Raw genomic sequence first — 54,916 nt, 5'->3', positions numbered from 1 at the left:
TGAGGCCACTTTCAAAGCCGGCTCAATCACACAAACCCTAAAAGAAGACCTCCCCGACAACACCCAAGACGTCGAGAACATGGTAATGCTGACAAACGACCTCTTCGAGAACATTCAGAAAGAGGCCGTGGCGGTTCTGAAGTTCAACCCACCCGATAACGTTGAGACCGTTGAGATAGACCTCAAACTCGTGGACAGGGATTCAGGGTTTATAATAGACAATCCAGACGAGATTATGGATATTTCCCCAAGACCGGGAGACAATGAGGATGGAAAAGTTGCCAGGCTCTTCTTCAGCCTTAAGAACGGCACGTGGTGGGGCGACGATTACATAAACGACCATAAAGATTACTTCGGTTACGGCCACCTGAGCGGTGCCGACGACTCCACAGAGGACTACACGAACGGCGGAGAATACGATGCCGAACCTTTCTCCAAGTACTACGACGAGCTTGAGGCTCTTGGCTACGATCTAAGCGTTGTAAACATCACCGACGTTAAGGGCTGGGACGGGATAGAGTCCTTGGAACTCAAGGACTACCAGAGCGGAGCCCTCTACCAGTACACAAACCCGGAAGAGGCCGTGCTCTTCACACTCTCACTCCCAGATGGAACCCAGAAGAGGGTCCTCATCATCAACAAGCGGAACGCCGAAGTGAAGACAATGAAGCTGAACGATGAAGTGAGTGCAACCTCCACGGAAGGGGTGGACAAAGACGCCAACGTGAGCAACCTCACAATCAATGCAACGGCCGGAATCGGAAAGAAGGCCAGGTATGAGGCAACGTTAATCTTCAGGAACGAAACCGGGGATGTTAAAACCCTCAGCACCGAGTCAGTTTCAAGTTCAGAAACCTCAACTGAGACAAGCTCGCTGACCTTTGACGTCGTTGCAACATCGGAGGACATCGACGAGGACGACGCTGAAATATGGTTCCTCATCAAACTGAACGACGACGATGGAATTCCATTTTACAGAGAACTTGAGCTGAATAAAGAACTGGAAAAACAGGGAATCACGGAGAGGTTCGATCCAACAGACGGGTTCTGGGCTGAGGACCCAGCAATCTACGAGGGTCTCATTGAAAAGGACGCTTACGGCGACTACGACGGTGATGGAGTTCCGAACGCGGTGGAGCTGTTCATTGGAAAGAATCCGACAAAGCCAGATGTTCTCGGCATTAAACTTACCGTGGCCGTCGGTTGGAACGCCAGTCAGACTTATCTTACCCAGCTCGTCAAGGGCTTCCAGAGGGCGAGTCAGGTTATCTACGACTACACCGACGGGTATGCAATGATAACAGAGATTAGCATAAAGAACAACGTGCAGGTGGGCAGTGAAGAGTGGGAGAACTCAATGGTACGGATTTATCCCGGTACCAACGGATCAGTAACAGCTCCCATAGGGTGGTACTGGGGATGGATTAATAGAGACCCTAACAGATTTTCAGAGTATGTGAAGCTCTTTGAAACTTTTAACGGGCAATACCCGGATGGAAAATTATATTACCGCCCCATTGCACATGAGCTGGGACATTTCGTATTTGCAGTTGCTGATGAATATTACACCAAGAGAATTTTTTACATTCCGAAGGGAAAGCTGGAAGTGATAGGATATGATAACATTACAGCTGAACTCTCCAAGCGCGGTATTACCTTCAGAGTGCTACCCACCATAATGGAGTCCTCATATGAATTTACTGAATTCAGCACTCCCGATGAATACGAATGGTTCAACGCTCAACTGTACAGTCTACAGAACACTCTCGTAAACATATACAGAGCCTATGGATGGTATGTTGATTCATGGGAAGACTTCACAACCAGCCAGTGGGGAGACCTTGTGTACAGTATTAACGGAGACAAAAGCGTCAGCCCAATGTCGGCATGGAAAACAGTATTTGCACTCCTCTCAAGAAATCAGACCTTAGTAATAGAGTCATCGAATGGATGGGCAGCATACGTAGGACATCCAATGAATGCAGGCTTGATATTGGATCTTGACTTTGACAACAAGGAAGACAGCGATTTCCCCCGGAACTACATGCCAAAAACCGGCCCGTACACTGGTGTTGGCTATTACCTTATGGTGGAGGTGAGTTAAGGTGGAGAAGTATTGGACTTTGGCTTTGCTCTTCCTTTTTCTCCTCCCGCTCGTTTCGGCCGGAAAAGTCAATCTCTTCAACTACCTGCCGGCTAACGAAAGGGTAAAACTGGTGACCTTCGAATGTCACTCAAACTGCACGCCAGAAAAGTGGTTTATGGTTGATAACCTGACCATAATTAAACCTTACAACGGGACTCATGACCTCAAGATGATGATAACTGGAAACAAGAGCAGAAGAGAATTCATTCCGGCAAAAAACTTAACGCTCTTCTCGATCAGTGACATTAACTGGAGCAATTTGGAGAACGTCACAAAAAACACGACAGCACACGATCCCTATGGAGCGAAATGGAAGGGAAGCTTTGAGAAAATGAACGGAAAAATCTGGAGTAAAGGGATTAAACTTCAGTTCCACTGTAGCGACTGCGAGGCACACGGTTGTTTGCTGATTTTGGATATTAATTGCAGTACAAACGCAACAAACTGTAAAGTAATGTCACAGGTGCCACCAGACTGTGGAATGGACATGAGATACACTGAAACGGGTAGTGAAACAACGACCTCCTCCAGTGAGGGGAAGAGACTATGCGGTCCCGCTCTGTTCGTGGCATTAACACTGATTTCAACACTTGTGAAGAGAAAAAAGTGAGCCAAACTGTATGATTGCTCGCTGGGGGAGATGCGATGAGAAAGAGGGCGTTGTTTTTGATTTTTGTTCTTTTTGCGTCTTCGTCTTTCGCCAGTGCGGTGAGCGTTTGGGAAGGTTTGATTGATAAGCCCATTTACTACGTCAACATTGAAGGGTACAGTCTTACTGGAGTCCCACCGTGGAATCCCTTCAACGACTCTTCCATAACCTGGATTAACATAGGCTACGAATACAACGAAACCTATACATTCAACAAATATTACGAAGGAGGAAAATGGAAGGAAGGCTTCTTCCTCAAACACGGAAACCCAAAACCCTTCAACATAACAGACTGGAACCTCTCAAAGGTCCTCAAGGAATACCAGTGGGGCGTTGTGAATTATCTGCCAAACATCACTGGAAAATTCCCCGCTGGAGAGTGGAAAAAAGGTTATTGGAACAGCTCAATATCAAGATGGAGCGCAGTAATTACGTCAAACCAGGTGAAAATCACATTAAACACCTTCGCCTGCGAAGGCTCTGGGGAATGCGACGAATATATCACCTTCAAATGTCATAGGAATGATGATAACGTAACTTGCACATGGGGGAAACCAGTATTCAAAATGTATCCTGGCAGACCTCCCATAGGTACACCACCACAAACAACAGAGAAAAACAAAATCTGCGGACCAGCGTTGTTAGTTGGATTAGTGTTGGTTCCCCTACTCATAAAACAGAAGAAGAGGTGAACCCATGAATCGAGTTGCCTTTGTTTTGTTATTTCTCATTTTCTCGGCAATCATCGGTGGGTACTACCTAACTCAGAGCTCAGAAAAAACGGGAATCACGCCCCGCCCAGCATACCCCACTGAAATTTACACATCGAAGGTTATGCCAGCAGTGCAGAGCTGGGCCAGCGATGCCGGGCTTATCCTTGTCTACGGTTCTGAAAACTGCCAGCAGATTCTCTGCGATGTTCACCCAATGTCGTCCCCCTGTTTTTGCAATGATTCAACGTTTGGCGATGGAAAAGCACCGCAATGGACGTTCGTGTTTTATTCAAAGCAAAAGGGCGAGCTCATGAAAGTAGACACCTACATCGCACAGGAAGAGGGACAGAAAAGATGGCATGTTGTTTCCAAAACATATCAAACCCCTATCGACTACTCCAGTCTCGGCGTGAGCCTTTCGAACCCTCCTGAAAACCATACCAGCAAACCGGGGGTTTATGTATTCTTTAGAAACCAATGGACATCCAGCATCGGATCCATTAACATCACCTTAACTAATTTCACGGAATTCAAACGGCTGATTCTGGCAGAATCCAAAAGTCCAATGGTATATGGAGGAGTTTTAATACTCCCCGACGAGAAAATTGGAGATTTAGTATCTCCAACTATAATCATCAGAACTCAGTTCAATCAAACAAATGACGTTATTACTGTAGTTTACCCTGGGGCAGTACTAAGGGGATACACCCCACGGCTCCCGTACAAACTGACGTCGCTGGAAAACTACTCCCAGAGTATTTCAACGATAATCAAAAGACTGGCATCTCCCGAGTTTTCGGGACTTAAATTAATTCTAGGACAGCCTTACGTATACTATGAACTGGCAAACGGCACGATAAAAATAGAAACCCTGGACTGCGACTTTGAAGTGAACGACGGGAACACAAAGGGAGCGTGCAGGACGAGATGATGGGTGAACTGGACTTCCAGAGAGCAAAGCCAAGTAGTTTATGATTTCCATTGTGAGCTTAGAAAACTCGATATACACAGTTAGCATTAATGCCACTATTAAAGTTGACCTGGATACAGATATCACTCAATATGTGCCCAAAGTCGGCCCATATACTGGAGTCGGATATTACTTGGAGGTGAATACATGAGAAAGACGTCAATCCTTACCCTCTTAATTCTTTTAATTCTTGGAGTCCTAATAATTTCAAGAGAGTATCCTTCATCCAGCAGTGACAGGGAATCTGAGATAGATTACCTAAACGGATATGATGTGTACAAAGAATACGTCCACCAATTTAGTGATGAGTACAATCTAATTGGAGTCTATGGAACCAGAGTCCGGGACACAATAAAATGGCAGTTCGTCTTCTATAAGCCAAGAGAATTGAAAATTTATACAGTATCTAAATGTGATGAACTGAAAGACTTACGCGTTGAAACATACCAAACACCGATAGACTACTCCAATTTCGTAATCCCTGAAAACACACTAAAGCAACTTAATCTGTCACTCTGCTCATCCGTCGTGGAGTGTTCGGTTATCCGTTTTGGGAATCTAAGCTCGACTGGTGTGGAAGGGGAGAGAATACTTGCCAGTGGTCATCCCTACAAGTACGCCATTGGAATCGGCTATCACGAATTCCGTGTCGGACTTAGAAAGGCCATAAATGGATCCCCCAAATATCTCGACCATATCCTTATCCTACCCGCCGGATCCAACGTTAATGGGGTCTGGATAACAATAGAATCCAAAAACAGTTCCTCCGACTTAATGACCATCCATTATTCGCCTTCGGTTAAGATTTCACTCAATATTCCTGCCGTTGGCTATTCAGAATTCAACGTCACTCAGTATTCCAGCGTTCTTGAAAAACTCAACAGCGAAACATACACGTATCAAGAGGTATGGCTAACAGGGGAAGGGGCAAAAGCAAGAGGGTATGAGGCCTTTCCGTGTCCAAAGAGCTTTTTCTGTGAATGCAGAGCAGACAATGAATGCTCATGCAGCCACTCCTGGTCAGATTGCGTCTATATCTCAAAATGCTACTACTTCTTCGTGGACAGAGAGGATCTGAAACACCTCTACCAGGAAAAACTAAAAGAATGGGGTGGTTACTGGCCGTGAAACACGATAAACACATACCAAAAACTGGCCCGTACACCGGAGTTGGCTACTTTATGGGGGTGGGTTGGGAATGAAGAAGACAGCCCTTGCGTTTTTCCTGATCTTTTTTCTATTGTTTTCCTGGGTATTCTGGGAACGGTATGAGATTACCTCCTGCTTCAATACGCCCTCCTGTGTTCTAAACAATGCAGGAGTTACCAAAGGGATAGTCCTCATGCAACACCACGAGAACGAGTGGAGGCTGGTAGTGTATCAGAACGGAGACCTAACACTTCATATTCTCAAGCTGAGAGGAAACATAATCCCAGAGGTGGAACACCACGTCAGAAGCGTTAAAACGTACGCCGACTATTCACCCATATCATTTAAAGCAAAAAGCGTCGAGAATCTTGAGCATGTTAAAGAGGGAGTGATAGTAAAATCCAACGGCACAGTAAAGGTCTTTAAAGGAAACTCTTTTGAGGAACTGATACAGAATTCTGTCCCCTGCCAAGGATTTGTAACCATCTGCCCAAAGTGCAGAGCTACCCTCGGAGAAAGCTGGGAACTCGTGAGACTGGGGCATACTAACGTTACTGGAGGCTACCTCATCTTTCCCTCAAAGGATAAATGTCTCTCGGCCTTTGTCCTGAAAATCTTACCTCACAACAGCACTCATGACTTCCTGGAAATAGAATATCCTGTCGGAATTGTCAATGGTTACATCCCAGGGCTCAATTCCCCTCCTATTGGAAACGCAGACATTCCGACCAATGTTTCCCAGTACTTTGAGTCAGCGTGGGGTATCCTCGTAATGAATAATGAAATTATCCTTAACCCAGATCCCTGGAGCATCGCCGAGGAACTTGGGAAGTGCAGAACGGTGTATAAAATTACAATTCACAGCAACGGAACAGTAGAGAAAACAGAATATGGAATACCCTGCTGGATGAGATGAACAAATAATCCAGAGAACAAAAAAGCAAGGGGCTAGAAATGAAAAGAAAGAGAATCCTGAAAAAGTTGGATCCCTCAGATGGATCCGGCATAGGCGATCTGAACGAACATGAAGGTTTCATTCAGAAGGACGCTTACGGCGACTACGACGGAGACGGCGTTCCCAACAGCGTTGAGCTGTTCATCGGGAAGGATCCGGCGAAGCCCGACGTACTCGGAATCAAGCTCACCGTTGCCGTTGGCTGGAACGCCAACGAGGATTACCTTAAGAAGCTGGTGACGGGATTCCAGAGGGCAAGCCAGGAGCAGAGGAGTGGGTTAAACTCAAATGCTACAACCCCGAAAACCCCACCTGCGAATGGGAAGGACCGATCTGCGAGCTGAAAGGCGACTACATCATGCCACCAACGACCACCACAAAACAGGAAGACGAGAAAACCTGCGGCCCTGGAGTGCTAATCGGATTGGCGCTAATCCCCGCACTGGCCCTCCACAAAAACAACACAGGAGTCCGATCCTCAGATGAAAAATAAAAGCCTATTCTTCAATTTTCTCGGCCGGATACTTCTCCCCGTTCTTCCTCAGCTTCCGCTCAAGTGCCTCGTCGAGGTCTATCCCGAGCTCGTGGGCGAGGAGCGTGAGGTAAATCACGACGTCGGCTATCTCGTCGGCTATCGCCTCTTTCTTCCCTGGATCACTGACGGCCTCGAGTATCTCTCCATCACTCTCCCACTGGAAGTGCTCCAAAAGTTCGCCGAGCTCAACCGCTGCCGAGATGGCGAGGTTTTTGGGTGTGTGATACTTAGCCCATCCCCTCGCCTCGCGGAAGGCGACGACCCTCTCCTCAAGCTCCCTGAAGTCCATGCCACCACCCCGGGAATTAGAAGGCGTGCGGTTCGGCATCTCTGAGAAGCTCCAGGAGCCTCAGAAATTCCTCAAGTTCCTCCCTTGGAAAGTGCTCTTCGGCTTCGCTTTCTGGATCAAGTTTAGATAGCATCTCCCGCGCCTTCATGAGGTCATCTAAATCCTCCTGAAGCTCTAAAGCGCGCTGGGTGAACTCATAGCTCGTGTGCGGGCTCTCAAAGGCTCTGTTCTGGTTCGCGATTATCGCTATCTTCAGGTTAGCTATGGTCTCGTCGACCAGCTCGATAAGCTCCCCGACCTTCATCTTCACCACGTCATAACCTACGCGCCGGGGTATTTAAGCCTCTCCCGAAAGCTTTTTACGCCCGGTTGGACAGAATTTTATACGGTGGTGAGGGTGGATTTCGACCTCTTCATGGAGAGGTATGGATACAAGATACTCTTCGGGATTTTCGGCGCGGTCTTTCTAGTGATAATAGGGACACTCCTGGCATCATTCTACCTGATGTTCCGCTTCCTCGGATACTTCGCGGCAGCTATTCTCATTGTGTTTCTATTTGCCTATGCTTTCACAGTTAAGAGACGCGTAATGGACGCCCAAGCGCAGGCTCACGCAAAGTACTTCTACGATGACCGACCCAAGAGGTGAAGAAGATGGATTTGGGCCTGTTTATGGAGAGGTACGGATACAAGCTCCTCACGGTGCTCTTCGCCTCCATCGTGGTCGGGATTATCAGTGTTCCGTTTCTCATCATGTTCTGGGGCTTCTCAGATTACGCACCGGTTGCCGGCGTTATCACCGTGGTGGCGTTCATCCTTGGGGTTCTCTTCATAATGGCACCCAGGGAATGGCGCTCGGAGACAATAACCAGGACGTGGTTCCGCACCCACAACGAGGTGTACTACGACAAAAAGGGCAAACGAAAAACCTAATTTTTCGAAAATTTTTCAGCAAAACCTGGGATGTTTCTGAGCATAGAGTTTTAACCCCCGACACCGATAGCCTATGGTGGTCATTGTGGAAGCGGTTAAGGATTATCCTTCTGATTCAACCGAATTCAAGGCCAATAAGCGCGAGAAAAAACTTCTCATGGGCAACGAGGCAATAGCATACGGCGCCCTTGAGAGCGGAATATCTTTTGCGACCGGCTACCCCGGAACTCCTTCAACGGAGGTAATCGAGACCATAGCGCATCTCAAGCCGGAGGTTTTTGCCGAGTGGGCGCCCAACGAGAAGGTAGCCCTTGAGGAAGCGGCCGGCGTTGCATACACTGGCCTTAGGGCGCTCGTTACTATGAAGTGTGTCGGTTTAAACGTCGCGGCCGACCCGCTCATGAGTTTGGCATATTCCGGCGTTGAGGGTGGTTTGGTCATCCTCGTCGCCGACGACCCTGGGCCGCACACTTCTCAGACCGAGCAGGACGACAGGTATTATGGAAAAATCTCACTCCTCCCGGTTCTTGAGCCCGCCGATCCGCAGGAGGCTCACGATTTAATCATCTACGCCTACGAGCTGAGCGAGAGGTATAAAGTCCCCGTGATATTCAGGACGACGACAAGGGTCAACCACACGACGGCAGATGTGGAAGTCGGAGAGTTCGTAGAGCTCAACAGGAAGCCGGTTTTCAAGAAGGACATAGAGCGCTATGTTAGAGCCAGCATGGAGGGCAACAGGAAGAGGCACAAGTGGCTCAACGAGACGCTGGCGAAGATAGAGGAGGAGTTCAGCTCGATGCCCTTCAACTGGGTCAAGGGTAAGGAAGACGCGAGAATTGGAATAATCGTCGAGGGAGCGCCCTACAACTATGTGCGCGAGGTTCTGCCAAAGATAAAGGGAGATTTCAAAGTCCTCAAGCTCTCAACCCCCCACCCGCTCCCGAGGAGGCTCGTGGTTGAGTTCCTCAAGAGCGTGGAGTTCGCGGTGGTTATAGAGGACGGTGCCCCGTTCCTTGAAGAGGAAGTTAAGATAGCGGCCTACGAGGCCGGACTGAGTGTGCCAATCTATGGCAAGAGGACCGGCCACTTCCCGCTTGAGGGCGAGCTGACGCCTTCCCTTGTGAGGAACGCCCTTCTGAGGCTGATGGGCGAAGAGGGCGAGACCTACGAGAAGCCCGAGGAAGTTAAATACGCCGAAAGCCTCGCCCCGAAGAGGCCCCCGGTGATGTGCCCCGGCTGTCCGCACAGGGGAAGCTACCGCGCCGCCCTCGACGCTTTGAGGGATTTGAAGCTCGGAAGATACAGCGTCCCGATTCACGGCGACATAGGCTGTTATGCACTGTCGCTCCTCCCGCCGCTTGAAGCCATCTGGACGGAGTACGTTATGGGCGCGAGCATAAGTCTGGCCAACGGTCAGAGTGTGGCGCTGAACAAGAAGGTGATAGCCACCATCGGCGACTCGACCTTCTTCCACAACGGAATCCAGCCGCTGGTCGATGCTGTCTACAAGAACCTGAACATTCTGGTCATGATACTCGACAACAGAACCACCGCAATGACCGGCCACCAGCCTCACCCCGGAACCGGAGGCAGTGAAACCGGCAGGAGGTTCAACGAGATAGACATCGAGGCCCTCGTCAAAGCTTTGGGAGTCAAATACGTCAAGACCGTTGACCCTTATGACCTAAAGGCCACAAGGGAAGCCATCAAAGAGGCCATGAAGGTTGAAGGGCCAGCGGTAATAATAGCGAAGCAAGAGTGTGTCATCCCGGTCATAAGGCGCGGTGAGATAGGCGAGATACCGCTCGTCGTCGAAGAGAAGTGCACCGGCTGCAAGGCCTGCATCCTCTTAACCGGCTGTCCGGCGCTCGTTTACGACCCAGAGACGAACAAGGTGAAGATAGACAACCTGCTATGTACCGGCTGTGGCGTCTGCAACCAGCTCTGCCCGTTCGATGCGATAAAGTTCCCGAGCGAGCTGGACTAATACCAGCCGTAACGCCAGCCACTTTTTCTTTCCCTTCTCGCGTCCTCAACCTCGTCCGAGATTATCGCGTAGAATATAGCCACGTAAACGACAACTAGGAAGAATCCAATCGCCAAGCCAAGCTCAAAGTTCACCAATGACAGCAGCCAGATGAGTGTAGAGAACGGCAGGAAAAGCCGCACCGCCCCGTTCCTTATCCTCGCCCAGTTGTCAGGGCCGAGGTAATCTGGGCTCCCCGGGCGGGAAAAGGGGTCATGGAAGAACCAGTAAAGCCCGCTGGCCATTACCGATGATATCCCAACGGGAACCAGCATCAGGAGGGTGTAAATAATGGCGGGCCAAGGCTCCATTGTTACCCTCAATAAAAGTATGCATGTAACGCTTTTAAGTTTTTGCCCTCACTCCCTCCACACTTCAAGCACCATGAAGCGCCTGACGAGGGGATTCGGGTAGAGCTCCCAGCCGATTCCCTCCGTGTTTGCCTCGATTTCCCCGAAAAGGCCGCCCTCGCGGGGGTCAAGGCTCTCGCCATAGATTTTCCCGGAGCGTATCTCGACTTTCATATACCTTGGGAGGCCAACGACAGCCCTGCCGTTCTCTCTGGCGTAGTCAATAGCCCACTTTGTGGTGTAGAGGCCGGAGTAGATCTCCGCTATCCTCACCGGGACGCTGGACTTGCCTATCGCGATTATCTCTATTCCAGTCTCCTCCCAGAATCTCTTTGCCAGTGGCCGCAGGTCCTTGGCCAGGTCTTTCCAGACTTCCTTACCCTTGTCTGTTATCGTGAGTGCATCTATCGTCGGCTCGTCGAGCTTCCTGACCTCAATCCCGCCTATGGTCGAGTCGAGGTGGATCACGTCAGGTTTAACCTCCCTCGCCAGCTCGACCGCAAGATAGGCTTCATCTTTTATCGCCTGCCTGCCGCTCATGTCGTAACTGAATGGGTCAGCGTACCTAGCGAGGCTCAGCGCGGCGGTTCTGTAGGGCTTTTCGACCAGCACAGCTGCAGTCGCTATAAGCCCGACCGGCTCGTAGTCCTCGGTCAGCAGCGCGCCGCCTGTATCTGCCGCAACGATCCTCATGCAAATCACCGTTAACGAGCAATTACCAATATACTCCTCTAAAGTATATAATAAGGGTGATGACAGTGGGTGAGTCTGGCGATATGGTTTATGAAGCTTTGGGTTCATACATTGATGACCTCTGCGGCTCCATATTCGTTGGAACCGCGAGGGGAAAGGCAATCATGTATCTCAGAAAAAAGTACCCCCTCACACCGGAGGATGGCCTACCGTTCATGAACATCTTCTACACCAATGGGGCGCTGGAGATCACTTCCATCTGGAACCGCAGAGGGGAGAGGGGTGCTTTCCTGATAACGGGCGCACCGGAGGGCGTGGAGGTAAGGGACGGGGGCGTAGTATACATAACGTTCCGGTTCGGGAAAGCGGTCGTCTTGGTCACGGTTCACGGCGGCCCGGGACTCGCCAAGACACTGGAGGACGTTACAGAGGAATGCACAGGGGCGGGGAAGAGGCTTATTTCATCAAGGCTCGTCCGCCCATGGGACTGGGGGGTCAGTATCTAAACCTCATCACTCCTCAGAACTCGGCAAATTCATCATCCCTCTAAGCCTTTCCACATCTCTCCTTAAAGAACTTACCGTGTCCTCTCCCGGGGAGGTTACCCCCTCGTAGGCAACGATGATCCTATGAACCTCAGGGTACCGCCCCTCCAGGATGCGCATCATCTCCCCCACAGACAGGAGGAGCCCGGTGTCCCTGTAGATAAGGTACGCACCCAGGGTGTATAAGGCATCCATGTACGCAGTGTATGCCATGTCAAACCGTTTTTCCTCAAGGTAGTGGTCTCCCCTGCGTATATAGCCTGCCATCCGCTCGGTGAGCTCCCTTTCCATACCCAACACCGCGCATGGTTTATAAGGTATCAGTTAATAAACCCCTCGGTGCACTATGAAGGGGGAGGCCGCCGTCTGGGTCACGGTTGTACTTGTGATAGCATACCTGGCATGGATGACGGTTAGTCCCCTAATCACCGCGATGTTCTTTGCCGTCGTCCTCGCGTATGCAGCATACCCACTTCACAGGGCACTGAGTCCGAGGCTGGGCAATGTCCCCTCCGCCCGCCTGCTGACCGCAGGAATGCTTCTAATAGGCGGGATCACCACCTTTAAGCTGCTGATGATATCTGTCCAGGTTGCATCATCCTTCTACCACAGCGTCGTTGACTTCTTCCAGTGGCTCACCAGCCAGCCCCTGCCCGGGGGCGTTATGGGCTTCATCCAGAACTTCTCGGATCAGTTCATCCCAAGGCTCTCTGACTACCTTTCACGGCATGCCTTCTCCCTCCCCATGTACCTTCTCCAGCTCGTGGTGTTCCTTTTTACATTCTACTACACGCTCGCATACTCCGATGAAATAATACGGGAGATCCACCTTTTCATCCCGGAAAAAAACCGCCATCTTGGTGAGGAGATCCTTAAAAGCCTCAACAAAACCCTTGGAGCACTCATCAGGGCGTGGCTCGTCCTCAATGTCGTTAAGGGCGTGCTCATGACACTGGGGTTCATCGCTTTCGGGGTTTCCGACGTATATACAGCGATAGTGGCGGGCTTCCTAACGTTCCTTTTCAGCTTCGTCCCCCTCTTTGAGGGCTGGATGATATGGCTTATCGCGGCTGCATACTTTATCAAAAACGGGGCATACTTCCACGCGGCAGGAATAGCGCTCTACGGGTTCTTCTTCGTCTCCCCCATGCCAGACTACACGGTAAGACCCATGATGGTGGCGAAGGACACCGACCTCGATGAAACTCTGGTTTTCATCGGCATGATAGGCGGAACCTGGGCCATGGGGATTAAGGGCCTCATAATAGGTCCGATAGTTCTCAACCTGCTCCTCGTACTCCTGAAAGAATGGAAGAGGGCAGTGGTCAACGGAGAACCTTCACACCGGCCCTCTCCATCTCCCTCAACGCCATCTCCTCGTCCTCAGGCTTAATGCCCTTAACCGCGTCGCGGAGGAGGTAGGTCTCGAAGCCGTGCTTAACCGCGTCAAGGGAAGTGGCTCTTACGCAGTACTCCGTGGCAACTCCGCAGACATAAACGCGCTTTACACCGTTCTTTTTGAGGATTTCTGCCAAATCTGTGCCCTCAAAGCCAGAGTAGGCCTCCTTATCTGGCTCGGCCGCCTTTGATATTATCACTGCATCCGCGGGCAGTTCAACGACGAACTCCGCTCCTTTCGTCCCCTGAACACAGTGCGCCGGCCAGGGACCACCCCTCTCATTGAAGCTGATGTGGTTAGGTGGGTGCCAGTCACGGGTGGCAACTATAAGGGCACCACGCCTCCGGAACTCCTCGATATAGTGGTTGCACCTGGTGATTATCCTGTCGCCATCCGGAACGGGCAGAGCACCGCCGGGCATGAAGTCCCGCTGCATGTCCACAACTATGAGAGCCTCCTCGGGCATGACCACCACCGGCAGATTTTTTGAAGAACATGTTAAAAACGGTTCGCAGATCAGAACAGCTCACCGTTGATGAACTTCCTCGTCAGCTCGTTCTTGGGCATCTCAAAGATATCCTCTGTTTTCCCAACCTCGATTATCCTCCCAAGGTGTATGTGAGCGACCCTGTCGGCTAGCCTCTTGGCCTGGAACATGTTATGGGTGGAAAACACTATCGTCGTCCCGTTTTCCTTCGCTATCTCCCGCACAATGTCCTCTATTATGCCGGAGTTCGTTGGGTCAAGGTTTGCCGTCGGCTCGTCCATCAGGAGGAGCTTCGGCTCAAGCACTATCGCTCTCGCTATGGCAACGCGCTGCTTCTCGCCGCCGGATAGGGTTTTTGCCTTTCGGTTCTCGTAGCCCTCAAGCCCCACGAGCCTCAGAACATCCTTGACCTTCTGCTCTATCTCTGCCCTTGAATAGCCCCTGAGCCTAAGGCCGTAGGCGACGTTCTTGAAGACCGTGGTGTTGAACATGACGGGGGTCTGGAACACCATCGTTATCCCCCTCCTCAGGCTTCCCGGCCTGTTCCAAGAAACCAGGGCACCGTCAAAGTAGTACTCGCCGGAATCCGGCCTCTCAAGGAGAGCCAGTATCCTGAGGAGGGTGGTTTTCCCGGCCCCGCTGTGCCCCATGATGCAGAATATCTCGCCCTTCCTGACCTTAAGGCTCACGCCGTCCAGGGCAGGCTTCCCTTCGTAGGACTTGGTGATGTTCCTAAGCTCAACAAGGCTCATGCCAGCCACTTCCTCACGAGGTTTGATAGCAGGTTCACGGTTAGGACTATCGCGAGCAGGATTATCCCAAGGGCTATGGCTATGCTGACCTCGGCGCGGACGGTGTACATCTGTATGGCGGTCGTCAGAACCCTCGTGTTGTAGACGCCACCCTTCACGTAGACGTTTCCACCTATCATCAGGGCTATGCCCAGCTCGGAGATGGCTCTGTTGAACGCCGCTATTACGGCGAGGACTATCCCCCCGACGCTCTCCCGCACGACCTGGAAGGACGCCCTGAGCTCGTCGGCACCCAAAGTCAGGGCTAGCTCCCTTATCTCCCCTTCAATCGATTCGAGCGAGCTTATGACGATGCTCATTATTATGGGGGTTATCAAAAGCGCCTGGCCGACGCTTATGCCCATCTCGGTGTAGAGCAGGCCGAAGGAGCCGAGCGGCCCAAGGGGGACGAACATGAGGTAAAGCACCAGCCCCCAGATTACCGTGGGAATACCCATAAAGCCGTTTATCAGGCTTTTGAACAGCCATTTGCCCGGAAAGTCTCTGAGGCCAAAGAGAACCGAGAGCGGCAGCGACCAGACGACGGCCATCAGCGTGGCTATACCCGAGACCTTGATGGAGCGGAGGGCTATCTCGATTACGTAAGGGTCAGTTATCAGGTGAACCGCCTCTGAAAACCCCTGGATTATGTAGTCCCACGCCATCTTGCATCCACCCAGAGATTGGAAAAGAAAATAAAAGGCTTAGCCCTCAACCACCGAGGCTGGGAACTCGAAGAAGTCGTAGGTGGCCTTGTACCTGAACTTCTCGGGACATTCGGTGTATTTGTCGCCATCCTTCATGAAGCCGTACTTGAGAATCCACCTGAAGACATCGCCTTCCTTCTTCTCAAGTACTGGGACAGCCGGGTAGAACAGCGGTCTTCCAAACTCGTCCTTTCCGTACTCCGCTATGGCCTTCTGACCCTCCTCACTGGTCAGCCACTCGGCTAGGAGCATGGCGTCCTCAAAGTCCTTGTCCGGTATCTTGTTGGGGTTGATTATTATTATCGCGTAGACGTTGATGAGCTCCTCCCCCTTGTCAACGAGGACGTCGAGGTCAATCTTGCCCTCCTTCTGGTATTTGAGGTACGTACCTATGTCCGAGAGAGTGTAGGCCTTCCTCTCACTGGTGTAGAGGAGCGTGTTGCCCATTCCTGAGCCCGTCGTGCCGAACCAGCTCTCGTTCTTGAGTTCCTCGAAGTCAAACCCCGCGCTCTTCCAGAGGGCTATCTCCTTGGTGTTGGTTCCTGAACCATCGTCCCTGGAAACCCAGACGAGCCTGTCGGGATGGGATCTTCCGTACTCGACTATCTTCTGGAGGGCCTCCGAAACTGAAAGCCCCCTTATTCCAGCTGGATCGTCTTTAGGGCCGACTATAACGAAGAAGTTGTAGGCGAAGACCTTCCTGTTGACGCCATATCCTTCTTCCATAAATGCCTGCTCCTTCGAGAGCGCGTGGACGAGGATGGCATCGCTGGCACCGTTCTTGGCGTCGAGTATGGCCCCACCGGTTCCCTTGGGTATGAAGCGGAGCTCTATGTTGTACTTCTCCTTGAAGGCCTGGGCAACCACGTTCTCAAGGATTCCAGTGTCGTAGAGGCTGGTGGTGGTTGAGATTGTCAGCACTTTGGGCTTCTCCGCGGGCGTAGCCGTGCTACCGTTCGTCCCACCTATGCAACCGTAGGACACGCCAACCAGAAGAAGAACCAGCATAAGCAGTATACCTGCCCTCTTATTCACAGCAATCACCGTTAGCTGGACGAAGACAGAATTTATAAACATTTTTGTATTATTTAAACGTTTTTGTTTAACAGTCTGCCGAAAAAATTAAGGCTAAAGCTCAAGCCTGTCCCGGAACTTCGACATGTCAACCCCCCTGTCCATACCAAAAAGGTAGGCCAGTATCTTCCTGTCGAGGTCGCCGTAGCGCTCGCGCATGGCATTTATCCCGTCGAGAACGTCCTCACGCTCCCAGCCGAGGGACTGGACAATATGTTCCACCATCTCCTCGAAGAGATCTCCCTCGCTCCCCTCCCGCTCAAGCGCCGCATTGTTCACAACGAGCTTTCCGTCCCGCTCAATGAGGAGGCCGCTCTCGACGGCTTGGGCTATGAACTCCTTGGCCTCTCTCACGCCCATTATCCTCAGACTGAAGGAGAGTATCCCGACCAGTTCGCTCCTCGTGAACTCTCCCGAGCCCTTGTACTCAACGGCACGTCTCAGAGGGTGCACATGACCACCTAACCTTTTTAGGGCCCCGGAATAGATAAACCTTTGCATGTCTCCGTTAGTGGCTTAAACTCCAGAGAGAATTCAGAACGGTGATCCCGATGGAGCAGAGGACGCATAAGTTAACCTCCGAAAGGCTTGTGGGAAGGCCCGTGAAGATTGAGGCCGGCAGAGCTGAGGTGGTCCTGACGACCACGGACGAGATGGCCGTCGATGAATACGGCCTCGTGCACGGCGGCTTCACCTTCGGCTTGGCCGACTACGCGGCAATGCTGGCAGTCAACGAGCCGACGGTCGTCCTTGGGAAAGCGGAAGTAAAGTTCCTCAGGCCCGTTAAGGCCGGTGAAAAGTTGATGGCGAAGGCGGAGATCAAGGAAGACATGGGGCGGAAGAAACTCGTTAAAGCAGAAGTCCTCAACGAGAAAGGGGAGAAGGTCTTCGAGGGGATCTTCCACTGCTACGTCCTGGAGAAGCATGTGCTCGAATGAGCCAAAATTTTTTTAAGCCCTAATATCGTATTCCGATATCGGTGTTCGATATTAAGTACCGTGACTTTCTCACCCTCCACATCCTCCACCACGCGAACGAGGAACCCGTGACCGGCTCGTTCCTGATGGGAGAGCTGGAAAAACACGGTTACCACATAAGTCCGGGGACGATTTACCCACTGCTACACTCCCTGGAAAAAGAGGGACTCCTGAAGAGCCGCTGGGAAGTCAGGAACGGGCGACGGGTGAGGGCCTATGAGATAACGGAAAGGGGCTTGAGCTGGCTGGAGGACGGCAAGAGAAAGCTCAGGGAGCTCTGCACGGAACTTCTGGGGGAATGAGCGATGGAAGAAAGGGAGAAGAAAATCTTCGGCGTGAGCTGGAACGTCTTCCTGCTCGGAATAGTCAGCTTCCTCAACGACATGAGCAGCGAGATGATAACGCCCATAATGCCGAGCTACCTGATGGAGGTCCTGAATGCTGGAAAGCTCCTCAGCGGCTCTGTTATGGGCGCGATAGAGAGCATGAGCTCCCTCTTCAAGGTTGCCTTTGGCTACGTGAGTGATAAGTTCAGGAAGAGGAAGGCCTTTGTCTTCGCCGGTTATGCCCTCTCAACCCTTGCCAAAGGGGCGCTGGCCTTCACCCGCTACTGGTGGGACTTTCTGGCCCTCAGGGCCCTGGACAGGATAGGTAAGGGAATAAGAACGGCTCCAAGGGACGCCCTGATAGCGGAGTCGACCGAGAAGGGAAAGACCGGAAAGTCCTTCGGCTTCCACCGAATGATGGACACCCTCGGGGCCGTTGCAGGCCCCCTCGTTGCCATAGCTCTCATCGAATTCCTCAAGAGCCTTCCCTCTGAGACCATGTACCGCTACATCTTCCTGCTCTCGGCCATTCCAGGGGCAATATCGCTCTTTGTGATAATCCTCTTTGTGAAGGACAGGGGCGGCGAAGTTAAGAAGAAGATCAAGGGGATCTCAACGCTGAGGGACAGAAACCTGCAGCTCTTCCTTGCCGTCGTTGCCATCGGGGCACTGGGGAGGTACAGCTACGCTTTCACGATGTGGAAGGCACAGGAGCTCGGCTACTCCGTTGTCCAGAGCATAGCCTTCTACGCCCTCTTCAACCTCATCTACGCCCTCTCGGCCTACCCAATCGGGGCGTATTCGGACAGTTTTGGAAAGAAGAGAATGATAACCATCGGCTTTGGCGTCGCTGCGCTGGCATCTCTCACCTTCGCCTACGCGAGGGACTTTTCCACGCTCGTCCTTGCGTTCGCCCTCTACGGCCTCTACATAGCTATTGAGGACACGGTTCCAAGGGCGTACATGGCGGACTTGGCTAAAGAGTACGAGAAGGGAACGATAATAGGGGCGTACCATACGGTTTTCGGAGTCTTCGTGTTCCCCGCCTCTGTGATAGCGGGCTGGCTGTGGCAGAGCCACTCGCTGGACGCGGCGTTCATGTTCTCCGTGGCCATGAACCTGCTGGCGCTTCTCATAATGCTAAAACTTCCAGGGAATGACTGAATTTTATCCAATTTTGGCGCCCATTTTTGTTCATTTATTGTCAAAAAGACTAAAAGGAAAGGCCCGCAATGGCAAGCGGTGAGTGGGGTGAGGATTCTCATACTCGGTACAGGCGGGACGATAGCAAGCGCCAAGACAGAGAGGGGCTATCGGGCCTCGCTCAGCATTGACGAAATCCTAGACACAGCCGGGATAAAGAAGGAAGATGGTATTGAAATCGAGACAATGGACGTACTCAACATCGACAGCACCCTGCTGCAGCCCGAGGACTGGGTGTCCATCGGGGAGGCAGTTTTTAAGGCCCTCGACTCCTACGAGGGGATAGTCATAACTCACGGAACTGACACCCTAGCATACACATCCTCAATGCTCAGCTTCATGCTCCACAACGTTCCCATCCCTGTCGTTTTGACCGGTTCCATGCTCCCCGTGACTGAACCGAACAGCGATGCCCCAAGGAACCTCAGAACCGCCATCACCTTCGCGGCAAAGGGCCTGCCCGGTGTGTACGTGGCGTTCATGGACAAGATAATGCTCGGAACCAGGGTCTCAAAGGTCCACTCACTCGGCCTCAACGCGTTCCAGAGCATAAACTACCCCGACGTAGCATACCTCAAGGGAGAGCGGCTGGTGCTGAGGGTGAGGCCAAAAACCCCGGAAGGAGAGCCCTACTTCGACCCCGCTATCGACCCGAATGTCGTCCACCTCCGCCTAACACCTGGCCTCCCTCCCACAGTCTTCATAGAGGTAGCCCAGACGGTCAGTGGGATAGTCCTGGAAGGGTATGGGGCAGGGGGCATACCCTATAGGAAGAGGAACCTCCTCAGGGCTGTGGCGGAGGTCTCGAAGCGAAAGCCCATCGTCATGACGACGCAGGCGGTTTACGGGGGCGTCGACCTCACGAAGTATGAGGTCGGGAGAAAGGCCCTCGACGCTGGGGTGATCCCTGCGGGGGACATGACCAAAGAGGCGGCGCTGACCAAGCTTATGTGGGCCCTGGGCCACACCAAAGACGTAGAGGAGATCAGAAAAATCATGGGAAAGAACATAGCAGGGGAGTTAAGCTCCGAGCTTCCTTAGCTCTTCTTCCCCTATCACGAGCGGCCTCTCGGCCTCAATGACGTAGCTGAGCTCCCACCCCACTTCTCCCCTGTTCATCAGCTCGGCGTAGCGCCTCGCCTTCTCCTCCGCCTCCTCGACGCTCGAAGCCTCGACGATCCTCCTGACGTACCACTTCCTGTCCCCATAGCGGAGCTTGAACTCGGCCATGAACATGGGCATCACCGGAAAAAATTGAGTGGGGAGGTATAAAAAACTAAGGCTCGGCCGCGAGGTAAACCCCATCACGCTTAAAGGCCTCGAAGACTTTTCCTCCCTCTTTTGTCCTCAGCTCAACGAGAACCTTCTTCGGAGCCTTCTCAACCTCTTCCTCAACCTTCCTCGTGCTGAGAACCTGGATGAAGGCATCGCCGAGCCTCTCGAACTCAAAAACTAGCGCATCGTCCTCCCAGCGGTGGCCGCGGTAAGAAACGCCGCCCATTCTAAAAGTAACCCCAAGAACGATTCTCATCAACATTCCTCCAGAGTATTCTTACATCAACCGGTTAGTTATGGAGGGTTAAAAAAGGTTGCTTCAGAGAAAAAGAACGGAAGCTCCATCAGCCTTTTTTCTTCAGCTTAAGAACCTGCTTCGCGAACTCCTCAAGGACTTCTTTTCTCATGCCTTCGAAGAACTTTATCGAGCCCGCGTAGCTATGGCCGCCGCCCTCTATGCCCGCGCTTGGCAGAGCCTCCTGGAGCTTCGGGATTATCTCGTTAAGGTCGAAGCCGTAAGCTGCCATGCCGTCGGCGGCTCTCACAACTGCGAAGTCCGGGCCGTAAGCTAAAGTCAGTATCGGCGCGTCCTCGCCGTACTTCTCCTTGAAGTGGTCGTGGATTAGGCCGGAGAGCTTGCCGGGGCTTGGATAGCTGAACTTCGGGGCAAAGAGCTCGATGTCTATCGTGTTGAACCTTATCCCGTTGGGCAGGACTACGCTCTTGACGTGGGGCAGTGAGGCCCTCAGGGCCTTCTCCTGCTTCTCCTTCACCTCGGGATAGATCGCATTGATGAGCTCCCTGTGCCTCTGGAGGTTGCCCGTTAGGAGGAGTATTTCGTCTATTACGCCGTGTCCGTCCATGAACTTCCAGAAGTAGGCCTCGTGGTCTATGACCTCGGCTATCTTCTTGAGGTCTTCCTCGTCGAGACCTTTCGCTTTCTTTGCTATCTCAAGGTACTGGTAGAACTCCGGGGCCTTGCTCCTGTCGCCGGTTCCAGCGATAGCTGGCAGATGCTTTATCCTGTCCTCAACTTCGGGGTTGATAAAGCGTGCCACCTCAGTCGCGAGCATTCCCGCGGTTAGCTCGTAGTAGCCTCTCTTTATGTGGTGGGGGTTAACGTGGACGTCAACGTAGTCGTCCACCTTTGCCCTGTCCTCGCTCACCCATTCACGCGGGTCATGGTGGTCTATCACGACTATGGGCACGCCGTAGGCCCTTATGCGTTTGTAAGCTGGAATATCCTCGCTGGTTCCGCCGTTGTCAACCACAACGAGGAGCGGCAGTGGGTCGCCGAACTTCTCGTGGTCCTCAACCATAAAGATAATGTCTTTGAGCACGTCCTCCAGCTCGTAGAAGGGAGCCCTGCTCGGCCTCCTCTTGAAGAGCTTCCATCTGGCACCCGAATCCGGAGAGACCTGTTCGATGAGCGGAACTATCGCGTACTCAAGCGCCAGACCGGAGGTGTAGCCGTCGGCATCGGCGTGGTGCCTCAGGAGAATAGGCCTGCCCTCGTATATCGCCCTGCGTATCATGAATGCCGCCTTCATTATCTTGGGCTTCAGGGCCTCAAGAACCTCGCTCTCCACCAGGAAGCCGACGTCCTGTGGCTGCGCCTTCCTGTCGAGCTCCTCCTCTATGCGCCTCTTGACCTCAGCCGCTTCCGGCCCCCAGAGTCTCGCCATGTCGCTGGTTTCAATCTGTATCTCACCGGCGTGGAAGGCCACCTTGCCGATGATCTCCACGACATCGCCCACGTTTATGCTCGGATAGGCCCTGACACCCGGAGCTTCAAAGGCGGCCGCCCATGTTATGCCCGTCCCATCAGTTATCGTGAAGACGGTCGGACCGCCAGTTACCTGTATTTGGGTTACCTTGCCCCTCAGCCTCACGGTCTTGCCCGCCATGTCCTTCTTAAGTTCCACTATGGGCGTCACTGGGAGCTCCTTCTTGACTACAACCTCCTTGTAGTGCTTAAGCGCTGACTCAATGAGGTCAACCTCACGCTTGTCCGGCCTGACGTCGAGAACCTGGACGAGTATCTCCTCCCCCGGTATGTACTCTCTTCCTCCGAGGAGGTCTTTCCTCTTTATGAGGCCGGTAACGTGGGGATTGAGCCTGACGAAGACCCCAAAGCGCTCAACCCGGTCTATGGTGCCCTTGTAGATGTTGCCAACCTCAACGTCCTCGTAGTCGCAGGTCTTGTCGAGGATGTAGACCACCTTGTACTTCCTCATGCAGTCGGAGCAGACCCATGTGGTCTCCATACCCGGTTCCCACGGTTCCTTCACTTTGCCACAGATATCGCAGGCGAGGACGCGGCCGCTTCCGCCACACGTAGGACAGGTGTCGTAAACAGGAACCACACCCTTACCGTGGCACTCTGGACAGGGTATTTCGTCCACCTCGTCCTCGACGCCTATGTAGTCGAGGTTCCTGTATCCCTTCAGCTTGTCCCCAATCTTGAAATCAGCGGGAACGTAGCCCCAGCCCTCGCAGACATGGCACTCCTTCTCGCCTGTCTTGACCTTTCCGGTGCCGCGGCACTCAGGACATTCTTTAACCACCATGAGCATCACCCTAGAAGCCCCTCACTACTGGAGAACTCTTAGGAGGGCTATGACTTATAACCTTTTGTCTCCTCCCCAGCAAAAAACTTCCAGAAAAAGGCCATTGAGAGAGCATAGAGGACTGCCGTTATTATGAAGGGCCAGGTAAGGGAAACGTCAAAGAGCCTGCCGCCGAGATACTGGCCTACCCCAAAGGTAGCCGTCCATGAGAGGTTGTTGAGGGCCATCGCCGTCGAGCGCTCCTCCTTCTTAAAGAGGCCCATCATAAATGAGTTCCAGATGGGGTTGACTATGTTCATCAGGATCGTCCTTACTGTGTAGATGAAGGCCGCGACATAAAAAGCAGGGGAGAGCGGCATTGCCGCTATGAGAATGCTTGCGCTCCCGTTGAAAGAGACCACCGTCTTCACGCTACCGAGCCTATCCGCCACCATAGGAAGGAGAAAAGTCCCCAGCCCCATTATGAACTGCTGGAGCGCAAAGAGCCAGCCTATGCTCTCAAGGCCAGTCCCAAAGCGCTGGTTGAACCAGAGGCCTACGTAGGGTATGGTAACCCCCGCACCCAGACCTATCAAAGCACTGGGAAGGGCAAAGCGGCCTATCCTCAGGAGCAATTCTCTGTTGATACTAAGGGACTTCTCCGAATGTGCCAGCACGGACTTAACAAAGGCGACCAGGAGGAGCCGGAGGGGTATTATAAAGAGCACAAGCGCAAAAACCTCCCTATAGGTAAGGTACCTTGGAAGGAAGCCCGCGAGGACAAGGCCTACCGCGGAACCCATCGTCCCTATCGCCGAGGAGAGGCTGAAGAGATAGTGCCGCTTCTCATCACCAACCTCACCACTCAGGAGGGCCATGTAGGAGGGGCTCTCAAAGGCCATTCCAACTCCCAGCAGGACGCCGCCGGCCACGAGGAAGATCATCGTAGGGTAGAACACCTGCAGCAGCCTCCCGAGGAATATCAGCGAAACGCCGAAGATAACGGCCCTCTTGTAACCGATTCTAGCACCAAGCGGGCCGGAGAAGAGGAGCACGGAGGCTTGGGCCAGCGTCGAGACTGAGAAGACTATGCCGATGTCAGTATAGTCATAGTTCAGGGACTTAAGGTAGAATGGAAATATGAACCAGGCTATGTTACCGCCCAGCCAAGAAATGAAGGAGTACCCCACAAGCAACCATGCGTCCCTGCTGAAGCCACGGTAGTTCTGCAACGGCATGAACGCTTAGATGGATGTCGAGTATATAAAACTTGGCATGTCCCCAAAAAACTTATTAACAAAAAGAGGGATCACTCAGCGTTAAAAATCAAAAGTGGATGATGTTTGCCGTTCAAATAACGCCGCTAAAATCCAAAGGGGAACGGAGGACTCAGGGGCCTCCCATGAACTCGTTGACGGCCTTCCTGGTTTCTGCGTACGTCTTTCCCGCCAGTATTATGACCTTGTAGTTGGGGTTTTTCGGGTTGGGGAGCTCCTTTACAACGTACCCCCTGCTCATAATCTCGCCCTTCAGATCCTCCACGGTGGCGGCACCGTATGTCTGCTCAAGGAGTTCCCACGCCTTGTTGCTGACCCAGCCCCCGATTATTATGACGTTTTTGTTTGAGGGGAGGGAACCCAGCTGGACGTCCTCAAGTATGAAGCTGTAGACGTCCTCAGTCACCTCCACCCTGGGGGCCACCACCGTCACCTTCTTCTTAAGGAGGACAGTCCTGACAAAGCGGTAGCCGTAGATCCCAACGATGTTGCCGTCCTCGTCCTTCTGGAAGGCAGGAACAAGTGAAAGGCCCCAGTCCATTGGGAGTTCAAGGGAGTCCCCATAGTGGACAAAAACCTCCGGAAAGTCCGTGCTGCTCTCGTTCACGTGGAGGTACAGTATGTAAAGGCTGTTCACAGGGTCAATGTCCCAGACCCACTGACCACTGTATATGTCCCCGTCGTGGTACTCCCTTATCTTCTCATAGTACCAGTACGAGTACTGGACTATCTGGGTTCCGAGGGCGCCCTGGAAGAGACCGGTGATATAGAACACAAACAGGTTCCTCACGCCCTGCTGGAGGAGGGCCTGGATGTCGGAGAACGAGGTCAGGTTTTCATAGACCATGTTCCCGTTTGAATCAACGTACATGGCATAGTACACAGATTTGGACATGACGGATATGTCCTTGTGCCCGTCGGGGTACTTCACCTCGACCAGCAACCTTTCGCCGCTTATGTCTATCTCCTTAAACGTCAGCCGCCATTCACCGGCCACTAGGTACTCGTCAGTGGAGTTCTGGGCAGAGAGTTTTTCCTTGTAGGAGTAGAAGTACAGGACGTCCCTTCCATCAACGGTCGTTGAGACAACCCTATAGTCCCCCTCCACGTTCACGTCGAGTGGCGTCGTGTTTTCGTTGAATACTATCTCAATGCTCCTGTCCATGAACTCCGCGGCCTTTTTAGTTGAGTTAAACCCTACACGAGAAAAGTTGACCTGAACAACAATGGTCTTTCCGACGGGCTCGTCCCCAACGTCGAGGCCAACGTCCGGCATGTCCGTCTCGCTGAGCCTGTACACCTGATCACTGTCGGGAATCAGCACGCTGTGGTACTCAACGGGCACGGAGACAGTGGGGGTGTACGTCCCCTGAGAGATGCCCTGAAGAACGAGAAACGCACCCAGCCTCGAACCGGTTATGGCATCTTCCCCTATATGGACGGGAACGCCATTAACGATTTTTGTCGTGGGGAGCACTATTACAGTGTTCGATGAATTCAGGCCCGCTACCGCGGCGTTTACAGGCGCTATCACCAGACCGACCAGCGCCAGCCCCACAAGGAGTGTTAAAATCTTCCTCATCGTGTATCACCGGATTGAAAGTCAATCTTAACATTTATAACATTTCCCCGGAAGTTATTTCTGCGATGATGAGTGAATCCAATGCTGACCGGATGATGAACCCCGAACCTGAGCGTGAAACCGAAAACGAACGGAGAACCCCAGTGGAAAAGAGGCTCGAAGAGATATACGAGAGCATAGAGCAGCTCAGAAAGAATGCCGAGGAGAAGGGAACCCCCGACAGGCTTGGCTGGGACGACATAGCCCAGGAGATAGTGGGGGCGATAACCTTCGCACTCCCGTTTCTTTTCACAGCCGAACTGTGGGAAATAGCAAGGGACATATCCCTTGGGCGTTCCCTCGCCATTTTTCTGATGACGCTGGCCGTTGCGTATCTGTTCATAGCGAAGTCAAGGATAGGCAACCTCAAAAGGGAAGAGCTGTTCCACGTGCCCAAGAGGCTCCTTACGGTCACGGCAATAGCCTACATAATCTCCGCAGGGATGATATACCTCTACGGGATAAACAGAATGGCCGACTTTAATCAGATCCAGTACGTAAACGCGACGGTGCTTATAAGCACCTTTGCGGTAATCGGAGCGATAGCCGTGGACATGGTGAAGTGAATGAGGGTGATAACGGGGAACAGGTTTGAAAAATTCGCCGACGAGGGCGCAATCCTCTTCCCGGAATACCGCAAGAACCGCAACGAGCTTATTGACTTCGTGGACTCCCTCCGGGGGGACGAGACGGTAGTTACGGCGAGCCTGGAGCTCATAGATTTAATCGCCTGGAAGTTCCGAAGGGGCGAGGAGAACGTCCTGATATATTCCGATACAGGGAAGAACCTCACGCTCAAGGAGGTCTACGAGCTGAGAAAGTACCTTGACTTCGATGTGAGGGGCGGCTTCTCCGGGGAGATGGCCGAGACAAGCGTCCTCTTCGTCGAGGGGAAGACAGACGCCAAGTTCTTCAAGGCAGTCTTCAAGAAGCTCTTTGAGTTCAAGGAGAGCAGAGAGGCCCCATACAGCCTGAGGTTCATAGAGAGGGTTTTTGAGCGCGACAACTTTGACCTCCTGAAACGCGTGGAGGATCACTACTATCTCGCAATAATTCCCAGCGAAGGAAACTCCGGCGTCATAAGGAACCTCGGGAACTTCCTAAGGGCGATGGAGGTCTTCAATTTCACGGTGGGAAAGATAGGGGTGGCTATAGACGTCGATGAAGACAGAGACAGTGCCCTTGCCTCAATAGACGGAAAGCTGTCGAGGTTCAGGCACGAAAAAACCCCTATCGGCTACTGCGTTGAGGAAACTGAGGTTATTCCCCTCATAATCGGCCTACCCTTCGAGGACGAGACGATAGAGTGGAAAAAGCCCACTGTTGAAGACCTGATGCTCCACCTCATAGCGAGGGAGGGACTCTTGGGAAAGATAAAACCTGGTCTTAAGGCCCTAAACGAGAGCCTTGGGAGAAAGCTCAAGCCCAAAGAGGTTATGTATCTGGCCTTATCTGCCTACGGGCACTGGGGTAACCTGGAAGGCTTCTACGAGCTCTTCGTCATGCGTTCCAGGTTCAGAAACTTAAAGGCAGTCCTGAGGGAAGCAGGCCTCATGGACGGGATCCTTTACCTGGCAGGGAGGGAGGCGGAGAGGAGGCGTTGAGTTTTTATTCCACCACCCCCAACCGAACCCGGTGGTGAGTATGAAGCTGGTCTCATTCGACGTCTGGAACACCCTCCTCGACATCAACGTCATGCTCGATATAATGGCGGTAGAGCTCTCCAAGCTGATGGGAACGTGCATCGTTGATGTAGTCGAGGGCATGACACTGGCACGGGCTAGAATAAAGCGGATGAGGGCCGAAGCAGCAGGAGACCCTGCCAGAGCTTTGGAGGAAAGCCAGGAGCTTCTGGCGGAACTCTTCGAGATCGACGTCGAGCTCGTGAAGAGGGCCGCCGCGAGGGCCGTCCTGAAGGTCGGCGACGATATAGTCCTTCCGGGGGCAAAAGAAGCCCTCGAAGGCGTCAGGAGAAAGGGTCTGAAGGTCACGGTAACGGGCAACGTGATGTTCTGGCCCGGCTCCTACACTCGTCTCCTGCTCGAAAGGTTTGGGCTGATGAACTATATCGACAAGACGTTCTTCGCCGACGAAGTTCTCGCGTACAAGCCGATGAAAGAGATGTTCGAGAAGCCGCTCAGGGTTTTCAATGTGAAGCCCAGCGAGGCGATCCACATAGGCGATACCTACGCGGAGGACTTCGAGGGTGCCTTAAGGGCCGGGGTGTGGGCTGTCTGGATCAACCCCGAAGCCGAGGAAATAAGGAAGATCCATGAGAGGGGCTTTGAGGTTCCGGGTGTTGAGGGCATCCTCGAGGTGCTGGAGAGGATAGAAAAGGAGAGATAACAAAGGAGCTTGGCCTTCACTTCTTTCCCTTCGGCTTCAGCCACGCCCCCAAACCAACCTGCCTCGTCTTCTGGTAGCGGAGGTCTTCCTTCCTGTAGCTGAAGGCCTTCAGAATTCTCTCAACAGCGGGCAGGACCTGGTTCTCGATGTAGTAGTCGGCGTCATACCTGTGCTTCGTCGGGTCGAACTCATCGAAGGGTATCGCCCTGTCCCCTATCCTGCCGGAGCCCTTGAGCACGATGTAGCTGATGACGGTTCCGGGACGGATTTTGACTCCCTTCGCGGCCAGCCTTTTCGCTATCGCCACATGCGGGCCGGTTGCCTTGTAGTCCTTAAGCTCGCGTGTTATCTGCTCGTGGATGACGAGTTTCTCGGGCGGAACCTCGTACTTGCTCAGCTTTTCCGTGACCTCCTTGACTATCTTCACAGCCTCTTCAACGTCACCGTGCCTAAGAAGGGCCTCAAGGACCCTCGCCTGCGTCTCCTTGGCTATCTCGCTCCAGTCGCGCCGGACTATCTCAAGGCCGCGCGTCGTTATCTTACCCTCCTCGTCTATTACAGCGTACTTCTTCTTTGTCACGAAGAAGCCCCTCACGTAGAAGCCCTCGTACTCGAGTTCGAGGAGGCCGGGGAGTTTAGGGTTGATGTATTTTAAGAACTCCATAGCCTTTTTCTTGACCGTATCAGCGTCCGCTCCCGGAATGGTGGCATGTAATCCGTCGGTGTCTGCATAGAGGACTTTGAAGCCGTATTTTTCCTCAAGCTCGCGGATGACGGTCTCGATGTACTCTCTGCCCCATGCCGTAACGCTCTCGGCGCACTCTTTGCAGTACCAACGAGCTTTCGCATAAGCATAGTAACCATAATATGAATTGGCCAGAATCTTTATTGCCCTCTGCCTGTAATCGAGGATCTTCTTCTCCAGCGGGTCAATTGAGGCTTTCATCCTCCTCTTTATCTTCTGCCTCTCTTCGAGCAGGTTCCCGAGAAGGCTCGGAATGAAGCCGGGGAAGTCCTTGCAGAACTTGTGACCGACCTGAGGGGCGACGTCATATTCCTTGCAGCCCTCTCTGTTGAGAGTATCCGGCGAGACGTTGTGGGTGATTATGATCGAGGGGTAAAGAGAGCGAAAATCTAAATACACAATATTGTCCCATAATCCCCGTTCTGGTTCCTTAACGTAGCCGCCGGCGTAACTGTTCCTTCTCCTCGCTAACTCCCCCTCGTCTGGCTTGTTGGGGGCAAGTTCGTTCCTCTCGTAGGCCTTCCGCAGGAGAAACCACTCCACGAGGTTGCCGGTGCTGGAACGCGACACGTCCCAGAGGCTCTGGCCTATCAGCCTCGAAAGCTGGGCCTCCATCGGGAAGAACTCTCTTCCGAGCTCATAGGTTGCCTTTGCATCTTCCATAGAGTAGCGCGCAACGCGCTCAAGCCCCTCGCCGCTCTCCCAGGCAAGGGTTATTTCCTCCGCGTATACCTTCTCCTTGGGTTTGCCAAAGACCGCCTCATAAACAACCTCAAGGGTGTAGGTCGGCAGGTTGATGGTACGCCTTATGACCGGATAGAGATCAAAATGAATCCTCCCCTTAACCTCCACGGCGAAGCGGTCGCCCATGCGGTGTATTTTCGGCTCGCTTCCGTCCCGCCCGAGGGTGAAGCTTATCCCAAGCTTTTCGCAACGTTTTTTGAGGTATGAGAAGTCGAAGTTGTCGCCGTTGTAGGTTATGAGAACGTCGGGATCTTTCTCCTTAACAACCCTCAAAAATCGCTTTATCATCTCTTTCTCGGTTGAGACGACATCAACGTAGGGCAGGTCGATCTTTTTCCAGGTTATAACCCTCGCCTCGTTCTCATCCGCGTAGCTTATCATGAGTATGGGCCCGGTTCCGAACTCCTCGCCCTCGTGGTAGAGCGTCTCGATGTCAAAGGCGAGCATCTTCAGTTCTTCATCGCCCTCCATGGGGACGAGGCCCTTGTCTATGAGGTAGCGCTTGGCGAAGGGGATGTCATACTCATAGATGTCTACCACTGCGGGATGCTTCCTTATCTCATCCCTTATGGCCGGGACATCCTGCGGGTGCTCGAAGTAGAGTTTCCATACCTCAACCGGTCGGCCGAGGAACTTCTTCTTCACTTTCTCGGCACGCTTGACCTTGACGACGGTGTTATGTCTCTTCGCCGTTATCTTCTTCACTTCCTCGATGGCAGAATCGTCCTTGAGGAGTGCATAGATGTAAGGCTCGAAGTCTCTGTCGTATTCAATCTTGAACTCACCCTTCTCCTTCTTGAAGATCCTGATGACAGGCTTTCCGTCCTCTGTGATGTAGTCGACGTCAAGGATCATAACCAACACCTGTTGGATTATTGAATCCAGAACTAATAAACTTCGCCATCGAGGTTCATCAGAAAGAAAGGAGAAAAAGACCAACAATCAAGGATTCACAACCTTTGGAACAAGGGCACTGCACTTCTGCTGAAGCTCGGCATTGGCTTTCAAAAGCTCTTCGCTGGGATAGTTGCCGTTCTCTCGCCACTCTGTGGCAAAATTGTAAATCAGGTTTAACCCCTCGCGGACGGCAGAGATGTTGGCGGTTCCGTTTAGGAATGCATTTCGGGAAAGTTCTATGAATGTGATGCACCGGTCGTTTTTTGTCATATTAACTAACGTTTCATTGTCAGGAAAGTCCTCCGGAAAAATATACATCGCCGAACTTACAAGATTCGACTCCAATCTCGAAAGATCTGAGGCCAGCTCTATCATTGAAAGGTTAAAAGTCTCTGTGGAGTTCCGCTCTAGCGAATTGAACGCCTCCTGTGAATGAAATCGAACGTCGCTGAGGGTTAGCGAGGTCATCTGACGAATGCAGAGTCTCTCGTAGTCCCTCTGCCCCTCTATGAACCTTTGAGAACCATATTCACCTATTAAATAATACAAAGCTCCTCCAACAACAATTAACGCAAGGATTGTGATGATGAGTCTATTTACCTTGGGTTTCATATGTGCAGACCTCCTATTTGTGAATCTCAACAACAAAAAATGAAATCAAAGAGTTTCAGTTTCCTGTACACTAACTATGCCAAGCCCTAATTTCTAATTTAGTATTTATAAGACCAACGACTCTAAGAGCTTGGGTTCCTGTTACTTGGTAGTATACTGGAACCTTGAAAAATGCGCCGATTGTCCCGTAGCCGTTTCCTGAAACATGATCAATGTGTACGTACGCTTTTGTCCAATGTCCAGGCCTAGCCAAGGCGATATTACGGTAGGCAACACGTATTGAGTTCACTGGATCTGGAAAGTCATCAAAATCCGCACCGGGGTCAATATCCACGAAAAAGCGCAAGATGTTAATGGGGTTAACCATGTTGATTAGCAAATCCCAACCCAAGCTTATTTTGTTGAGAGGGGCTGTTTCTCCCGAATATGTGAATTTAGTGTCTATAATGTAATCCTCGGGAGAGCGTGGTACCCACAGACCCACCTCAATAGGATTGGTTCTGGGATCACCCCTATCCCCTAAAAACAGGGGAGTATTTTTGCTAATTCTTTTCCCATTTGAAATTTCTCCCTCGTCCAAAACAATAACTCTAATAAGATAATCTCCATAGTTCTTAATGGAAGTTGACCCATACAATTTTAACGCAACTTTAATGTAATAAGTAGTCTTCCACCTCCACCATCCTACAGAATATTGTTTTTCAACGATCTTTACAACGTCCCTTGAATACGTGGCCATTGGCAATATTCTGTCTGCATCCACTTTGGGCACTACGATTTGCCCAACCTGAATGGCAGGCAAAGTGATAGTCTTGACTTCTGGTTCTAGTGTCATCCAAAGCCACTCTTTGTTAGAAATCCCAGAGGAGGGGATATTCATATTGGACAGAGTCTCCACTAAAGTCTTACTGAATCCCATGAGAGCTATCATGCCCCCATGCCGCTCTCTTGCAAAAATCCAAACGGTACCGTTTTGATATACCACAGCTTCAAGACCAAGTACATCTTCGGAGCGACTCACGTTAAACAAAAACGCGTATCCCTCAAACTCGGTTGATTTAAATATTGAGAAATCCCAATCAACTGATACTTTTTTGTTGTCATATTCAATAGTTCCCCTAACCTTGTGTTCTGAAATATCAAAAACAAAACTTCCAATAGCATTGGAGAAATCCATTCCCGACTTTTGTTGGGGATTCGGATCATAAATGCCTTCGGTACTTACAACTTCCACAGAGTTTCCATAGAAAGCCTCTGCATTCACATTGCCGGTAGCACCTAGAATAAACAATCCCAGCAAAATTGCTAGTAGGGATTTCCATTTCACATTGTTCACCTCCAATCCAATCTTGCAGTACAAATAGGACCGTCTTCCTTTATAAGCATTTCTATTCACTATTAGTAATTTCTTTTTCTTTTTTTCCAAGGATAAAATTTTTCCAAGTTTAGTTTTACAATAAGAATTCGCCAAAAGAAGCGAGAGTAAAGGGTTGCATGATCATACACACCACCACCTTTTTAAACTCCCGGGCAAAGCTCCGTCCATGGAGCTGTTTTACCGCGTGAGCTTTCAGGAAGTGGTGGCGGACGCTTTAAGCTTAGTTGAAGAGCGCGAGCTCTCATCGAAGCACGCGCTTGAGAGGGTCTTCAAGAAAGTGGCGGGCAAAGACCGGGACAAGGCGAGGGGCTTGGCCCATGCCTACGTCTTCGAGATAGAGAAGTGGCGGGCCAAGATAGACTTCATAATCAACTCCGTGCTTAAGGGCTCGAGCGTGGAAGACTTAGACCCCTACCTGGCCAACCTCCTCCGCATCGGAACCTTTGAGATTCACTTCAGGAAAGTTCCACCGGCTGTGGCGACCGACTCGATAATTCGCGTCGTCAAGGAACGCTTTGATTTCTCCCGCGCCAAGTTTGTTAACGCGCTGATGCACTCGATAGAGAAGTTTGACGTCGAAAAAGCCCTGAAGAGGCTTAAGGAGAGGGACAGAATAGAATGGCTGAGCGTCCGCTTCTCTCACCCGCGCTGGTACGTTGAGTATGCGATAGAGCTTTTGGGCTACGATGAAGCGGTGAGGCTTCTTCTCAGCAACAACAGGCCGCAGAGGTACTACGTCAGAGCAAACACCCTTAAGACCGACGTGGACTCGCTGAGGGACTACCTTGAGGAGAACGGTGTTAGGACTGCCTTAACCCCAGTTCCAGACGTCCTGAAGGTTCTCGAATACAAGACGCCCGTGACGAGGCTCGACTGGTACAAGGAAGGGAAGTTCGTAATTCAGGATCTGGCTTCAGCTTATGTTGCACACGTTTTGGCTCCCGAACCCGGCGAGAGGGTTCTCGATCTGGCAGCCGCACCGGGGAGCAAGACCTTCCACGCGGCGGCGCTGATGGGGAACCGGGGCGAGATAGTGGCGGTTGATTATTCCTACGACAGGCTTATGCGCATGAAGGAGAAGATGAAACTTCTCGGCATTAAAAACGTCAAGCTGGCTCATGCGGACGGCCAGAGTTTTAGGGATAAAGAGAAGTTCGACAAAATCATCCTCGATGCCCCCTGTTCAAGCTCTGGAACCTACCGACAGTTCCCGGAAGTCAAGTGGCGCTTCGATGAGAACAAGATCAAGCGCATCATAAACGTCCAGAGGAACATGCTGAGGAACGCCTACGAGAACCTGCGTGACGGTGGGGAAATGACCTACTCAACGTGCTCGATTAGAACAGACGAGGACGAGGAGAACGTGCTCTTTGCGGTTAACAGGATAGGACTGGAACTGGTCAACTACCCCTTCGGCTGGGGTGACCGGGGCTTCCTTGAAGTTGGAGACAGGGTCTTCCGGGCATGGACGCACAGGCACGACTGCAACGGCTTTTTCATAGCAAAGATGAGAAAGGGTTAAACCAGCGGCTTCCTCCTCACCGGCCCCCAGGGCTTTTCTTCCTCAAACACCTCCGCCGTGAAGCGGTAAACCTTTGTATCTTCGTCGAGCCAGCAGTCAGGCGGCAGGCCAGCCTTCCAGCAGGTCTGAGCTAAAAACTCCTCCTCGTCCCAGCCCCACTCGGCAGGAACCTGCGGGAGAAGCAGGCCGGAGTAGATACCCTTCTCGACTATCAGGCCGTCCCTGCCAACTTTAATCTTCCTCGGCCTCTCCTCGGGAGGGCCTTCTATAAGCTCCGGCGGCGTCAGGACGCTGACCTCGACGATCAGGTCATCGAGCTCTCTCTCCCTCACCGGCGGAAAGCGCGGGTCATCTACTGCCGCGTGGATGGCAGCTTTTATCGTAGCTTCGACCAGCGGGTATATCGGCAGGGGAAAGCCTATGCATCCGCGCAGAGACATCTGGGGCGGCGCGTGCCTGTTGTTGAGCGTTACAAAAACACCCATCTTTTCCCTGAGCTCCGGCGGGGTATCTTCTGGGGGTTCTATTGTTTTCCCGTGCCTCACGTACTCCTCGATGGCATTCCTAGCGAGCCTAACGAGGAACTCGCCCCATTCGTCCTTTATCATGTACATCCACCCCACCCCTGTAGAATAATACGCCGAAGGGTTATTTACCTTTCCCGCAAGATTTAAAAGATTGCCGAAAAAAGTTAAGTCGGGTGTCGAATATGGTCATAGTGGAGTTCGTCATAGTCCCGCTCGGAGAGAGGAGCCTCAGCCGGTACGTGGCAGAGGTGGTAAAGCTTTTAGAGAGAAAGGGTGTTAAATACCAATTGACACCGATGGCAACCATAATAGAGGTTTCAACCGTGAGGGATGCTTTCGAGATTATAGAAGAGGCACACGAACTGATGTTTAAACTTGGAGCAAATAGGGTTTCAACAACAGTAAGAATCGACGACAGGCGCGACAAGCAGAGGAAGATGGAGGACAAGGTGAAATCCGTGATGGAGAAGGTGAGGGGTGGTTGAGATTAAAGTACTGATTCTCGCTATAGACCGCGATGACGATTTTGGACAGAAAGCCGGCGTGGAGGGGCCGGTAGTCGGGCGGGATGCCTGTATAGACGCCGCTCTGAAACTGAGCCTTGCCGACCCCGAAGACAGTGACGCCAACGTAGTTTACGCCGCGGTCAAGCTCTACGATGAGCTGAGGGAGAGCGGTGAGTTTGAGGATGTTGAAGTGGCACTGATAACCGGTCATTCGAAGGTCGGCGTTAAGAGCGACATGGAGCTGGCCAGACAGCTGGAGCTCGTCCTTGAGAGGTTCCCCGCCGATGGCGTAATCACTGTAACCGATGGAGCCGAGGACGAGCAGATATTCCCTATAATCACCTCCAAGGTTCCCATAATAAGCTCCCACCGCGTCGTGGTCAAGCAGAGCGAGGGCATAGAGACAACCTACTACATTATCTACCGCTATCTGAGGGAGATACTGAGCGACCCAGAGGTTGCAAAAGCCGTTCTGGGAATTCCTGGCATGATACTGCTCCTCTACGGCATAGCAAGGCTGATAGGGGTCTGGTACCCCGACAGCACGAAGATCGTTTCGGCCGTGATAACCGGCACTATACTCCTTTTTATAGGGGGGTACTTTTTCACCAAGGGATTCAGGTTCAACGTACGGGAGACCCTTGCCAAGCAGTTCATATTCATTGTGTCCGTGATCGCAGGGATGCTCATAATCGGTGGGGGTGCTATCAACGCGTACTTCCGCCTTGAGCAGTATGCAAAAGAGATAATCGGCGGCTGGCCCGGAACACCTCTACTAGCGACGCTTATATATCTCAACGCCCTCGGGGCGTCCCTGATACTTGGGGTCTCCGTCATGATAACAGGAAAGGTCATCCAGGCGTACCTCAAGAAAGACCCCCATATATGGTACCACGTCTCAGCCTTGCTGCTGATGCCGGCCATGTGGATAACCCTAGACCTTACAACCAGGTATGCGATGGCCATACTGACTATATCGAACATAGATGTTTTCGCAAAGCTCGTGCTGGCTGTGGGAGATGTCGTTCTGGCGATACTCATAGGGCTATATATGAGGGGAAAAGTCAAAGGATGGGAGAGAATTGAGGCTGGAACAGGCGCTTGAGGAATACGAAAGAAAAAGGAAAAAGGCCGAGAAAGAGACGGAAAAGATAAGGAAGAAGTACAACAGCAGGCTTGAAAGGAGGATAAGGGAGATTCTGAAAAGGATAGAGGCCCTTGAGAGGAGCAAGCTCCCCAAGAACATAGACGAGAACATGGCCAAGATAGTTAGCGCTGAGAGAAAGAACTATGTTACAGCACTGAGGAACGCCCTTGGGAGCATCAAGGACATGGAGGACCTCGGAAAGCGCCTCCCAGACCTGGCAAAGCTCCATGTGGGGCACGGAAAATACCTCCTGATAATTTTCGAAAAGGAGGTTTATGCAATAAACCGGCTTCTCAAGGAGCTCAACGAGGATTACGTCAGGTACTACAACGAGCTCATGGAGAAAGGGCTTAAGGATCTCAGAATACAGGAACTGCTGAGGGAAGAGAAAGAAATCAGAGAAGCCCTGATCAAGGCAGAGATGGAAAGGAGAGAGCTGGAGAAAAAAATCACCACCAAAAGGCAGGAACTTGAGGATTTCTTCACCAAAGAGGGGCTCGATACAATAGAGCAGGAAATGAAACACCTGACATCTGGGCTCAGAAGTGCGGAAATTGAGATCCGCACCAAGGCGTCGAAGCTCCAGAAGCCCATAAAGAGGATGCGTCTTCACGAGGAGGTTGCACACGAGTTCATACGGGACACATCCACAGTCCTCAGAAAGCCCGAAGAGTTCATATCCCTCCTCCAGAGAGTCTATCCTCGGCTCGACGGCAAGTACAGAAAAGCCGCCCAGTGGCTCATAGAAAACCTTGAAGAGAAAGCCAAGGAGGTGGAAAAAGAGAGGGCAAAACTGAAGGAGCTCGAAGAAAAGAGGGACTCAATACTGGCCCGAGCAGAGGCCAGAAAAAAGGAGCTCTGGGAGTTGGAGAGGCTAATTGAAGAGAAGGAAGTGGAGCTCAAAAGGCTGAGGAACAAGCTGGAGCACCTGGAGAAGGAGCTCAGTGAAAGCATAGCAAAGCTTGAAGCGATCCTTGGAAAGAAAATCGAGCGGTAGGTTTATTAATTTAGGTTCCCCTAATTCTTTCGGGTGGTAGTGATGTTCAGGATCGACCGCCTACGCTTCGGAACCGCCGGAATCCCCCTCTCCACACCGAAGCGCTCAACGATAGACGGTATAATCCACGTGAAGAACCTTGGGCTCGACGCGATGGAGCTAGAGTTCGTTCGCGGTGTGAACCTCAGGCCGGAACTCGCGAAGAAAATCAAATACGTGGCCAAAAAACACGACGTCCTGCTGACGGCCCACGCGCCCTACTACATCAACCTCAACGCGGCGGAGAAGTCCAAGGTCGAGGCCAGCAAAAACAGGATAATCCAGAGCGCCGAGCGCTTACACGAGGCCGGGGGCTGGAGCGTCGTCTTCCACGCGGGCTACTACCTAAAGCAACCCCCTGAAAGTGTCTACCAGAGGATACTGAACGAGCTGAAGGACATCGAAAAAAAGCTGGCGGACATGGGCGTAAAGGTATGGATAAGGCCCGAGCTCACTGGCAAACCCACCCAGTTCGGCGATTTGAAGGAGATAGTGGGGCTGAGTGAAGAATTGGAGATGGTCCTGCCAACGATAGACTTCGCCCACTGCCATGCCAGGAACGTCGGGAAGTTCAACACCGCGGAAGAGTGGCGCGAGATGCTGAGCTTTATGGAGGACAGGCTCGGCAGGGAAGCCTTGGACAACATGCATATCCACATAAGCGGCATAAACTACACCTCAAAGGGCGAGAGAAACCACCTCAACCTCCAGGAGAGCGACATGAACTGGGAGGAGCTGATAAGGGTCCTCAAGGAGTTCAAAGTTAAGGGCGTCGTCATAAGCGAGAGCCCGAACATAGAGGGCGACGCCCTGCTAATGAAAAAGAAATACGAGGAGATAAGGGCCTGATTAGGCCCTATCTATTCTCCCATACCGCTCAAGAATTTCGAGGGTCTTATCAACCGGCAGGGCGTAGCGGATCCTGCCGTTTCTGCCCTCCATCGTCCTAGCTTGCAGGAGGGAGTTGATTATCGCCTCCTCAGTGGAATCTGCGGCGGCTATGAAGAGCCTGTTGAGCGCGTCGTCCGGGAGGAACCCGATGGAATGAGCCTCCTTGCCGCTCGGGACAGTTTGAGCCGTTGAGAATGCCAGAACTATGTCCCCGCTCCCGTTGTGGCCGTAGGAGCCGGTTCTCGCAAGTCCGAGGATGGCCCTCCTCGCCACCCTCGTGAGCTGCCTCGATGTGAGTGGGGCATCGGTGGCTATGACCATCGAGATGCTGCCCCTCATGGAAAGCCCCCTGCCTGGATAGTCCCTCAGCTCCCAGCCGACGGGAACCCCTGCTATGAGGAGGTCTTCCCTCTTGCCGAAGTTGCTGAGGACGAGCGATGCAACGGTGTACTCCTCACCGCCAATCTCGACGACCCTTGAAGAGGAGCCTATCCCCCCTTTGAACTCGAAGGCACTCATTCCTGTTCCTGCCCCAACCGAGCCCTCCTCAAAGTCAAGGGTAGCGTTTTTCACGGCCTCAAAGACGTGCTCCTCCCTAATGGCCCTCTTTTTGTTGTCGTTTAGGTAACCGTCATTGCACTCCATAACGACTGGATTGACTGAGATGACATCGGGGTTCTCCTCGGCCCAGAGGCTTATCAGAGCGTCTGCAACACGGTAGCCGTTCAGCGTGCTCGTGAGGGCTATCGGCGTTTCAATGTAGCCAAGCTCCTCCACCTGGACGAAGCCTATGGGCTTGGAAAAGCCGTTGAAGGTGTAAACTCCGGCGAAGAGCCTTTCCCTAAAGGGGTTCTCCACAGGTGGAACGAGGATTGTAACTCCCGTTCTAATATCGTCTCCCTCGATTATCGTCGAATGGCCGACCTTAACGCCCAAGTCGGCAATGGAGTTCCTCTTTCCATGCTCGTAACGGCCTATCTTTATTCCCAGCTCAGGGGCCTTCATGGTATCACCACAGTGATTTGGACGTGGGAACTTAACACTTTTGCCCAATCAACGCTTATAAACCCCCAAAACTGAGTTGTGAACATGAGGGTAAAGCCTTCGAAGCTTTTCCTGCTCATTCCGCTGGCTTTCCTCGTGGTCTTCTTCTACATTCCCCTAGTGAGCATACTCAAGACGGCTCTGTGGGAGAACGGCCTCACCTTTAAACACATCTCAGCGGTTCTAGCCAACGACTACCACAGAAGGGTTATCCTCTTCACGATAGGACAGGCTGTTGCCTCGACTCTCCTGACCCTGGCGCTTGGCCTCCCCGGGGCGTACATCTTCGCCAAGTACGACTTTCCCGGAAAGAGCGCCATAAAGGCCGTTTTAACCGTTCCATTCGTCATGCCCAGCGTGATGGTGGCCCTGGGCTACATCCTCCTCTTTGGAAAAAGCGGTTTTATAACCGGGCTCATCGGCCGTGACCTAGGCATAATCTACTCCTGGAAGGGCATTCTCCTTGCCCACGCCTTCTACAACTTCCCCATCGTTATCCGCATGGTCTCATCGCTCTGGCAGCGCGTGAATCCGCACTACGAGGAGGCGGCAATGGCATTGGGTGCGAGGGGCTGGACGCTCTTCAGAAAGGTTACCCTGCCGATGATTTCCCCGGCGATATTCGCCTCCGCGATGCTCACCTTCGTGTTCTGCTTCCTGAGCTTCTCGATTCCGCTCATCATCGGCGGCTACCAGTACGCCACCATAGAGGTGGATATCTTCACCTCGATAATGGTCCTTCTGGACTTCAAGACGGGTTCAGCCCTCGCGATAATCCAGATACTTCTCAGCATGGCCTTCATGTACCTCTACCTCAGGGCTCTGGATTCCTACGCCAAGCGCGAGGAGCAGAGGGTTTTCAGGAAGCCAGTTCCATTCACGAGGCGCGACTGGCTGAGCGTTAAGGGACTGCTCGTTGGGGTTTATTCCCTCATCGTCTTCCTCTTCATAGTCTCGCCCCTCCTGGCGGTCCTCTACGACTCCCTGCACTTCAACGGCCGGTGGAGCCTCGAATGGTACCGAAGAATATTCTCAACCAAGTACAACCCCATGTTCGGGACGACGACGCTCGATGCCATTAAGAATTCCCTAGGCTTCGGCCTCGCCACGATAGCCCTGTCCGTACTGATCGCACTACCAATAGCCTACGCCCTCCACCGCTGGAACTTCAGGGGAAAGAGGCTCTTCGACGTCCTTGTCATGCTCCCACTGGCCAGTTCGGCGATAACCCTCGGCCTCGGCTACATAAGGGTCTTCCACACGACGCCGCTCTACTACACGGTCTGGATAATCGTGGCGGCACACACGGTTATAGCGTACCCCTTCGTTCTGCGCGCCGTCTCGACCAGCCTCAAAAAGATAAGGCCCAACCTCTTTGAAGCGGCGTTAAGCCTCGGCGCGAGGGAGTGGAGGGCCTTCCTGAAGGTGGAGCTTCCCCTGGCGTTGGGGGGAGTCATCGTTGGTGCCATATTCGCCTTTGCCATGAGCATAGCCGAGCTCGGAGCGACATACATGCTTGCGAAGCCCGAATACACCACCATGACCGTGGCGATATACAAGTTCCTTGGGGCGAGGCAGTTCGGGAGCGCTTCAGCACTCTCGGTTCTCCTGATGGTGGTCTCCACGGCGAGCTTCCTGATAATAGAGAGGATCGGTGAGGAGGTATGGTGAGGGTCGAGCTGAAGGGGATACTCAGGGAATGGGAGGACTTCAGGCTCAGCATAGAGAACCTCAAGGTCAGACACGGTGAGTTTCTCACCCTCCTCGGACCGAGCGGCTGTGGAAAGACGACCACGCTCAGGATGATTGCAGGCTTTGAGAGGCCCGATAAGGGGGAAATCCTCTTCGACGACAAAAGGGTAAACGAGCTTCCCCCCTACGAACGCGGGATCGGCATAGTCTTCCAGGATTACGCCCTCTTCCCCCACATGACCGTCTTCAAAAACGTGGCCTTTGGACTGGAGATGAAAAGACTGGCGAAGGCAGAGATAGAGAGGAAGGTAAAGTGGGCGCTTGAGCTGGTTGGCCTAGAGGGCCTCGAAAAGCGCTATCCGGAGCAGCTCAGCGGTGGACAGCAGCAACGCGTGGCCCTGGCGAGGGCGCTCGTTGTGGAGCCAGAGGTTCTCCTCCTCGACGAGCCACTCAGCAACCTCGACGCCAAGATAAGGGAGCGTTTGAGGGGTGAGATAAAGCGCATCCAGCGCGAGCTAGACATAACCACCATCTACGTCACCCACGACCAGGAGGAGGCCATGGCCATAAGCGACAGGATTGCCGTCATGAACGTCGGAACCGTCGAGCAGGTCGGAAATCCGCTGGAGCTCTACTACAGGCCAAAAACCGAGTTCGTGGCGCGCTTCCTCGGGCTCAGCAACATACTGGAGCTTAAAGTGGAGGACGGAAGGGCCTGCCTCGGAGGGCTGTGCTTCGATGTCGAAAGAGAGGGAATGGTGAGAATCTTCTTCCGGCCGGAGAGCGTTTACGTGAAGTCCGGTGATACAGCAGAGGTAATCGACTATGAACTCCTGCCCGGGAGGATAAGGCTGAGGCTTGGGATTGAAGGAAAGACTGTTATCGCCGAGCGCTTTTTAGATGAGCTACCCTTCAGCGTTGAGGAGATGCCCGAGAGGGTTGGGATTGAGGTGAGGAGCTTCTCGGTGCTGGAGTGAAGCCCAAAGGGGACAAGGGCTTTTACGTGATCGAAGACTGGGCCGAGGAGCTTGGGATAAGTCCACCGTGCTACATCACCAAGGCCACAGGAAAGGCAGTGCTGGAAGCGGAAGGGGAAGCTGGCTATGGTCTCGTCCTTCGGTGGAGAGTCAGAAACGGAGGGAACTCCTGGAACGATTTGAAAAGGGCGGACAAACGAAAAGAGACCGCCGTCCCCGCGGGTTCAGTAAGAATAGCGGTTTACACGATACCGATATCCAACGGAAGCTGGAAAACCGAGGCGGGCGAGCTCTTGGAAAACCCCTACTGATTCAACAGCACCGGTGGAGGACGGTCGTTTCCGCGTGGTTCAACGGAACGTGCACCTGTGGAGAAGATGAGGTACTGACGACCGTTAAAGACCGCATTGAGTCCGCGAGCTTTAAGATAGTTTCAACGACAAAACCATTTGAAAACGAGGCCGTTAGAGGACTTTACGGAGCGTTTTACCGGAAGGGCAAAGACCATCTCTACGTTGAAGTCGCTGAAGTTAAGGGCATGAACCTGATGAGAGTTCTGATGATAATGGGAGACGAGGACACCGTGAAAGTATACGCCAAAGCGTTCAGCGCAGGGCCACTGGCAGAGGGTGGTTGAAGACCTCTCCTAGAGTTCTTTTCTCTATTTCCTGTACCTGCCGCAGGGGTGCTCCGGTTATAGCTTTTAACATTTTTTTGTCAAAAAAACATTTAAAAAACCAATTTATTATCAAAAATCAGTCAACTCAAGGGGTGAATCTCATGGGCTGGTTTGAGAACTACTTCGAGTTTGACGAACACAGAACCGACATGAAGACTGAAATCCTGGCCGGTGTCACCACCTTCATGACCATGGCCTACATCCTCTTCGTCAATCCAGCGATACTCAGCGATGCTATGGGCAAGGAGGCCTTCAACTCGCTCGTTGCGGTTACCGCCCTCGCCGCCGGCTTCGCGACGATTCTGATGGGCCTCTACGCCAAGAAGCCCTTCGCTCTGGCACCGGGAATGGGGTTAAACGCTTACTTCGCCTACAGCGTGGTTTTAGGAATGGGCTACGACTGGCGCATTGCACTCGCGGCGGTCTTCGTCGAGGGTCTAATCTTCATAGCGCTCAGCGTCACAAAGGTCAGGAGCGCGATAATCCACGCGATACCGCTCAGCCAGAAGTACGCCGTCGGGGCTGGAATCGGCCTCTTCCTGACGTTCATCGGCCTTAACGATGTGGGCCTGCTTACCGCGATGACCAGCGACAAGGGCGTTCTCCTCTTCACAGGCCTCAATACCGCTGCCCTCTCCACCAAAGAGATAGCCCTGTTCTTCTTCGGTCTCTTCCTAGCGGCTGTCCTCATATCGCTCCGCATTAAGGGCGCCCTGCTCATCTCGATCATAACGACCAGCATAATAGGCTGGGTCACCGGCGCCGCACCGTGGCCCGACCAGCTGTTCTCGATCCCGGACATAAGCTACACCTTCATGAAGATGGACCTCCAGGGACTGCTCAACGTCGGTGCAATCGGTGTCGTGTTCGCCTTCTTCATGGTGGACTTCTTCGACACCCTAGGAACGGTTACCGGCCTAAGTGCCAAGGCCGGCTTCCTTACCAGGGACGGTAAGGTTCCAGATGCCGAGAAGGTTCTCCTCACCGACGCAATAGGAACCACCGTTGGTGCAATCCTCGGAACGTCAACGGTAACCACTTACATCGAAAGCGCCGCTGGTATAGAAGAGGGCGGAAGGACTGGAATGACCGCCCTAGTTACGGGCCTGCTCTTCCTGGGAATAGGCCTCTTCATAGCCCCGCTGGCCCAAGCGATACCTGCCTTCGCAACCGCCCCGGCGCTCGTCATAGTAGGCTACTACATGCTCAGCGCGGTCAAGGAGATAGACTTCACAGACCACACCGAGGCGATTCCGGCCTTTCTCGTCCTCATAACGATACCCTACACCTACTCGATAGCGGACGGCATAGGTGCGGGCTTCATAAGCTACACCCTGCTCAAGCTCTTCAGCGGCCGCGGAAAAGAGCTCCACCCGCTCATGTACGCCCTGGCAGTGATATTCCTAGCCTACTTCGCTTACCTCGGCGGGCTCTTCTGAACCTGCCATCCATTTTCTGCTCCATTTTTGAATGGATAAGGAAGGGCGGCGCTTATTCCGAGACCTTCTTGTTCTCGGCGAGCCTCTCCTTAATGAACTGCTTAAGGACGTAGGGGCACTCCTCCTGGATAAACTGCGCAAACTCCCTTATGCGCTGTACAGTTATCTCGCTGACGTAGTGCTCGAACTGACAGGCATCGCGCTCCGCTATCTCCGGCGGAATGCCAAGGATGTCTATGAAGAACTGTGTGAGAAGCTGGTGCTTTGAATACGTAGCCTCGGCAACCTCCCTGCCGGTCCCAGTCAGAAGAATTCTGTCGTATTTCTCGTACTCCACAAGCCCCTTGTCGGCGAGCTTTTTGAGCGCATCGACGACACTGGGCGGCTTTACACGCATCATCTTGGCTATGTCCTTGACCCTGATAACGCCCTTGTTCTTATGGAGGATGTACATCGTCTCAAGGTATTCCTCTTCCCTCTTGCTTATCTCCAACGGCCTCACCTGATTAGGCTACCCAAAAATGTTTAAGTAGTTTTCGCACCACAGGGAACTTTGCCTGCGCAAAGTTTCATCAAAGTTAGTAGCTCTTTTTCAAAGGGTGTTCTTTAGCAACGTGATTCCCTCAACCCAAACTCCAGAAAAGAAATCCACTTCAAACACCAACCTTCCAAGGAGTCACTTCCCAATGAGGCCCTGCAGGCGTCGATTTAAAAGCAAACTCACCACACGAAGGTAATTCACAAGGAGAGTCCACTTAAGACTGACAAACCCTGAACGAATCACGCATTCAATCGTCCGTTAATCCCGAGCTACAACTTTTGGTAAGACTTTTCTAAAAGCTTCCCTTGATGAAACTTTGAGCCGCAAAGTTTCCGGGGCAAAGCTTATAAAATCACTCCGGAATTCTCCATCGGGTGTGGGCCGGTAGCTCAGCCTGGTTAGAGCGCGGGGCTTTTAACCCCGTGGCCGCGGGTTCGAATCCCGTCCGGCCCGCCACACAAACTTCGCCTGCGCGACGTTGAAGCTTCACTTCAACGCACGGGACGATAGTCCCGTTGAGTTTGATCAAGGTTGGTAGCTCCTTACTTAAAGCTCGCTTCTAAAGTGGGATTGCTGTGAAATTTAACCTCCAGAGTGTTGGAATCCGTTAGGACACCCTCTCTTGTAGGGAGTTTGCTGTCAAATCGACGCCCGAAGGGCGTCAAGAAAGAGTAACCCCACCAGAGAATAGTCACTTAGACAGGTTCTCCCTATCAAAACCAAATGTAAATCATGCTTGGAAAACCTGACAATTGGAATTCACACAAGAGCCACAAGCTTTGATCAAACTTTGCTCTGCAAAAGTTTGTTAGAATGGCGCCCGGGTCGGGATTTGAACCCGAGTCACGGGAGTGACAGTCCCGTATGATGGGCCTGGCTACACCACCCGGGCGTTTGAGTGGCCGGCGGCGTCCCCGGTTTCCCGTCCCCTCTCGGAGGACAGTACACCCGGGATCGCTGGCGGGCTTAACTTCCGGGGTCGAAACGAGACCGGGTGTGACCCCGCCGCTATGACCGCCGTACCGGTACCAACCTTTCGAGATGAGTTTATAAAGTTTGCGGTTATTCCCGTGCACCTCCGTCCGGCAATCCGGAGCGGAGATAAGCTTTTTAGGAACCACACCATAGTTTAAGTTTAGTGCGGGGGATGGCCATGAATCACTCCCTACTGCTGGCAGGTCAGGCGCTCAGTAGCGTGGCCAAACTGGTAGTGATGGTATTCCTGATCAGAGCCTATCTGAAATCAAAACGCAGCTCCGCTCTAACATGGGCTGTGGCATGGCTTGGAGCCCTTCTTAGTGTTGTATCGGATGCGGTCGGGAACCTACACCTGATAGCAGCCACCGAAGCGGTTTTTGCATCAATGCTGTTTCTGGGGGCCCTCCAGTTCCTATCAGAGGAACTTGGAAAGGACGTCAAATATCAGGCAATCTGGGCCAGTCCTCCCCTTGTGACGGCATTGTACGGTGCGGTGCTGGGGAGGGACTGGGAGTCCATCGTGGGAATACCCTATGGCGTTTCTGCGTTCTTTGTCGTGCTTTCTGGAACAATGATCCTTATGTCGGTGGGAAGGGGCTTCAGGGACGCCAGAAACACCGCAATCACACTCTTGGTGTATGGCCTCCACAAGATGGACTACCCATTTTTGAGGGACGTCCCCTGGTTTGCACCGGTGGGCTTTACAGTGGGGGCCGTTCTCACGGTGCTTTCAGCGTACTTCATGGTCAGAATGGTGCTGTCGGAGGAATTCATTGGGCACATAACCCTCCCAAAGAAGGAGGTGCTCCCCGGCGTTAAACTGATAGGCTTGGAAGAGTACCAGAAGGTAAAGAGAGACCTTCGGGGCTATCCCGTCTTGGCATTTACCAGGGAGCACGGACTCCCTCCGGGGTGGAAGTGGTACCTCCTGACGAACATTGAGGGTGAAAACACCATATCCCCCACCAACCTTCCAAAAATCCTCTCCCTCTCCCAGAGATACCTCCTGGAGTCCGAGACGCTGGGGATAACCGGCGTGGTGGTTTTGGACTGCGTGGAGTACCTGATAGTACATAACGGCATGACCTCTGTTCTGAAGTTCATGGCGACCCTCCGCGATCTGGTCGTGCTGAAGGGTGGTACCTTTATCGTCGTCCTCGACGAGGGCACCCTGAACCGCAGGGAGTATATTACCATAAGACGCGTCCTCACGGGGGACTGACCTCCTCCCCTGCTAAGGGCGGGGTTCCAACGATTTAACCCCTCGCCATTGACGGGGAGGTTTGAGGGGTTCTCATCAGGGAACCCGTTAAAACGGGTTCCTCAAACCCCTCGGGGAGGGTCTTCCCCCCGTTACCCCTCCCTTGGGCGTAAAGACCACCCAAGTTCGGGGTTATGGTTTTCGCAATCTTCTTCAAAATGTTGAAGGCTCCAACCAAATCAGCGTTGAAAACAAGCCCCGTTGCGGGACACGAATAAAGACCACGAACAAAACGAGCCCCTTCGTGAGGCTTCCCGCAGACAGGGCAAGTTTGAGACGTGAAAGCCTCATTAACAACCAAAACCTGAATACCATACTCTTCCGCAACTTCAGTGAGGCGTTTAATCACATAATTGAACCGCCAGACATGAGAGAGAATGAAGTTTTGCTTTTTGCCCCTGTCAGAATTCCGAGCTATTCCCTTAGGGTAGCCAACGACGATTTTAGAAACTCCCAATTCGTAAAGCCTTCTAACCGTCTGCCTTACCACAGTGTTAATGTAGTGTCTTGCCTGAAGTTTGGCCTTCTCATGCATTCCTTTAAGTTTCCTGCTCGTTTTAGTTCCACTCTTATTGAGTTTGGACTGATACTCGGCGATTTTTCTTCTCCAGTAGAAGTCAATGCTCTTTAACGGCCTCCCATTCACAAGGAAGCTTTCTCCATTTTCTACATAAACGGCCATTAAATTGTTAATCCCCAGGTCAATGCCCGCTGAAAGGCTTCCTTTTGGAGTTCTTGGGAGTACAACCCATTCCCCACCTTCAAGCTTCTCCTCGACAGTAAAGCTGATGTGAGCGTACCATTTCCTCTTAACGGGGTCGAAAGTTATTTCTAACCTTCCTTGTCTTCCCTTCAAGTGTATTCTACCCTTGAATTGAATTTCCAAGCGTTTGAACTTTCCGAGGCCTTTTAGAATTAGTTTGTTGCCCTCAATCCTGTACTGGTCATTTCTGAGGACGATTAATGGTTTTCTCCTCCCGTCTTCTTTGAGATAGTTTGGTGGTTTTGGTTTGAGCCAGTCGGGGAGTTCACCGTTTCGCTTCTTCCTAAGGAGGGAGAAGAAACTCCGCCAAGCTTCTGCATTCTTCCTCGCTATTTGTTGGACTGTGGCTGAATCGATTTTCCGTTTGAATTCCTCATAAACGGTTTTTTCCGTCGTGTTGAAGTCCACGATTTGCTCTTGGAAGTATTGGTTCCTGCGGAGGTAGTTTACTCTGTTCCAAACTTTTGCTCCAAGGTCAGCTAACTGGAAGAGGGTTTTCTCCTGCTCCTTTGAGGGTTGGAGTTTTAGGGTCACCTTTCGCTTCATTTTAAAGTATGGTATGAATTTTAGGCTTTAAAAGAGTGTCGCTTTCCTGCTCAAAGGTTGGTTTGGTGTTTAGCGTATCCCCGCCCTAAAGGGCGAGGCTTTCAAAAGAAAAAGGTAAACCCTATAAAAGGAATCCCCCCACACCTAAGAGGGGGATAGTAATGGGACTAATAGAAGACAAAGCCCTTGTTGAGGCCGCCCTTTTCGTTTCCGGGAGGCCCCTCACCGTCAAAGAGCTGTCAAGGGCGCTGGGGATAAAGTCCCTTGACTACCTTGAGAAGCTTATTGAGCTCATAGCAGCAGAATACGCCGAGAGGAAGAGCGCCATAGAAGTTGTGAGGGTTCTCGGAGACAAGTACGTCATGCAGGTGAAGCAGGAGTACAGCCAGAGGGTCGTCCACCTTATGCCGAGGCCAGACCTGAGAACGGGCGAGCTGAAGACTCTGGCCCTCATAGCATACCTCCAGCCGATAGAGCAGAGCAAGTTAGTTAAGCTCCGCGGCAGCCAGGCGTACGAGCACATAAGGAAGCTCCTTGAAATGGGCCTCATTTATGCTGAGCCGTATGAAAGGACAAAGCTCCTCGGGACGACGCCAAAGTTCGCCGAGCTCTACGGATTCCCCGAGAACGACCCGATGATAATAAAAGAGGCCTTCAAGAAGGTTGTCCACGCAGAGTACACTGACCTGATAGCCAAGCTTGAGGGCAGAGATGCCCAAGAGGAAACGGTAGAAGAAGGTGGGGGATGATTTCTTAAGGCCCCAGCAACCTTATTTCTTGGCTTGAAAGGAACGCAGGGACTTTTTTCGAAAACTCAGGCAGGGGAGAAAAGTTTAAATACCCGAACGGTCAATTACCATTAAGGTGAGTGTTATGGGAGTGCTTACAAAGGAGCAGATTATTGAGATGATCGAGGGACAGCGGGGCCTTTCCAGGGATGAAATCAAGAGGAGGATCTCCGAAATATCGAAGAGGGAAGGAATATCCGAACACGCCGCGGCACTGATGCTCGCCGAAGAGCTCGGCGTGAACCTTGAGGGAAAGGACGAGCTACTCCACCTGGCCGACCTTGTTCCCGGCATGAGCGGCGTTAACGTGGTGGCAAGGATCCTCAGGAAGTACCCCCCCAGGGAGTACCAGAAGAGGGACAGCTCCACAGGCAGGGTTGCCAACCTCATAATCTATGACTCCACGGGCAGGGCAAGGCTCGTCCTCTGGGACAACCTAGTGGGCAAGTACTACGAGGAGCTCAAGCCCGGTGATGTCGTTAAGATCATAGACCCAAGCGTGAGGGAGGGCAGGAACGGGATCGAGCTCCACGCCAACTTCAGGACGAGGATCATCCTCAACCCCGAAGACCCCAGGGTCGAGGAGATACCCCCTCTCGAGGAGGTCAGGAGCTACAGCTACCAGCGGAGGAAGATAGGCGAACTGATGGGAGGAGAGAGGTTCGTTGAGGTGAGGGGGACCATAGCGAGGCTCTACCGCGTCACAGCCTACGACGCCTGCCCCCAGTGCAGGAGGAAGGTCGACTACGACCCCGCGACGGGGTCATGGATATGCCCGGAGCACGGAGAGGTCAAAGCTAAGACGGTCGTCATAATAGACTTCGGCCTGGACGACTCAAGCGGGTACATAAGGACTACCCTATTCGGTGACGACGCGGCGGAGCTTCTTGGAAGGGATGCCGAAGACATAGCGGAGAAGCTAAAAGAGCTGATCGAGAGCGGCCTTACCCTCAGGGAAGCAAGCAGAAAGCTTGCAGAGGACGAGTACTATTACCTTCTGGGCAGGGAGATAGTCGTGAGGGGCAACGTGGTGGACGACAAGTTCCTCGGACTGATCCTGAAGGCCTCCAGCTGGGACGAAGTTGACCCAAAGAGGGAGATAGCCAGGGTGAGGGCGGAGCTGAAGAAGGCTATAGCGGAGCTTGAGGGTGGTGAGTGAAATGGAGGAGATCCGCTTTAGGAGAAGGAAGCCGGCCGTTGAGAGACATATTGGCGAGATAAGGGAAGAGGACACGAGGGTTTCGCTCATTGGAAAGGCGTTCAAGGTGGACAAGATGGACTACACCTTCTGGCTCGACGACGGAACGGGCGTCATACTCATCGAAAGCGAGGAGAACATCCTACCGGAGAACGGTCAAACTGTCAGGGTCATAGGCAGGGTCATCAGGAACGAGGAGGGAACCCACATATACGGTGAGGTGATCCAGGATTTCAGTGAAGCCGACCTGGATGCCCTTGAAGAGATCAGAGAGCTGGAGAGAAAGATTCTTCCAAAGGTCGAGGGCATCATTGAGTTCTTTGGAGGTGAAGAGCTATGAAGAAGCGCCTTCCGGCCAGCAGGGTCTACATCAAGGATATCATAGACGGATACTATGTCAGAAGCGAGGGAGACTTCGAACCCAACTACCTCATAACGAAGGACGCAAGGAGGGTCTACCGCGTTAAGGTTGTCGCCACCGTGGTAAGGGAACCTGCGATAAGCGACGACGAGACCTACGGAAAGCTCCAGATAGACGACGGGACGGGAACTATATGGGTTCTCGGCTTCCGCGATGACACGCGCTTCATAAGACTGGTAAAGAAGGGGGACCTTGTCCAGATAATCGGAAAAGTTGCCGAGTGGCGCGACGACAAGCAGATACTTGTTGAGGGGATAGCCAGGGTAAGCCCCAACATGTGGATACTCCACAGGTACGAAACGCTCAAGGAGAAGGTCGAACACGCCAAGAAGGCAAGGATAGCCTTCGAGATATACGACAAGTATGGAATAACAGCAAAGGCAAAGGTCATCGCCAAGAACAAAGGGGTCAGCGAGGAGCTGCTCCTCACGATAGACGAGCTGTACACCATGATGCTCGAGCAGAGGACCGCTGAAGAGGTTCTCTTTGAGGAGGAGGTCGAAGAAGCCGAGGCCCCAGAAGAAAACCCTGAGCTTGAAAAGGCTAAAGAGGCCGTCATGAAGATACTGCGGGAAAAAGGAAAGGCCCTGTCCCACAAGTTCATAGTCAAGAAACTCTCCAAGGAGTTCGACGAGGGCATTATCGAAGAAGCCATCACCCAGCTGCTCGCGGAAGGGGAAATCTACGAGCCTGAGATAGGTTATTACGAGCCGCTGTGACCCATTATCCCTTTTTCTTTCAGAGCGCACCCAGTGCCCAAGAGAACAGAAAAAATAAAACCCGGTCAGTACTGCTCCCTCATGGTTCTTATGACCGGGTCGTATATCAGGGTGGAGGTTATGCTGTCCACCATTCTGAAGAACTCATCGCGGCCCCGCTCAAGGGACATGTTCTCTATCCCTATGAGCTCGCATTTTTCGCCGAGTATCCACTTTCCAAGCAGGATCTTCTCCCGATCGCCCTTCCTGACGTCCACCCTGATGACACCATAGGGGATGTCCGCAGTCCACCAGTTCGCCCTGAAGGTCACCCTCCAACCCGCCTCCTCAAGCACATTTACGAGCTTTTCAAGCGTTTTTCCCGGCCCGGAGGGCGTCTTAAAGGTGATAACCGTCCAGAGGCCATCGCCCTCAAGGTTTCTGAGCAGTTCATTCCCAAATTCCATAAACATCACCTCCGGTTCATACAACCGCGGCCACGAGGAAAGCCACGACCGCGAGGAATATGCTTATCTTGAGCAGCTTCTGGGCCCTGTGTGCGGCTCGCCTGTCCTGCGACCTGAGCACCGTGTAGGCCGAGTACAGTATGATCACGTCAACCGGCACCATCGCGTAGTAACCCACACCGACGCCTGCCCTGACTGGGAGCACCGAGGCGGCGACGGTGAGCACCGCGAACAGGGCCCCGAGGTAAGCGGCCCTCCGCCTGCCCCAGACTATCGGGAGTGTTCTGGCGCCTTCCGCAAGATCCCCCTCAATATCCTCGATGTCCTTAATAATCTCCCTTGAGACGTTGACGAGGAAAGCACAGAGTGCCAGGTACCCCGCCAGCCCAACGCGCTCAACAGCCAGGGCCCCGTAGAGGGGCGTCGCACCTGTGAGGCCCGCCACAACAAGATTCCCAACGAGAGGGAGGGGCTTCAGCTTCCACGCATAGAGGAACATGGCCGTGTAGGCAACGACAGCGAGTATAAAGGAGTAGATGTTTATCACGTACGCAAGAACCAGCCCCACTGCAAAGAGAACAATGGAGTACCTGAGGGCAGTCGCCCTAGACATGGCGCCCCTGGGAAGGGGACGCTCCGGCCGGTTAATTTTATCAATCTCATAGTCAAAGTAGTCGTTTATGGTGTTGCCCGCAGAACACCCCAGTGCAACCACGAGGAACACTAGGAGGGCCGTGAATACGTCCGGGAGGTGCCCAACTGCCACAATCGAGCCGAGAACCCCCACTAACCCCGCCAGGATGCAGTTGTGTGGGCGTGTTATCTCCACGAACGCCTTCAGTTCCATTAGGCACACCTAATTCAATTTTCGGAGGGGGCTTAAAAAATCTTTGCTAGAGCTCGTCCCTCCTGAGCAACCCCAGCTCCTCACCTGTCTCAAGAACCCGTATGCGGCCGAACCTCAGTTCAGAGGCACGACCAACCAGCTCCGGATCGAGTGGCGTGAGTACCTGCGCCCGCATCTCACTGAAGTTTATCCACTTAAGTATCCCCAGCCCCATGCAGAGCCCGTTTCCGTCTATGAAGCCCACAAGGAGGTTGCTCAGCTTTTCAAAATCAACCGCATGGATGGCGGAACGGGGGTACTGCCTCTGGAAGTCTCCAACATCAGCCTTGACGACAGTGTACCTCTCCGACTTCCAGCCGGCCATGATAAGCCACCCAAAGACCGAGGAGAGCACGTCCTTCTCCTCCGCAGTTAGGGGCCTCCCCCTGAACAGCTCTGTCCCACCAATCGCCATTCCGGAGAGGTCAACCTCCACGATCCCGGCACCGAGGAAGTACCTCCTCCACTTTTCCCTGCGTATCTCCCTGCGCTCGCCCCTGGAATGCTCCCTGGCCCTGTCGCTGACGGATAATGTCACCACCCTGCTGTACCGTGAGAGCACCGCCCCAAGGTGCGCGAGTTCGTTGCCCCTCTCAAGGAGCACCACCACATCCGGCCTAACCAGCTCCGCCTTGAGCCGCTTCATCTCGACCCCAACGCCTGTAACGAACCCTGTGGTGTCTATTAGAACCACGTCGGAACCCTGAACCGCAATGTCCGTCAGCAGCTTAACCCCCGCAACCATCTCGGCCGCGTACTGGGACGGCGAGGTCGTCCCGATGAAGTAGTGAGCGCTCCCCCGCAGCTCGCCCAGAGAACTGAAAGGGGCGCTGACAAAGGAGAGGCTTACAGTGGCGGGGGGCAGTATCCCCTTCTGGCCCACGTCGGAGTCCACAACGGCGACACTAAGGCCTACTTCGATCAACCTGTTGGCGAGAAAGTTCAGGAGGGTGGTCTTCCCCGAATCCGTCGGGCCCACGACCATGACCTTAACGGGCTTTTCAAGCTCAAGTACAGTGTCAAGGAGCTCGAACCTGTCGGGGGGCACTTCATCGGTGTAGGAGGCTTTGTCCATGTTGGCCAGTTGGGGGAAGGGTATTAAAAATGTAATGGGCATCACCCGAAGTGAGAAAGACTTATAAACGGCGCGGGGGGGTATTGAATATAAACAGGCCCGATTTGACATTGAGCCTGTGACCATTTGGTCTAATTAAACAATTCACGTTAACATACGCACAAACACACAGGTCTACAGGAGGTTTTGGAAATGGAGGACAGGTCAGCCCTGACCCCGAGACAGATCAAACTCCTCAGGAAGTTCTATGAGGAGGGCAAAACGATAGAGGTGCACACTGTCGAAAAAACCCAGGACGAGCTGGCCGAGGAGCTGGGAATAACCAGACAGGCCCTCAGCAACCACCTCAAGGTTCTCAAGGAGCTCGGATATATAAGAACCGGAAGGGGCTTTATAGACCTCACGGACAAGGCCCTAGACCTTCTGGGTGAAAAGAAGGGGGACGTCTTTGTTTTCGTCAAGATAGAACCAACAAAGAGGAAGCAGGTCTACGAGGCCATCAAGAGGCTGAAAATCAAGAAGATATACCGCGTAACGGGGGACATTGACCTCATAGTCGAAGCAGACAAGACCAGGCTGGACGAGATACTGGAGGAAATAGCCTCACTGGACGGCGTCAAGGAGACCATCACCCACATCGTCCTTGAGGTTCTATGAGGCATCTTGGGTTCTCTTCCCCTCCTTCAACTTCTTCTCCATCAGCATCCTAAGCCCGTCCAGGTTCTTCCCGAACTTTGCCGATATCGGCACGAAGGTATCGTTGATTTCTGAGTGAGGAACGCCGAACTTCTCCGCGAGGTAGTTTATCGTTCCCTGCAGGTTTTTTATCCTGTCCAACTTGTTCACTGCCACTATAGTTGGTATATTGAGCTCCCTCAGGAACTGGTAGAACTCAACGTCTATGGGTATCTCCCCACGCTTCTCCCACCTTTCAATTATCTCCGGGGCGGCCTTTCCGTCCACGACGAGGACAGCAAGCTCTATTTTCTCGGCGTTGTCCTCGATGAAGCGCACTATCTCGTCCTTTATGCGCTCCTGAACGTGCTTCGGGAGGCCGCTCATGAACCCAAAGCCCGGCATGTCCACTATTACCTTCCCCCTCCAGTTCACCTCCACGGGCCTCCTCGTCACGCCCGGCCTCTTGCCCCTCCTGACCCACTTTCCGGTCAGGCGGAAGATGAGCGTGCTCTTGCCAACGTTCGAACGTCCCACGAATATTATCATCTCTCTCACCGTAAGCGATGAAGATTCTTCGCCTTATAAGCCTTGGCGGAAAAGTTAAGTAGGCGGAGGGATAAATGGTCACGGTGGTGTTTATGGCAGAGGGTGGCGAAGCCAAGGCGAACCAGCTCATCAACAAGTTCGTGATCTCGCTCATCGAGGGCAAAATTCTGGGCTACGTCACGGACATCAACGTGGAGGTTGAGGGGGACCAGTTCTACTTCATCCTGAAGATGAGGGAGATAGAGA

At 52.7% G+C, this 54,916-nt stretch carries 61 protein-coding genes, 2 tRNA genes and 1 rRNA gene (2 of these 64 only partly in view); 36 read left to right on the top strand and 28 right to left on the bottom strand.

The window, feature by feature from the left end; genetic code table 11:
• The 7 genes from E3E36_RS07010 to E3E36_RS06980 all read left to right on the top strand — a co-directional run.
• Positions 1-2,104, top strand: the 3' portion of a protein-coding gene (locus E3E36_RS07010; protein WP_167894517.1) for a lamin tail domain-containing protein. It extends 1,760 nt beyond the left edge of the window; 2,104 of the gene's 3,864 nt are visible here — the last part of the coding sequence; its start codon lies off the left edge, out of view; its stop codon occupies positions 2,102-2,104.
• Position 2,105: 1 nt separating this feature from the next.
• Complete coding sequence (locus E3E36_RS07005) at positions 2,106-2,756, top strand: CGP-CTERM sorting domain-containing protein (protein WP_167894516.1); 651 nt, start codon at positions 2,106-2,108, stop codon at positions 2,754-2,756.
• A 35-nt stretch (positions 2,757-2,791) separates the two neighbouring features.
• Positions 2,792-3,487 (top strand): CGP-CTERM sorting domain-containing protein, encoded by a 696-nt coding sequence (locus E3E36_RS07000; protein ID WP_167894515.1) that lies wholly within the window; start codon positions 2,792-2,794, stop codon positions 3,485-3,487.
• 4 nt (positions 3,488-3,491) lie between these two features.
• Positions 3,492-4,439, top strand: coding sequence for a hypothetical protein (locus E3E36_RS06995; RefSeq protein ID WP_167894514.1), 948 nt, complete (start codon positions 3,492-3,494; stop codon positions 4,437-4,439).
• 186 nt (positions 4,440-4,625) lie between these two features.
• Positions 4,626-5,606, top strand: coding sequence for a hypothetical protein (locus tag E3E36_RS06990; RefSeq protein ID WP_167894513.1), 981 nt, complete (start codon positions 4,626-4,628; stop codon positions 5,604-5,606).
• A gap of 70 nt (positions 5,607-5,676) precedes the next feature.
• Positions 5,677-6,543 (top strand): hypothetical protein, encoded by an 867-nt coding sequence (locus E3E36_RS06985; protein WP_240911781.1) that lies wholly within the window; start codon positions 5,677-5,679, stop codon positions 6,541-6,543.
• 38 nt (positions 6,544-6,581) lie between these two features.
• Positions 6,582-6,926, top strand: a complete 345-nt coding sequence (locus E3E36_RS06980; protein ID WP_167894511.1) for a hypothetical protein — start codon at positions 6,582-6,584, stop codon at positions 6,924-6,926.
• Between the two features lie 153 nt (positions 6,927-7,079).
• On the opposite strand, the gene E3E36_RS06970 is transcribed toward E3E36_RS06980, so the two are convergent.
• Positions 7,080-7,406, bottom strand: a complete 327-nt coding sequence (locus tag E3E36_RS06970; RefSeq protein WP_167894509.1) for a nucleotide pyrophosphohydrolase — start codon at positions 7,404-7,406, stop codon at positions 7,080-7,082.
• Positions 7,407-7,422: 16 nt separating this feature from the next.
• A complete protein-coding gene (locus tag E3E36_RS06965) occupies positions 7,423-7,710 on the bottom strand; it encodes a hypothetical protein (protein ID WP_167894871.1) in 288 nt (95 codons plus the stop codon).
• Positions 7,711-7,794: 84 nt separating this feature from the next.
• Between E3E36_RS06965 and E3E36_RS06960 the strand changes: the two genes are divergently transcribed.
• From E3E36_RS06960 to iorA, 3 genes are all read left to right on the top strand, one after another.
• The gene (locus E3E36_RS06960) at positions 7,795-8,055 is read left to right on the top strand and encodes a hypothetical protein (protein ID WP_342764385.1); all 261 of its coding nucleotides are present in this window, start codon (positions 7,795-7,797) and stop codon (positions 8,053-8,055) included.
• Between the two features lie 5 nt (positions 8,056-8,060).
• The gene (locus tag E3E36_RS06955; protein WP_167894508.1) at positions 8,061-8,339 is read left to right on the top strand and encodes a hypothetical protein; all 279 of its coding nucleotides are present in this window, start codon (positions 8,061-8,063) and stop codon (positions 8,337-8,339) included.
• 73 nt (positions 8,340-8,412) lie between these two features.
• Positions 8,413-10,329, top strand: a complete 1,917-nt coding sequence (gene iorA, locus E3E36_RS06950) for an indolepyruvate ferredoxin oxidoreductase subunit alpha (RefSeq protein WP_206203492.1) — start codon at positions 8,413-8,415, stop codon at positions 10,327-10,329.
• Here iorA and E3E36_RS06945 read toward each other — a convergent pair.
• Positions 10,326-10,691, bottom strand: coding sequence for a hypothetical protein (locus E3E36_RS06945; protein WP_206203491.1), 366 nt, complete (start codon positions 10,689-10,691; stop codon positions 10,326-10,328). The genes iorA and E3E36_RS06945 overlap by 4 nt on opposite strands.
• A 36-nt stretch (positions 10,692-10,727) precedes the next feature.
• Complete coding sequence (locus E3E36_RS06940; RefSeq protein WP_167894506.1) at positions 10,728-11,411, bottom strand: DUF4152 family protein; 684 nt, start codon at positions 11,409-11,411, stop codon at positions 10,728-10,730.
• A 59-nt stretch (positions 11,412-11,470) separates the two neighbouring features.
• On the opposite strand from E3E36_RS06940, the gene E3E36_RS06935 reads away from it, so the two are divergent.
• On the top strand, positions 11,471-11,917 hold the full coding sequence (locus tag E3E36_RS06935; protein ID WP_167894505.1) for a hypothetical protein: 447 nt from the start codon (positions 11,471-11,473) through the stop codon (positions 11,915-11,917).
• Between the two features lie 6 nt (positions 11,918-11,923).
• Here E3E36_RS06935 and E3E36_RS13285 read toward each other — a convergent pair whose 3' ends face one another.
• Positions 11,924-12,247 carry a hypothetical protein gene (locus E3E36_RS13285; RefSeq protein WP_167894868.1) on the bottom strand — a complete coding sequence of 108 codons (324 nt, stop codon included), beginning with the start codon at positions 12,245-12,247 and terminating at the stop codon, positions 11,924-11,926.
• A gap of 55 nt (positions 12,248-12,302) precedes the next feature.
• Between E3E36_RS13285 and E3E36_RS06925 the strand changes: the two genes are divergently transcribed.
• The gene (locus E3E36_RS06925) at positions 12,303-13,349 is read left to right on the top strand and encodes an AI-2E family transporter (RefSeq protein WP_167894504.1); all 1,047 of its coding nucleotides are present in this window, start codon (positions 12,303-12,305) and stop codon (positions 13,347-13,349) included.
• Here E3E36_RS06925 and E3E36_RS06920 read toward each other — a convergent pair.
• From E3E36_RS06920 to E3E36_RS06900, 5 genes are all read right to left on the bottom strand, one after another.
• Positions 13,282-13,821 (bottom strand): nicotinamidase, encoded by a 540-nt coding sequence (locus tag E3E36_RS06920; RefSeq protein ID WP_167894867.1) that lies wholly within the window; start codon positions 13,819-13,821, stop codon positions 13,282-13,284. The genes E3E36_RS06925 and E3E36_RS06920 overlap by 68 nt on opposite strands.
• 50 nt (positions 13,822-13,871) lie before the next feature.
• A complete protein-coding gene (locus E3E36_RS06915; RefSeq protein WP_167894503.1) occupies positions 13,872-14,594 on the bottom strand; it encodes an ABC transporter ATP-binding protein in 723 nt (240 codons plus the stop codon).
• Positions 14,591-15,298: an ABC transporter permease gene (locus E3E36_RS06910; RefSeq protein ID WP_167894502.1), complete on the bottom strand. Its 708-nt coding sequence runs from the start codon at positions 15,296-15,298 to the stop codon at positions 14,591-14,593. Before E3E36_RS06910 ends, E3E36_RS06915 begins: the two co-directional genes overlap by 4 nt.
• A 39-nt stretch (positions 15,299-15,337) precedes the next feature.
• Positions 15,338-16,384 (bottom strand): substrate-binding domain-containing protein, encoded by a 1,047-nt coding sequence (locus E3E36_RS06905; protein ID WP_342764384.1) that lies wholly within the window; start codon positions 16,382-16,384, stop codon positions 15,338-15,340.
• An 84-nt stretch (positions 16,385-16,468) separates the two neighbouring features.
• Positions 16,469-16,867: a DUF2240 family protein gene (locus tag E3E36_RS06900; protein ID WP_167894501.1), complete on the bottom strand. Its 399-nt coding sequence runs from the start codon at positions 16,865-16,867 to the stop codon at positions 16,469-16,471.
• A 98-nt stretch (positions 16,868-16,965) separates the two neighbouring features.
• On the opposite strand from E3E36_RS06900, the gene E3E36_RS06895 reads away from it, so the two are divergent.
• The 4 genes from E3E36_RS06895 to E3E36_RS06880 all read left to right on the top strand — a co-directional run bounded on the left by E3E36_RS06895 (position 16,966) and on the right by E3E36_RS06880 (position 19,961).
• Positions 16,966-17,352 (top strand): hotdog fold thioesterase, encoded by a 387-nt coding sequence (locus tag E3E36_RS06895; protein ID WP_167894500.1) that lies wholly within the window; start codon positions 16,966-16,968, stop codon positions 17,350-17,352.
• A 50-nt stretch (positions 17,353-17,402) separates the two neighbouring features.
• A complete protein-coding gene (locus E3E36_RS06890) occupies positions 17,403-17,693 on the top strand; it encodes a PadR family transcriptional regulator (RefSeq protein WP_167894865.1) in 291 nt (96 codons plus the stop codon).
• Between the two features lie 3 nt (positions 17,694-17,696).
• Positions 17,697-18,881: an MFS transporter gene (locus E3E36_RS06885; RefSeq protein ID WP_167894499.1), complete on the top strand. Its 1,185-nt coding sequence runs from the start codon at positions 17,697-17,699 to the stop codon at positions 18,879-18,881.
• Between the two features lie 87 nt (positions 18,882-18,968).
• Positions 18,969-19,961, top strand: coding sequence for an asparaginase (locus E3E36_RS06880; RefSeq protein WP_167894498.1), 993 nt, complete (start codon positions 18,969-18,971; stop codon positions 19,959-19,961).
• On the opposite strand, the gene E3E36_RS06875 is transcribed toward E3E36_RS06880, so the two are convergent.
• The 5 genes from E3E36_RS06875 to E3E36_RS06855 all read right to left on the bottom strand — a co-directional run bounded on the left by E3E36_RS06875 (position 19,941) and on the right by E3E36_RS06855 (position 25,603).
• The gene (locus tag E3E36_RS06875; RefSeq protein ID WP_167894864.1) at positions 19,941-20,156 is read right to left on the bottom strand and encodes a hypothetical protein; all 216 of its coding nucleotides are present in this window, start codon (positions 20,154-20,156) and stop codon (positions 19,941-19,943) included. The two genes, E3E36_RS06880 and E3E36_RS06875, sit on opposite strands and share 21 nt — an antisense overlap.
• 40 nt (positions 20,157-20,196) lie before the next feature.
• Complete coding sequence (locus E3E36_RS06870) at positions 20,197-20,451, bottom strand: hypothetical protein (protein ID WP_167894497.1); 255 nt, start codon at positions 20,449-20,451, stop codon at positions 20,197-20,199.
• 88 nt (positions 20,452-20,539) lie between these two features.
• Positions 20,540-22,765, bottom strand: a complete 2,226-nt coding sequence (locus E3E36_RS06865) for a DHH family phosphoesterase (RefSeq protein WP_167894863.1) — start codon at positions 22,763-22,765, stop codon at positions 20,540-20,542.
• Positions 22,766-22,812: 47 nt separating this feature from the next.
• Positions 22,813-23,982 carry an MFS transporter gene (locus E3E36_RS06860; RefSeq protein ID WP_167894496.1) on the bottom strand — a complete coding sequence of 390 codons (1,170 nt, stop codon included), beginning with the start codon at positions 23,980-23,982 and terminating at the stop codon, positions 22,813-22,815.
• Between the two features lie 151 nt (positions 23,983-24,133).
• Positions 24,134-25,603 carry an S-layer protein gene (locus E3E36_RS06855; protein WP_167894495.1) on the bottom strand — a complete coding sequence of 490 codons (1,470 nt, stop codon included), beginning with the start codon at positions 25,601-25,603 and terminating at the stop codon, positions 24,134-24,136.
• 65 nt (positions 25,604-25,668) lie between these two features.
• On the opposite strand from E3E36_RS06855, the gene E3E36_RS06850 reads away from it, so the two are divergent.
• Genes E3E36_RS06850 through E3E36_RS06840 form a run of 3 tightly spaced genes read left to right on the top strand, consistent with a single transcriptional unit; the run spans position 25,669 to position 27,988 of the window.
• Positions 25,669-26,208 carry a DUF2391 family protein gene (locus tag E3E36_RS06850; protein WP_240911780.1) on the top strand — a complete coding sequence of 180 codons (540 nt, stop codon included), beginning with the start codon at positions 25,669-25,671 and terminating at the stop codon, positions 26,206-26,208.
• Positions 26,209-27,246: a DUF3226 domain-containing protein gene (locus E3E36_RS06845; protein WP_167894494.1), complete on the top strand. Its 1,038-nt coding sequence runs from the start codon at positions 26,209-26,211 to the stop codon at positions 27,244-27,246.
• 40 nt (positions 27,247-27,286) lie between these two features.
• Complete coding sequence (locus E3E36_RS06840; protein WP_167894861.1) at positions 27,287-27,988, top strand: HAD family hydrolase; 702 nt, start codon at positions 27,287-27,289, stop codon at positions 27,986-27,988.
• A gap of 16 nt (positions 27,989-28,004) precedes the next feature.
• On the opposite strand, the gene E3E36_RS06835 is transcribed toward E3E36_RS06840, so the two are convergent.
• From E3E36_RS06835 to E3E36_RS06825, 3 genes are all read right to left on the bottom strand, one after another.
• Positions 28,005-30,332, bottom strand: coding sequence for a DNA polymerase (locus E3E36_RS06835; protein ID WP_167894493.1), 2,328 nt, complete (start codon positions 30,330-30,332; stop codon positions 28,005-28,007).
• A gap of 87 nt (positions 30,333-30,419) precedes the next feature.
• On the bottom strand, positions 30,420-30,986 hold the full coding sequence (locus tag E3E36_RS06830) for a hypothetical protein (protein ID WP_167894492.1): 567 nt from the start codon (positions 30,984-30,986) through the stop codon (positions 30,420-30,422).
• 70 nt (positions 30,987-31,056) lie between these two features.
• Complete coding sequence (locus E3E36_RS06825) at positions 31,057-32,313, bottom strand: hypothetical protein (RefSeq protein WP_167894491.1); 1,257 nt, start codon at positions 32,311-32,313, stop codon at positions 31,057-31,059.
• 217 nt (positions 32,314-32,530) lie between these two features.
• On the opposite strand from E3E36_RS06825, the gene E3E36_RS06820 reads away from it, so the two are divergent.
• On the top strand, positions 32,531-33,886 hold the full coding sequence (locus tag E3E36_RS06820) for an RsmB/NOP family class I SAM-dependent RNA methyltransferase (protein ID WP_167894490.1): 1,356 nt from the start codon (positions 32,531-32,533) through the stop codon (positions 33,884-33,886).
• Here the strand turns inward: E3E36_RS06820 and E3E36_RS06815 are convergent.
• The gene (locus E3E36_RS06815) at positions 33,883-34,500 is read right to left on the bottom strand and encodes a TIGR00296 family protein (RefSeq protein ID WP_167894489.1); all 618 of its coding nucleotides are present in this window, start codon (positions 34,498-34,500) and stop codon (positions 33,883-33,885) included. The two genes, E3E36_RS06820 and E3E36_RS06815, sit on opposite strands and share 4 nt — an antisense overlap.
• A gap of 95 nt (positions 34,501-34,595) precedes the next feature.
• Here E3E36_RS06815 and E3E36_RS06810 point away from each other — a divergent pair, with 95 nt between their 5' ends.
• From E3E36_RS06810 to E3E36_RS06795, 4 genes are read left to right on the top strand one after another with little or no spacing between them, the layout of a single operon-like run.
• Entirely contained in the window at positions 34,596-34,898 is a 303-nt protein-coding gene (locus tag E3E36_RS06810; RefSeq protein ID WP_167894488.1) for an MTH1187 family thiamine-binding protein, read from the top strand.
• A complete protein-coding gene (locus tag E3E36_RS06805; RefSeq protein ID WP_167894487.1) occupies positions 34,891-36,024 on the top strand; it encodes a DUF373 family protein in 1,134 nt (377 codons plus the stop codon). Before E3E36_RS06810 ends, E3E36_RS06805 begins: the two co-directional genes overlap by 8 nt.
• The gene (locus tag E3E36_RS06800) at positions 36,002-37,063 is read left to right on the top strand and encodes a hypothetical protein (RefSeq protein ID WP_167894486.1); all 1,062 of its coding nucleotides are present in this window, start codon (positions 36,002-36,004) and stop codon (positions 37,061-37,063) included. The genes E3E36_RS06805 and E3E36_RS06800 overlap by 23 nt, the downstream gene beginning before the upstream one ends.
• A 42-nt stretch (positions 37,064-37,105) precedes the next feature.
• A complete protein-coding gene (locus E3E36_RS06795; protein WP_167894860.1) occupies positions 37,106-37,951 on the top strand; it encodes a deoxyribonuclease IV in 846 nt (281 codons plus the stop codon).
• Here the strand turns inward: E3E36_RS06795 and E3E36_RS06790 are convergent, their stop codons facing one another.
• Positions 37,952-38,998, bottom strand: a complete 1,047-nt coding sequence (locus E3E36_RS06790) for a P1 family peptidase (RefSeq protein ID WP_167894485.1) — start codon at positions 38,996-38,998, stop codon at positions 37,952-37,954.
• Between the two features lie 84 nt (positions 38,999-39,082).
• Between E3E36_RS06790 and E3E36_RS06785 the strand changes: the two genes are divergently transcribed.
• The 4 genes from E3E36_RS06785 to E3E36_RS06770 all read left to right on the top strand — a co-directional run bounded on the left by E3E36_RS06785 (position 39,083) and on the right by E3E36_RS06770 (position 43,824).
• Positions 39,083-40,708, top strand: a complete 1,626-nt coding sequence (locus E3E36_RS06785) for an iron ABC transporter permease (protein ID WP_167894484.1) — start codon at positions 39,083-39,085, stop codon at positions 40,706-40,708.
• Entirely contained in the window at positions 40,702-41,706 is a 1,005-nt protein-coding gene (locus E3E36_RS06780; RefSeq protein ID WP_167894483.1) for an ABC transporter ATP-binding protein, read from the top strand. Before E3E36_RS06785 ends, E3E36_RS06780 begins: the two co-directional genes overlap by 7 nt.
• Positions 41,703-42,017: a hypothetical protein gene (locus tag E3E36_RS06775; protein ID WP_167894482.1), complete on the top strand. Its 315-nt coding sequence runs from the start codon at positions 41,703-41,705 to the stop codon at positions 42,015-42,017. The genes E3E36_RS06780 and E3E36_RS06775 overlap by 4 nt, the downstream gene beginning before the upstream one ends.
• A gap of 469 nt (positions 42,018-42,486) precedes the next feature.
• On the top strand, positions 42,487-43,824 hold the full coding sequence (locus tag E3E36_RS06770; RefSeq protein ID WP_167894481.1) for an NCS2 family permease: 1,338 nt from the start codon (positions 42,487-42,489) through the stop codon (positions 43,822-43,824).
• A gap of 52 nt (positions 43,825-43,876) precedes the next feature.
• Here the strand turns inward: E3E36_RS06770 and E3E36_RS06765 are convergent, their stop codons facing one another.
• Entirely contained in the window at positions 43,877-44,317 is a 441-nt protein-coding gene (locus tag E3E36_RS06765; RefSeq protein ID WP_167894859.1) for a metal-dependent transcriptional regulator, read from the bottom strand.
• A gap of 426 nt (positions 44,318-44,743) precedes the next feature.
• Here E3E36_RS06765 and E3E36_RS06760 point away from each other — a divergent pair.
• Positions 44,744-44,821, top strand: a tRNA-Lys gene (locus tag E3E36_RS06760).
• Between the two features lie 358 nt (positions 44,822-45,179).
• On the opposite strand, the gene E3E36_RS06755 is transcribed toward E3E36_RS06760, so the two are convergent.
• Positions 45,180-45,257, bottom strand: a tRNA-Asp gene (locus tag E3E36_RS06755).
• 8 nt (positions 45,258-45,265) lie between these two features.
• A 5S ribosomal RNA gene (gene rrf / locus E3E36_RS06750) occupies positions 45,266-45,387 on the bottom strand.
• A gap of 125 nt (positions 45,388-45,512) precedes the next feature.
• Between rrf and E3E36_RS06745 the strand changes: the two genes are divergently transcribed.
• Positions 45,513-46,565: a DUF835 domain-containing protein gene (locus tag E3E36_RS06745; RefSeq protein WP_167894480.1), complete on the top strand. Its 1,053-nt coding sequence runs from the start codon at positions 45,513-45,515 to the stop codon at positions 46,563-46,565.
• A 34-nt stretch (positions 46,566-46,599) separates the two neighbouring features.
• On the opposite strand, the gene E3E36_RS06740 is transcribed toward E3E36_RS06745, so the two are convergent.
• The gene (locus tag E3E36_RS06740) at positions 46,600-47,913 is read right to left on the bottom strand and encodes an RNA-guided endonuclease TnpB family protein (RefSeq protein WP_167894479.1); all 1,314 of its coding nucleotides are present in this window, start codon (positions 47,911-47,913) and stop codon (positions 46,600-46,602) included.
• 161 nt (positions 47,914-48,074) lie between these two features.
• On the opposite strand from E3E36_RS06740, the gene scpB reads away from it, so the two are divergent.
• The 4 genes from scpB to E3E36_RS06720 all read left to right on the top strand — a co-directional run bounded on the left by scpB (position 48,075) and on the right by E3E36_RS06720 (position 51,039).
• Positions 48,075-48,662, top strand: coding sequence for an SMC-Scp complex subunit ScpB (gene scpB, locus E3E36_RS06735; RefSeq protein WP_167894478.1), 588 nt, complete (start codon positions 48,075-48,077; stop codon positions 48,660-48,662).
• Between the two features lie 124 nt (positions 48,663-48,786).
• On the top strand, positions 48,787-49,860 hold the full coding sequence (locus E3E36_RS06730) for an OB-fold nucleic acid binding domain-containing protein (protein ID WP_167894477.1): 1,074 nt from the start codon (positions 48,787-48,789) through the stop codon (positions 49,858-49,860).
• 1 nt (position 49,861) lies between these two features.
• A complete protein-coding gene (locus E3E36_RS06725; protein ID WP_167894858.1) occupies positions 49,862-50,239 on the top strand; it encodes a replication protein RepA in 378 nt (125 codons plus the stop codon).
• Positions 50,236-51,039 (top strand): OB-fold nucleic acid binding domain-containing protein, encoded by an 804-nt coding sequence (locus tag E3E36_RS06720; RefSeq protein ID WP_167894476.1) that lies wholly within the window; start codon positions 50,236-50,238, stop codon positions 51,037-51,039. Before E3E36_RS06725 ends, E3E36_RS06720 begins: the two co-directional genes overlap by 4 nt.
• Positions 51,040-51,104: 65 nt before the next feature.
• On the opposite strand, the gene E3E36_RS06715 is transcribed toward E3E36_RS06720, so the two are convergent.
• The 3 genes from E3E36_RS06715 to E3E36_RS06705 are packed head-to-tail and all read right to left on the bottom strand — an operon-like array spanning position 51,105 to position 53,446.
• The gene (locus tag E3E36_RS06715; protein WP_167894475.1) at positions 51,105-51,485 is read right to left on the bottom strand and encodes a ribonucleoside-triphosphate reductase; all 381 of its coding nucleotides are present in this window, start codon (positions 51,483-51,485) and stop codon (positions 51,105-51,107) included.
• A 16-nt stretch (positions 51,486-51,501) separates the two neighbouring features.
• Entirely contained in the window at positions 51,502-52,332 is an 831-nt protein-coding gene (locus E3E36_RS06710) for a geranylgeranylglycerol-phosphate geranylgeranyltransferase (RefSeq protein ID WP_167894857.1), read from the bottom strand.
• 46 nt (positions 52,333-52,378) lie between these two features.
• Positions 52,379-53,446 (bottom strand): Clp1/GlmU family protein, encoded by a 1,068-nt coding sequence (locus tag E3E36_RS06705; protein WP_167894474.1) that lies wholly within the window; start codon positions 53,444-53,446, stop codon positions 52,379-52,381.
• Positions 53,447-53,638: 192 nt separating this feature from the next.
• Between E3E36_RS06705 and E3E36_RS06700 the strand changes: the two genes are divergently transcribed.
• The gene (locus tag E3E36_RS06700) at positions 53,639-54,103 is read left to right on the top strand and encodes an Lrp/AsnC family transcriptional regulator (RefSeq protein WP_167894473.1); all 465 of its coding nucleotides are present in this window, start codon (positions 53,639-53,641) and stop codon (positions 54,101-54,103) included.
• On the opposite strand, the gene engB is transcribed toward E3E36_RS06700, so the two are convergent.
• Entirely contained in the window at positions 54,098-54,670 is a 573-nt protein-coding gene (gene engB / locus E3E36_RS06695) for a GTP-binding protein EngB (RefSeq protein ID WP_167894856.1), read from the bottom strand. The genes E3E36_RS06700 and engB overlap by 6 nt on opposite strands.
• Positions 54,671-54,762: 92 nt before the next feature.
• Here engB and E3E36_RS06690 point away from each other — a divergent pair, with 92 nt between their 5' ends.
• Positions 54,763-54,916, top strand: the 5' portion of a protein-coding gene (locus tag E3E36_RS06690; RefSeq protein WP_167894855.1) for a hypothetical protein. 503 nt of this gene lie beyond the right edge of the window; only the first 154 of its 657 coding nucleotides appear in the window; it begins with the start codon at positions 54,763-54,765; the stop codon falls past the right edge of the window.

It is taken from the genome of Thermococcus sp. M36 (assembly GCF_012027355.1).
Classification (GTDB): Archaea; Methanobacteriota_B; Thermococci; order Thermococcales; family Thermococcaceae; genus Thermococcus.
The sequence above is the reverse complement of the archived record's forward strand: the minus strand, read 5'-3'. Positions and strand labels throughout refer to the sequence as shown.

What these genes read in the sequence shown, in the direction of transcription:
- E3E36_RS07000 (WP_167894515.1), top strand. Translation starts at nt 2,792, where the DNA reads ATGAGAAAGAGGGCGTTGTTTTTGATTTTTGTTCTTTTTGCGTCTTCG.
- E3E36_RS06995 (WP_167894514.1), top strand. Translation starts at nt 3,492, where the DNA reads ATGAATCGAGTTGCCTTTGTTTTGTTATTTCTCATTTTCTCGGCAATC.
- E3E36_RS06990 (WP_167894513.1), top strand. Translation starts at nt 4,626, where the DNA reads ATGAGAAAGACGTCAATCCTTACCCTCTTAATTCTTTTAATTCTTGGA.
- E3E36_RS06985 (WP_240911781.1), top strand. Translation starts at nt 5,677, where the DNA reads ATGAAGAAGACAGCCCTTGCGTTTTTCCTGATCTTTTTTCTATTGTTT.
- E3E36_RS06980 (WP_167894511.1), top strand. Translation starts at nt 6,582, where the DNA reads ATGAAAAGAAAGAGAATCCTGAAAAAGTTGGATCCCTCAGATGGATCC.
- E3E36_RS06970 (WP_167894509.1), bottom strand. Translation starts at nt 7,406, where the DNA reads ATGGACTTCAGGGAGCTTGAGGAGAGGGTCGTCGCCTTCCGCGAGGCG.
- E3E36_RS06965 (WP_167894871.1), bottom strand. Translation starts at nt 7,710, where the DNA reads ATGAAGGTCGGGGAGCTTATCGAGCTGGTCGACGAGACCATAGCTAAC.
- E3E36_RS06955 (WP_167894508.1), top strand. Translation starts at nt 8,061, where the DNA reads ATGGATTTGGGCCTGTTTATGGAGAGGTACGGATACAAGCTCCTCACG.
- iorA (WP_206203492.1), top strand. Translation starts at nt 8,413, where the DNA reads ATGGTGGTCATTGTGGAAGCGGTTAAGGATTATCCTTCTGATTCAACC.
- E3E36_RS06940 (WP_167894506.1), bottom strand. Translation starts at nt 11,411, where the DNA reads ATGAGGATCGTTGCGGCAGATACAGGCGGCGCGCTGCTGACCGAGGAC.
- E3E36_RS06935 (WP_167894505.1), top strand. Translation starts at nt 11,471, where the DNA reads ATGACAGTGGGTGAGTCTGGCGATATGGTTTATGAAGCTTTGGGTTCA.
- E3E36_RS13285 (WP_167894868.1), bottom strand. Translation starts at nt 12,247, where the DNA reads ATGGAAAGGGAGCTCACCGAGCGGATGGCAGGCTATATACGCAGGGGA.
- E3E36_RS06925 (WP_167894504.1), top strand. Translation starts at nt 12,303, where the DNA reads ATGAAGGGGGAGGCCGCCGTCTGGGTCACGGTTGTACTTGTGATAGCA.
- E3E36_RS06920 (WP_167894867.1), bottom strand. Translation starts at nt 13,821, where the DNA reads ATGCCCGAGGAGGCTCTCATAGTTGTGGACATGCAGCGGGACTTCATG.
- E3E36_RS06915 (WP_167894503.1), bottom strand. Translation starts at nt 14,594, where the DNA reads ATGAGCCTTGTTGAGCTTAGGAACATCACCAAGTCCTACGAAGGGAAG.
- E3E36_RS06910 (WP_167894502.1), bottom strand. Translation starts at nt 15,298, where the DNA reads ATGGCGTGGGACTACATAATCCAGGGGTTTTCAGAGGCGGTTCACCTG.
- E3E36_RS06895 (WP_167894500.1), top strand. Translation starts at nt 16,966, where the DNA reads ATGGAGCAGAGGACGCATAAGTTAACCTCCGAAAGGCTTGTGGGAAGG.
- E3E36_RS06885 (WP_167894499.1), top strand. Translation starts at nt 17,697, where the DNA reads ATGGAAGAAAGGGAGAAGAAAATCTTCGGCGTGAGCTGGAACGTCTTC.
- E3E36_RS06875 (WP_167894864.1), bottom strand. Translation starts at nt 20,156, where the DNA reads ATGTTCATGGCCGAGTTCAAGCTCCGCTATGGGGACAGGAAGTGGTAC.
- E3E36_RS06870 (WP_167894497.1), bottom strand. Translation starts at nt 20,451, where the DNA reads ATGAGAATCGTTCTTGGGGTTACTTTTAGAATGGGCGGCGTTTCTTAC.
- E3E36_RS06865 (WP_167894863.1), bottom strand. Translation starts at nt 22,765, where the DNA reads ATGGTGGTTAAAGAATGTCCTGAGTGCCGCGGCACCGGAAAGGTCAAG.
- E3E36_RS06860 (WP_167894496.1), bottom strand. Translation starts at nt 23,982, where the DNA reads ATGCCGTTGCAGAACTACCGTGGCTTCAGCAGGGACGCATGGTTGCTT.
- E3E36_RS06855 (WP_167894495.1), bottom strand. Translation starts at nt 25,603, where the DNA reads ATGAGGAAGATTTTAACACTCCTTGTGGGGCTGGCGCTGGTCGGTCTG.
- E3E36_RS06850 (WP_240911780.1), top strand. Translation starts at nt 25,669, where the DNA reads ATGATGAGTGAATCCAATGCTGACCGGATGATGAACCCCGAACCTGAG.
- E3E36_RS06845 (WP_167894494.1), top strand. Translation starts at nt 26,209, where the DNA reads ATGAGGGTGATAACGGGGAACAGGTTTGAAAAATTCGCCGACGAGGGC.
- E3E36_RS06840 (WP_167894861.1), top strand. Translation starts at nt 27,287, where the DNA reads ATGAAGCTGGTCTCATTCGACGTCTGGAACACCCTCCTCGACATCAAC.
- E3E36_RS06835 (WP_167894493.1), bottom strand. Translation starts at nt 30,332, where the DNA reads ATGATCCTTGACGTCGACTACATCACAGAGGACGGAAAGCCTGTCATC.
- E3E36_RS06830 (WP_167894492.1), bottom strand. Translation starts at nt 30,986, where the DNA reads ATGAAACCCAAGGTAAATAGACTCATCATCACAATCCTTGCGTTAATT.
- E3E36_RS06820 (WP_167894490.1), top strand. Translation starts at nt 32,531, where the DNA reads ATGGAGCTGTTTTACCGCGTGAGCTTTCAGGAAGTGGTGGCGGACGCT.
- E3E36_RS06815 (WP_167894489.1), bottom strand. Translation starts at nt 34,500, where the DNA reads ATGTACATGATAAAGGACGAATGGGGCGAGTTCCTCGTTAGGCTCGCT.
- E3E36_RS06810 (WP_167894488.1), top strand. Translation starts at nt 34,596, where the DNA reads ATGGTCATAGTGGAGTTCGTCATAGTCCCGCTCGGAGAGAGGAGCCTC.
- E3E36_RS06795 (WP_167894860.1), top strand. Translation starts at nt 37,106, where the DNA reads ATGTTCAGGATCGACCGCCTACGCTTCGGAACCGCCGGAATCCCCCTC.
- E3E36_RS06790 (WP_167894485.1), bottom strand. Translation starts at nt 38,998, where the DNA reads ATGAAGGCCCCTGAGCTGGGAATAAAGATAGGCCGTTACGAGCATGGA.
- E3E36_RS06785 (WP_167894484.1), top strand. Translation starts at nt 39,083, where the DNA reads ATGAGGGTAAAGCCTTCGAAGCTTTTCCTGCTCATTCCGCTGGCTTTC.
- E3E36_RS06780 (WP_167894483.1), top strand. Translation starts at nt 40,702, where the DNA reads ATGGTGAGGGTCGAGCTGAAGGGGATACTCAGGGAATGGGAGGACTTC.
- E3E36_RS06770 (WP_167894481.1), top strand. Translation starts at nt 42,487, where the DNA reads ATGGGCTGGTTTGAGAACTACTTCGAGTTTGACGAACACAGAACCGAC.
- E3E36_RS06745 (WP_167894480.1), top strand. Translation starts at nt 45,513, where the DNA reads ATGGCCATGAATCACTCCCTACTGCTGGCAGGTCAGGCGCTCAGTAGC.
- E3E36_RS06740 (WP_167894479.1), bottom strand. Translation starts at nt 47,913, where the DNA reads ATGAAGCGAAAGGTGACCCTAAAACTCCAACCCTCAAAGGAGCAGGAG.
- scpB (WP_167894478.1), top strand. Translation starts at nt 48,075, where the DNA reads ATGGGACTAATAGAAGACAAAGCCCTTGTTGAGGCCGCCCTTTTCGTT.
- E3E36_RS06730 (WP_167894477.1), top strand. Translation starts at nt 48,787, where the DNA reads ATGGGAGTGCTTACAAAGGAGCAGATTATTGAGATGATCGAGGGACAG.
- E3E36_RS06725 (WP_167894858.1), top strand. Translation starts at nt 49,862, where the DNA reads ATGGAGGAGATCCGCTTTAGGAGAAGGAAGCCGGCCGTTGAGAGACAT.
- E3E36_RS06720 (WP_167894476.1), top strand. Translation starts at nt 50,236, where the DNA reads ATGAAGAAGCGCCTTCCGGCCAGCAGGGTCTACATCAAGGATATCATA.
- E3E36_RS06715 (WP_167894475.1), bottom strand. Translation starts at nt 51,485, where the DNA reads ATGGAATTTGGGAATGAACTGCTCAGAAACCTTGAGGGCGATGGCCTC.
- E3E36_RS06710 (WP_167894857.1), bottom strand. Translation starts at nt 52,332, where the DNA reads ATGGAACTGAAGGCGTTCGTGGAGATAACACGCCCACACAACTGCATC.
- E3E36_RS06705 (WP_167894474.1), bottom strand. Translation starts at nt 53,446, where the DNA reads ATGGACAAAGCCTCCTACACCGATGAAGTGCCCCCCGACAGGTTCGAG.
- E3E36_RS06700 (WP_167894473.1), top strand. Translation starts at nt 53,639, where the DNA reads ATGGAGGACAGGTCAGCCCTGACCCCGAGACAGATCAAACTCCTCAGG.
- engB (WP_167894856.1), bottom strand. Translation starts at nt 54,670, where the DNA reads ATGATAATATTCGTGGGACGTTCGAACGTTGGCAAGAGCACGCTCATC.